At 61.9% G+C, this 55,622-nt stretch carries 57 protein-coding genes and 2 riboswitches (2 of these 59 running past the window's edge); of the genes, 17 read left to right on the top strand and 40 right to left on the bottom strand.

All coding sequences use genetic code 11. The features are described from left to right. A protein-coding gene (locus tag BUB78_RS08435; RefSeq protein ID WP_073197045.1) for a LysR family transcriptional regulator ArgP crosses the window boundary here: on the top strand, positions 1-288 show its end. It extends 600 nt beyond the left edge of the window; the window shows 288 of its 888 coding nt (coding positions 601-888); the start codon falls outside the window, past its left edge; the stop codon is at positions 286-288. A 100-nt stretch (positions 289-388) separates the two neighbouring features. Here the strand turns inward: BUB78_RS08435 and BUB78_RS08440 are convergent, their stop codons facing one another. From BUB78_RS08440 to BUB78_RS08460, 5 genes are all read right to left on the bottom strand, one after another. Beyond that, positions 389-1,138 carry a YebC/PmpR family DNA-binding transcriptional regulator gene (locus BUB78_RS08440; RefSeq protein WP_073197047.1) on the bottom strand — a complete coding sequence of 250 codons (750 nt, stop codon included), beginning with the start codon at positions 1,136-1,138 and terminating at the stop codon, positions 389-391. 107 nt (positions 1,139-1,245) lie between these two features. Next, positions 1,246-2,985, bottom strand: coding sequence for an SLC13 family permease (locus tag BUB78_RS08445; protein ID WP_170865040.1), 1,740 nt, complete (start codon positions 2,983-2,985; stop codon positions 1,246-1,248). A gap of 38 nt (positions 2,986-3,023) precedes the next feature. After that, a complete protein-coding gene (locus BUB78_RS08450; protein ID WP_245813409.1) occupies positions 3,024-3,971 on the bottom strand; it encodes a DMT family transporter in 948 nt (315 codons plus the stop codon). Beyond that, the gene (locus BUB78_RS08455) at positions 3,968-4,780 is read right to left on the bottom strand and encodes a TIGR00282 family metallophosphoesterase (protein WP_073197049.1); all 813 of its coding nucleotides are present in this window, start codon (positions 4,778-4,780) and stop codon (positions 3,968-3,970) included. Before BUB78_RS08455 ends, BUB78_RS08450 begins: the two co-directional genes overlap by 4 nt. 119 nt (positions 4,781-4,899) lie before the next feature. Next, on the bottom strand, positions 4,900-5,370 hold the full coding sequence (locus tag BUB78_RS08460) for an OsmC family protein (protein WP_073197050.1): 471 nt from the start codon (positions 5,368-5,370) through the stop codon (positions 4,900-4,902). A 72-nt stretch (positions 5,371-5,442) separates the two neighbouring features. Here BUB78_RS08460 and BUB78_RS08465 point away from each other — a divergent pair, with 72 nt between their 5' ends. Beyond that, positions 5,443-6,072 (top strand): GntR family transcriptional regulator, encoded by a 630-nt coding sequence (locus tag BUB78_RS08465; RefSeq protein WP_073197051.1) that lies wholly within the window; start codon positions 5,443-5,445, stop codon positions 6,070-6,072. Here the strand turns inward: BUB78_RS08465 and BUB78_RS08470 are convergent, their stop codons facing one another. Continuing rightward, positions 6,073-6,630, bottom strand: coding sequence for a 5-formyltetrahydrofolate cyclo-ligase (locus BUB78_RS08470; RefSeq protein WP_073197052.1), 558 nt, complete (start codon positions 6,628-6,630; stop codon positions 6,073-6,075). It abuts the gene before it with no gap. Next, the gene (gene mgtE, locus BUB78_RS08475; protein ID WP_073197053.1) at positions 6,627-8,018 is read right to left on the bottom strand and encodes a magnesium transporter; all 1,392 of its coding nucleotides are present in this window, start codon (positions 8,016-8,018) and stop codon (positions 6,627-6,629) included. Before mgtE ends, BUB78_RS08470 begins: the two co-directional genes overlap by 4 nt. A 136-nt stretch (positions 8,019-8,154) precedes the next feature. Here mgtE and guaD point away from each other — a divergent pair, with 136 nt between their 5' ends. Continuing rightward, a complete protein-coding gene (guaD, locus tag BUB78_RS08480; protein ID WP_073197054.1) occupies positions 8,155-9,441 on the top strand; it encodes a guanine deaminase in 1,287 nt (428 codons plus the stop codon). A gap of 105 nt (positions 9,442-9,546) precedes the next feature. Then, positions 9,547-9,786: a hypothetical protein gene (locus BUB78_RS08485; RefSeq protein ID WP_073197055.1), complete on the top strand. Its 240-nt coding sequence runs from the start codon at positions 9,547-9,549 to the stop codon at positions 9,784-9,786. A gap of 4 nt (positions 9,787-9,790) precedes the next feature. Here BUB78_RS08485 and BUB78_RS08490 read toward each other — a convergent pair whose 3' ends face one another. The 4 genes from BUB78_RS08490 to BUB78_RS08505 form a co-directional block, all read right to left on the bottom strand. Next, positions 9,791-10,249, bottom strand: coding sequence for a CAP domain-containing protein (locus tag BUB78_RS08490; protein WP_084732809.1), 459 nt, complete (start codon positions 10,247-10,249; stop codon positions 9,791-9,793). Positions 10,250-10,283: 34 nt separating this feature from the next. Continuing rightward, positions 10,284-11,621 carry an 8-oxoguanine deaminase gene (locus tag BUB78_RS08495; protein ID WP_073197056.1) on the bottom strand — a complete coding sequence of 446 codons (1,338 nt, stop codon included), beginning with the start codon at positions 11,619-11,621 and terminating at the stop codon, positions 10,284-10,286. 114 nt (positions 11,622-11,735) lie between these two features. After that, positions 11,736-12,527: an inositol monophosphatase family protein gene (locus tag BUB78_RS08500; RefSeq protein WP_073197057.1), complete on the bottom strand. Its 792-nt coding sequence runs from the start codon at positions 12,525-12,527 to the stop codon at positions 11,736-11,738. Between the two features lie 61 nt (positions 12,528-12,588). Then, on the bottom strand, positions 12,589-12,963 hold the full coding sequence (locus tag BUB78_RS08505; protein ID WP_073197058.1) for a helix-turn-helix domain-containing protein: 375 nt from the start codon (positions 12,961-12,963) through the stop codon (positions 12,589-12,591). A 403-nt stretch (positions 12,964-13,366) separates the two neighbouring features. Here BUB78_RS08505 and BUB78_RS08510 point away from each other — a divergent pair, with 403 nt between their 5' ends. Next, positions 13,367-14,329 carry an NADPH:quinone oxidoreductase family protein gene (locus BUB78_RS08510; RefSeq protein WP_073197060.1) on the top strand — a complete coding sequence of 321 codons (963 nt, stop codon included), beginning with the start codon at positions 13,367-13,369 and terminating at the stop codon, positions 14,327-14,329. Here BUB78_RS08510 and BUB78_RS08515 read toward each other — a convergent pair. Beyond that, complete coding sequence (locus tag BUB78_RS08515) at positions 14,316-15,191, bottom strand: LysR family transcriptional regulator (protein ID WP_073197063.1); 876 nt, start codon at positions 15,189-15,191, stop codon at positions 14,316-14,318. The two genes, BUB78_RS08510 and BUB78_RS08515, sit on opposite strands and share 14 nt — an antisense overlap. A gap of 125 nt (positions 15,192-15,316) precedes the next feature. Here BUB78_RS08515 and BUB78_RS08520 point away from each other — a divergent pair, with 125 nt between their 5' ends. After that, positions 15,317-15,526, top strand: coding sequence for a DUF1127 domain-containing protein (locus BUB78_RS08520; RefSeq protein ID WP_073197065.1), 210 nt, complete (start codon positions 15,317-15,319; stop codon positions 15,524-15,526). A 133-nt stretch (positions 15,527-15,659) separates the two neighbouring features. Next, entirely contained in the window at positions 15,660-16,442 is a 783-nt protein-coding gene (locus tag BUB78_RS08525; RefSeq protein ID WP_073197068.1) for a Bax inhibitor-1/YccA family protein, read from the top strand. A gap of 60 nt (positions 16,443-16,502) precedes the next feature. Here BUB78_RS08525 and BUB78_RS08530 read toward each other — a convergent pair whose 3' ends face one another. The 7 genes from BUB78_RS08530 to BUB78_RS08560 all read right to left on the bottom strand — a co-directional run bounded on the left by BUB78_RS08530 (position 16,503) and on the right by BUB78_RS08560 (position 24,630). Beyond that, the gene (locus BUB78_RS08530) at positions 16,503-17,006 is read right to left on the bottom strand and encodes a GNAT family N-acetyltransferase (protein WP_073197070.1); all 504 of its coding nucleotides are present in this window, start codon (positions 17,004-17,006) and stop codon (positions 16,503-16,505) included. A 105-nt stretch (positions 17,007-17,111) separates the two neighbouring features. Continuing rightward, positions 17,112-17,279: a 50S ribosomal protein L33 gene (gene rpmG / locus BUB78_RS08535; RefSeq protein ID WP_007799108.1), complete on the bottom strand. Its 168-nt coding sequence runs from the start codon at positions 17,277-17,279 to the stop codon at positions 17,112-17,114. 180 nt (positions 17,280-17,459) lie between these two features. Continuing rightward, on the bottom strand, positions 17,460-18,071 hold the full coding sequence (locus tag BUB78_RS08540) for a cell wall hydrolase (RefSeq protein ID WP_073197072.1): 612 nt from the start codon (positions 18,069-18,071) through the stop codon (positions 17,460-17,462). 165 nt (positions 18,072-18,236) lie between these two features. Continuing rightward, the gene (locus BUB78_RS08545) at positions 18,237-20,729 is read right to left on the bottom strand and encodes a putative PEP-binding protein (RefSeq protein WP_425442162.1); all 2,493 of its coding nucleotides are present in this window, start codon (positions 20,727-20,729) and stop codon (positions 18,237-18,239) included. Between the two features lie 183 nt (positions 20,730-20,912). After that, positions 20,913-23,171: a glycine--tRNA ligase subunit beta gene (gene glyS / locus BUB78_RS08550; protein WP_073197076.1), complete on the bottom strand. Its 2,259-nt coding sequence runs from the start codon at positions 23,169-23,171 to the stop codon at positions 20,913-20,915. Positions 23,172-23,176: 5 nt separating this feature from the next. Then, positions 23,177-23,701, bottom strand: coding sequence for a DUF6446 family protein (locus BUB78_RS08555; protein WP_073197078.1), 525 nt, complete (start codon positions 23,699-23,701; stop codon positions 23,177-23,179). Beyond that, positions 23,701-24,630: a glycine--tRNA ligase subunit alpha gene (locus BUB78_RS08560; protein WP_073197080.1), complete on the bottom strand. Its 930-nt coding sequence runs from the start codon at positions 24,628-24,630 to the stop codon at positions 23,701-23,703. Before BUB78_RS08560 ends, BUB78_RS08555 begins: the two co-directional genes overlap by 1 nt. Positions 24,631-24,796: 166 nt before the next feature. Between BUB78_RS08560 and BUB78_RS08565 the strand changes: the two genes are divergently transcribed. After that, positions 24,797-26,533: a serine protease gene (locus BUB78_RS08565; protein ID WP_073197081.1), complete on the top strand. Its 1,737-nt coding sequence runs from the start codon at positions 24,797-24,799 to the stop codon at positions 26,531-26,533. Between the two features lie 150 nt (positions 26,534-26,683). Beyond that, positions 26,684-26,968, top strand: coding sequence for a hypothetical protein (locus BUB78_RS08570; protein ID WP_073197083.1), 285 nt, complete (start codon positions 26,684-26,686; stop codon positions 26,966-26,968). A gap of 3 nt (positions 26,969-26,971) precedes the next feature. On the opposite strand, the gene BUB78_RS08575 is transcribed toward BUB78_RS08570, so the two are convergent. From BUB78_RS08575 to metZ, 7 genes are all read right to left on the bottom strand, one after another. Beyond that, the gene (locus BUB78_RS08575) at positions 26,972-28,579 is read right to left on the bottom strand and encodes a 5-guanidino-2-oxopentanoate decarboxylase (RefSeq protein WP_073197085.1); all 1,608 of its coding nucleotides are present in this window, start codon (positions 28,577-28,579) and stop codon (positions 26,972-26,974) included. Between the two features lie 23 nt (positions 28,580-28,602). Further along, positions 28,603-30,051, bottom strand: a complete 1,449-nt coding sequence (locus tag BUB78_RS08580; protein ID WP_073197087.1) for a TrkH family potassium uptake protein — start codon at positions 30,049-30,051, stop codon at positions 28,603-28,605. Between the two features lie 64 nt (positions 30,052-30,115). Continuing rightward, positions 30,116-30,343, bottom strand: a complete 228-nt coding sequence (locus BUB78_RS08585) for a hypothetical protein (RefSeq protein ID WP_073197089.1) — start codon at positions 30,341-30,343, stop codon at positions 30,116-30,118. Between the two features lie 183 nt (positions 30,344-30,526). Next, entirely contained in the window at positions 30,527-30,748 is a 222-nt protein-coding gene (locus BUB78_RS08590; RefSeq protein ID WP_073197090.1) for a hypothetical protein, read from the bottom strand. Positions 30,749-30,875: 127 nt separating this feature from the next. Then, positions 30,876-31,442: a hypothetical protein gene (locus BUB78_RS08595; RefSeq protein WP_073197092.1), complete on the bottom strand. Its 567-nt coding sequence runs from the start codon at positions 31,440-31,442 to the stop codon at positions 30,876-30,878. 181 nt (positions 31,443-31,623) lie between these two features. Next, positions 31,624-32,724, bottom strand: coding sequence for a GTP cyclohydrolase FolE2 (gene folE2, locus BUB78_RS08600; protein WP_073197094.1), 1,101 nt, complete (start codon positions 32,722-32,724; stop codon positions 31,624-31,626). A 140-nt stretch (positions 32,725-32,864) separates the two neighbouring features. Continuing rightward, positions 32,865-34,049: an O-succinylhomoserine sulfhydrylase gene (gene metZ / locus BUB78_RS08605; RefSeq protein WP_073197096.1), complete on the bottom strand. Its 1,185-nt coding sequence runs from the start codon at positions 34,047-34,049 to the stop codon at positions 32,865-32,867. A gap of 57 nt (positions 34,050-34,106) precedes the next feature. Beyond that, a riboswitch (SAM riboswitch) is annotated at positions 34,107-34,183 on the bottom strand. A 211-nt stretch (positions 34,184-34,394) separates the two neighbouring features. Here metZ and BUB78_RS08610 point away from each other — a divergent pair. Then, positions 34,395-35,108: a glutathione S-transferase N-terminal domain-containing protein gene (locus BUB78_RS08610; protein WP_073197097.1), complete on the top strand. Its 714-nt coding sequence runs from the start codon at positions 34,395-34,397 to the stop codon at positions 35,106-35,108. Here BUB78_RS08610 and BUB78_RS08615 read toward each other — a convergent pair. The 6 genes from BUB78_RS08615 to BUB78_RS08640 form a co-directional block, all read right to left on the bottom strand. Next, positions 35,095-35,745, bottom strand: coding sequence for a hypothetical protein (locus tag BUB78_RS08615; protein ID WP_073197099.1), 651 nt, complete (start codon positions 35,743-35,745; stop codon positions 35,095-35,097). The genes BUB78_RS08610 and BUB78_RS08615 overlap by 14 nt on opposite strands. 82 nt (positions 35,746-35,827) lie before the next feature. Further along, the gene (locus BUB78_RS08620; protein WP_073197101.1) at positions 35,828-36,472 is read right to left on the bottom strand and encodes a hypothetical protein; all 645 of its coding nucleotides are present in this window, start codon (positions 36,470-36,472) and stop codon (positions 35,828-35,830) included. 48 nt (positions 36,473-36,520) lie between these two features. Beyond that, entirely contained in the window at positions 36,521-37,138 is a 618-nt protein-coding gene (locus BUB78_RS08625) for an inner membrane-spanning protein YciB (RefSeq protein ID WP_073197103.1), read from the bottom strand. 45 nt (positions 37,139-37,183) lie between these two features. Next, a complete protein-coding gene (locus BUB78_RS08630; protein ID WP_073197105.1) occupies positions 37,184-38,086 on the bottom strand; it encodes an EamA family transporter in 903 nt (300 codons plus the stop codon). Between the two features lie 115 nt (positions 38,087-38,201). Next, positions 38,202-39,461 (bottom strand): signal recognition particle-docking protein FtsY, encoded by a 1,260-nt coding sequence (ftsY, locus tag BUB78_RS08635; protein ID WP_073197107.1) that lies wholly within the window; start codon positions 39,459-39,461, stop codon positions 38,202-38,204. A gap of 70 nt (positions 39,462-39,531) precedes the next feature. Continuing rightward, entirely contained in the window at positions 39,532-41,217 is a 1,686-nt protein-coding gene (locus BUB78_RS08640; protein ID WP_073197109.1) for an NAD(P)H-dependent oxidoreductase subunit E, read from the bottom strand. A gap of 227 nt (positions 41,218-41,444) precedes the next feature. Here BUB78_RS08640 and BUB78_RS08645 point away from each other — a divergent pair, with 227 nt between their 5' ends. Together BUB78_RS08645 and BUB78_RS08650 are read left to right on the top strand one after the other, a co-directional pair. Continuing rightward, positions 41,445-42,503 carry an alkane 1-monooxygenase gene (locus BUB78_RS08645; RefSeq protein WP_073197222.1) on the top strand — a complete coding sequence of 353 codons (1,059 nt, stop codon included), beginning with the start codon at positions 41,445-41,447 and terminating at the stop codon, positions 42,501-42,503. Between the two features lie 4 nt (positions 42,504-42,507). Further along, on the top strand, positions 42,508-42,900 hold the full coding sequence (locus BUB78_RS08650) for a hypothetical protein (protein WP_073197110.1): 393 nt from the start codon (positions 42,508-42,510) through the stop codon (positions 42,898-42,900). 143 nt (positions 42,901-43,043) lie between these two features. Here BUB78_RS08650 and xseA read toward each other — a convergent pair whose 3' ends face one another. Further along, complete coding sequence (gene xseA, locus BUB78_RS08655) at positions 43,044-44,546, bottom strand: exodeoxyribonuclease VII large subunit (RefSeq protein ID WP_073197112.1); 1,503 nt, start codon at positions 44,544-44,546, stop codon at positions 43,044-43,046. Positions 44,547-44,620: 74 nt separating this feature from the next. On the opposite strand from xseA, the gene purD reads away from it, so the two are divergent. Further along, positions 44,621-45,883: a phosphoribosylamine--glycine ligase gene (gene purD / locus BUB78_RS08660; RefSeq protein WP_073197114.1), complete on the top strand. Its 1,263-nt coding sequence runs from the start codon at positions 44,621-44,623 to the stop codon at positions 45,881-45,883. A gap of 90 nt (positions 45,884-45,973) precedes the next feature. On the opposite strand, the gene BUB78_RS08665 is transcribed toward purD, so the two are convergent. Together BUB78_RS08665 and BUB78_RS08670 are read right to left on the bottom strand one after the other, a co-directional pair. Further along, on the bottom strand, positions 45,974-46,681 hold the full coding sequence (locus BUB78_RS08665) for an FG-GAP repeat domain-containing protein (protein ID WP_245813411.1): 708 nt from the start codon (positions 46,679-46,681) through the stop codon (positions 45,974-45,976). A gap of 1 nt (position 46,682) precedes the next feature. Next, on the bottom strand, positions 46,683-47,006 hold the full coding sequence (locus BUB78_RS08670; protein ID WP_073197116.1) for a 2Fe-2S iron-sulfur cluster-binding protein: 324 nt from the start codon (positions 47,004-47,006) through the stop codon (positions 46,683-46,685). Between the two features lie 127 nt (positions 47,007-47,133). Here BUB78_RS08670 and BUB78_RS08675 point away from each other — a divergent pair, with 127 nt between their 5' ends. Beyond that, a complete protein-coding gene (locus BUB78_RS08675) occupies positions 47,134-47,505 on the top strand; it encodes an OB-fold nucleic acid binding domain-containing protein (RefSeq protein ID WP_245813413.1) in 372 nt (123 codons plus the stop codon). A gap of 82 nt (positions 47,506-47,587) precedes the next feature. After that, on the top strand, positions 47,588-48,115 hold the full coding sequence (locus tag BUB78_RS08680) for a peptidoglycan-binding domain-containing protein (RefSeq protein WP_073197120.1): 528 nt from the start codon (positions 47,588-47,590) through the stop codon (positions 48,113-48,115). Between the two features lie 84 nt (positions 48,116-48,199). Here the strand turns inward: BUB78_RS08680 and BUB78_RS08685 are convergent, their stop codons facing one another. Further along, positions 48,200-49,261 carry an Mrp/NBP35 family ATP-binding protein gene (locus tag BUB78_RS08685; protein ID WP_073197226.1) on the bottom strand — a complete coding sequence of 354 codons (1,062 nt, stop codon included), beginning with the start codon at positions 49,259-49,261 and terminating at the stop codon, positions 48,200-48,202. A 249-nt stretch (positions 49,262-49,510) separates the two neighbouring features. On the opposite strand from BUB78_RS08685, the gene BUB78_RS08690 reads away from it, so the two are divergent. Beyond that, positions 49,511-49,735 (top strand): DUF1127 domain-containing protein, encoded by a 225-nt coding sequence (locus BUB78_RS08690; RefSeq protein WP_073197228.1) that lies wholly within the window; start codon positions 49,511-49,513, stop codon positions 49,733-49,735. A 215-nt stretch (positions 49,736-49,950) separates the two neighbouring features. Here BUB78_RS08690 and BUB78_RS08695 read toward each other — a convergent pair whose 3' ends face one another. Continuing rightward, complete coding sequence (locus tag BUB78_RS08695; protein WP_073197121.1) at positions 49,951-50,220, bottom strand: hypothetical protein; 270 nt, start codon at positions 50,218-50,220, stop codon at positions 49,951-49,953. A 94-nt stretch (positions 50,221-50,314) separates the two neighbouring features. Beyond that, positions 50,315-50,518: riboswitch (cobalamin riboswitch) on the bottom strand. Positions 50,519-50,708: 190 nt separating this feature from the next. Between BUB78_RS08695 and BUB78_RS08700 the strand changes: the two genes are divergently transcribed. Beyond that, a complete protein-coding gene (locus BUB78_RS08700; protein ID WP_073197123.1) occupies positions 50,709-52,109 on the top strand; it encodes a helix-turn-helix domain-containing protein in 1,401 nt (466 codons plus the stop codon). On the opposite strand, the gene BUB78_RS08705 is transcribed toward BUB78_RS08700, so the two are convergent. The 3 genes in view from BUB78_RS08705 to gspD are tightly spaced (at most 2 nt apart) and all read right to left on the bottom strand, a layout consistent with a single transcriptional unit that may run on beyond the window. Continuing rightward, entirely contained in the window at positions 52,106-53,317 is a 1,212-nt protein-coding gene (locus tag BUB78_RS08705; protein ID WP_073197125.1) for a type II secretion system F family protein, read from the bottom strand. The two genes, BUB78_RS08700 and BUB78_RS08705, sit on opposite strands and share 4 nt — an antisense overlap. Further along, positions 53,314-54,765, bottom strand: a complete 1,452-nt coding sequence (locus tag BUB78_RS08710) for a GspE/PulE family protein (RefSeq protein WP_073197127.1) — start codon at positions 54,763-54,765, stop codon at positions 53,314-53,316. Before BUB78_RS08710 ends, BUB78_RS08705 begins: the two co-directional genes overlap by 4 nt. A gap of 2 nt (positions 54,766-54,767) precedes the next feature. Beyond that, a protein-coding gene (gene gspD, locus BUB78_RS08715) for a type II secretion system secretin GspD (protein ID WP_073197129.1) crosses the window boundary here: on the bottom strand, positions 54,768-55,622 show its final stretch. The gene runs 1,086 nt beyond the window's last position; only the last 855 of its 1,941 coding nucleotides appear in the window; the start codon falls outside the window, past its right edge; it ends in the stop codon at positions 54,768-54,770.

Below are 55,622 nucleotides of genomic sequence, written 5' to 3' on the forward strand. Positions count from 1 at the left end.
CAATGGATTGCCCGGCATCTGGGGCGCACAGTTTCGCCACCCTGCCACATGTTTCCCTCCTCAGAGGGCTTTGTCGCCGCTGCCCGGCTCGGGCTTGGCTGGGGCCTCAACCCCGAGCCTCTGGTCGCCGATGCGCTTGCCTCGGGCGCACTTGTGCCGCTCCTGCCTGACGCCGCGCTGGATACGCCGCTCTACTGGCAATCAAGCCGGGTGTTGGGCGCGGCCCTGACGCCGCTCACCCGCGCGTTGCGCCGGGCGGCGCGCCAGATGCTCTATCCGCCCGCGTGACACGAAAACGTCCGGCGCAGAACCCCGCGCCGGACGTCAAAAACATCGCTCTCGATTGCCCGTAGGGTGGGTGAAACCCACGCTCCTGCGGCGCTGCAGATTACTCCGCCCCGAGCTGTTCCATGACCTCGTCAGAGGCTTCGAAATTGGTGGTGACACGCTGAACGTCGTCGTCATCCTCAAGCGCGTCAATCAGCTTCATCAGCTTTTGCATGCCCTCAAGGTCCATCTCGGTGGTGGTCACCGGTTTCCACACAAGCTTGGTCGAACTGCTCTCGCCAAGCTCGGCCTCAAGCGCGGTGGCAACCTCGTTGAGATCACTGTCGGCGCACCAGATCACATGCCCGTCCTCGCCGCTTTCCACATCCTCGGCGCCGGCCTCGATTGCCGCCATCATCACCGTGTCGCTATCGCCCACTTCGACGGGATAGCTGATCTCGCCCTTGCGCTCGAACATGAAGCCGACCGATCCGGTTTCGCCAAGGTTGCCGCCATTCTTGGAAAAGGTCGAGCGCACGGTGCTGGCGGTGCGGTTGCGGTTGTCGGTCATCGCCTCGACAATCACCGCCACGCCATTTGGCCCATAGCCCTCATAGCGGATTTCCTCGTAATCCTCGCCCTCGCCGCCCATCGCCTTCTTGATGGCGCGTTCGATATTGTCCTTGGGCATGGATTGTGACTTGGCTTCCTTGATGGCAAGGCGCAGGCGCGGGTTTTTATCCGGGTCCGGGTCGCCCATCTTGGCGGCAACCGTTATCTCTTTGGAAAATTTAGAGAAAAGCTTGCCCCGCACGGCGTCCTGACGCCCTTTGCGATGTTGGATATTTGCCCATTTTGAGTGGCCGGCCATGATACCGTCTCCTGCATGTCCAGAAAATTTGGCTTGTCATATCCGCTTGGCGCGCGCAGGGCAACGCCTTGCGACACCGAGCGCGCCATGTGCGCCCGCCTGTTGGCTCAAAGCGGCCAGATCAGCGGAATAAGCGCCGAGGCGAGCAAGCCCACACTCAGGTTCAGCGGCACCCCGACCCGCAGGAAATCGGTAAAGCGATAGCCCCCCGGCCCGTAGACAAGCGTGTTGGTCTGATAGCCGATGGGCGTGGCGAAACTCGCGCTCGCGGCGACCATCACCGCCACCACGAGCGGGCGCGCATCAATCCCCATGGCATCGGCCAGTCCGATGGCAATCGGCGTGACAACCACCGCCACGGCGTTGTTCGACACCAGTTCGGTCAGCACCGAGGTCAGCAGGTAAATCACCCAGATCACCAGGAACCCCGGCAGAACCGAGAGCGAGGGCGCAATCACCCCGACGATCAATTCAACCGCCCCCGAGGCCTGAAGCGCCGCGCCGATCGCCAGCATCGCGAAAATCAGCGCAAGCAATTGCCCGTCGACAAAGGAAAACGCCTCGTCCGCATCAATGCAGCGGGCCAAAAGCACCACCGCCACCGCGATCACCGCTAGCGCAAGGATCGGGGCCATGCCAAGCCCCGCAAGGATGACGATCCCCAAAAGGGCCACCACCGCCAGCGGCGCGTGGCCCCGTCGAAACGCCCGCGCCGAGGGCCGCGAGACATCGACCATATCCATATCGCGCGACAGGCGCTGAATATCCTCGGGCGCGCCTTCAAGCAAAAGCGTATCGCCAACCCGCACCACAAGATCGTCAAGCTGGCGGCCGATATTCTGGTTGCGCCGGTGTACCGCCAGCGGATAAACCCCGTAGCGCCGCCGCAGGCGCATGCCGCCAAGCGAGCGGCCCACCATCTTGCAGCCCGGCGTGATCAGCACCTCAACGGTGCTTGTCTCAACCGCCGAAACCTGATCGACCCGCTTGAGGCTTTTGTCGCGCTGCAGGCTGAGCAATTCGGTCATCTGCGTGCGCAAAACCACCCGGTCCCCCACATGAAGCGTCACCCCGCTCAGGTTGCGGCGCAGCGACTGATCGCCCCGGATCACATCAATAAGGCGCACGCCCTCGCGTTTGAAAAGCTGCACCCCGGTCACTTCGCGCCCGATCAGGTTGCTGTCGGGCGGGATCACCGCCTCGGTGAAAAACTTCATCCGCGAGCGATCGGTCAGCATGTCGGCCATGCTATCGCGCGCAGGCAGAAGGAACGGCCCGAAAAACCGCAGGTAAATCGCGCCCCAGATCACCAGGATGATGCCAAGCGGCGTGATTTCGAAGATGCTAAAGGCCGCCATGCCCTGCGTGCGCGCGACCCCGTCCACAAGCAGGTTGGTCGAGGTGCCGATCAGCGTCGTCGTGCCGCCAAGAATGGCCGCATAGCTGAGCGGAATCAAAAGCTTGCTGACCGGGATTTGAAGCGTGCGCGCCAGTTGCACGAACACCGGGATCATCACCACCACCACCGGCGTGTTGTTCATGAAGGCCGAGGCCACGACCACCGCCACCAAAAGCATGCCGATGGCCGCGCGCGGATTGACCTGTGCCTGGCGATCCGCCAGCGAGGTAAAGGCATCAAGCGCGCCGGTGCGCACCAAGGCCCCCATCACGATAAACATCGCCGCAATGGTCCAGGGCGCTGGATTGGAAAACACCATCAGAGCGGCCTGATAGGGCAGGATTCCAAGCGCCAGAAGAACCGCCACACCGGCGATGGCCACCACTTCTGTCGGATAGGTTTCACGCACGAAAAGCACGAACATCGCCGCGACGACGAGCAGTGCCATGGCTGCCTGCCCGTTTTGAAACAGACCCAAAAGTTCTATCACGTATCAGAGCCCTCGTCTGGTTTCGCCCCAGTGTCCACGATGACAGGCGCAGGGGCAAGCCCGATCCGCGCCCGTGGCTGTACCAGAAAGATACCGCCCAGCATGAGCCCCAGCGCCGCCCAGATATAAGGCGAATAGACCTCCTGCAACAGCCAGATCGACCAAAGCACGCCAAAGCCGGTCACCAGATAGCTGGTCTGCGCCGCAAAGACCGATCCGGCCCGCCCCACCATCCAGACATAGCCCGCATAGACCAGCGCATGAATGATTGCCCCCGCCACCAGCGCCGCCTCGGGCGCGCCAAACCCGGCCAAGGGGTCAATCCACTGTCCGCTAATTAGGGCCAGAGGCAGCATCAGGATCGCCCCAAGCAGCGAGGCGGCCAATAATGTCTGCACGGAATCAAGCCCCTGCGTGCCCCAGCGGGCCACAAGATTGCCCTCGGCCGCATAAAGCAGCGGCGCTATGAGGGCGAGCGGCACAAAGGCGGCCATAGCCCGATCCGGCAGGCTGGCCTCGGGGCCGATCAAAAGCGCGATCCCGGCCAACCCAAGGATGAGGCCCAGCATCCGCCGCCAGGCAAATCGCTCATTGCCAAGGGCAAGCGCGATGGGCAGCGAAAACATCGGCACGGTCGAAATGACAATGGCCATCACACCGCCGGGCAAGCGGGCCGCCGAGGCATAGAAAAACACATCCGGCAGAACCGCGCCGAACAGGGCGACCATCGCGAACAGCCGCCAATAGATGCGCCCCAGCTCCAACCGCTTACCGCGTGCGCGGGTGATGGCACCAAGCACCACCACCGCGATCACCAGTTGCCAGAATATCAGGCCGAAAGGCTGATGGCCGGTGCTGACCGCGATCTTGGCAAGCGCCACCGACAGGCCCCAGCCCGCGCCCATCGCCATAAGCGCCAGCGTCAGACCGGCGCGTGCTCTCACGGGCCTGCTTGCTCCAACCGGCCACCTTGGCGGATCATCGAGACCTTGGTGGCCCTGCCGGTCTTGTCGTCGGTCTCGACGTAAACGCCCGACAAGGTTGCCGCGCCAAGCGCCGGGGTAAAGCGTTCCTTGCCCATGCCGGTCACGAAACGCCGCATCGGTTCGGTCTTTTCCATGCCAATGACGCTAAGATAATCGCCGCACATGCCGGCATCGCCCTGAAAGGCGGTGCCACCCGGCAGGATTTGTGTATCGGCGGTCGGGATATGGGTGTGGGTGCCCACCACGAGACTGGCGCGGCCATCACAGAAATGCCCCATCGCCATCTTCTCCGAGGTCGCCTCGCAATGCACCTCGACAATCGCCGCCTGCACCGCGCCACCGCGAGGATGCGCGCGCAGCACCTCGTCGATGGCCGAAAACGGATCGTCAAAGGCGCGTTTCATGAAGACCTGACCCAGCACCTGCGCCACCAGAATCTTGCGCCCGCGTCCGTCGGTAAAAACCCGGTGCCCGCGCCCCGGGGCGCTCTTGGCAAAGTTCAGCGGCCGGATGATCCGGGTCTCATTGCCAATCGCCTGAAGCATGTCCTTTTGATCAAAGGCATGATCGCCAAGGGTGACGCAATCGGCCCCCGCCTCGAACAGCCCCTTGGCATGCGCGCCGGTCAGCCCCATCCCGCCCGAGGCATTCTCGCCATTGACCACAACGAAATCCAGCCGCCACTCTGCGCGCAAGCGCGGCAGGGTCTCGGCCACCGCCGCGCGTCCCGCACGGCCCATCACATCGCCTAAAAAGAGTATTTTCATGGAATCGGTGTTATTGACGGACTGCGCGAAGGGCAAGACTCAAACCGCACGCGCTTGGGATTGGGGCCCGTGAGGGACGCCTCCGGCGGGAGTATTTGTGCCAAGTAGAAGGGCGAGCGTCAGGCCTTGATGCGGTAGCGCGCAGCAAAGGTGACCGGAAAATTGACCGAACGGGCGATAAAACAGGTCTTGTGTATCTCGTCGTGCAGCGCATTGGCCTTTTTGAGGTCGGTGCCCGACGGCACGCTGATCGAGGGGCGCAGGGTGGCGCGCAGGAAGCGGCTTGCGCCGGTGGCGTCGGTTTCGCCCAGTGCAAGCGGGTCGTCTTGATAGGCATGAACGATGACACCCGCGTCGCTGGCAAGATGCAGAAACCACAGCATGTGACAGGCCGACAGTGCCGCGATCAGCATATCCTCGGGGTTATGCAGGGTCGGGTCGCCCCCCAAGAGCGGATCGTTGGAGCAGTGGATCACCGGCTTGCCGGGGGTCGCGACGTTCCATGTACGATCATAGCCCCTGTAGTGCTTCGTGCCCTCCCCACGGTTCCCGGTCCACACGACTCGTGCGGTATAATTATGCTCGGCCATGGCAGCGGTCCTTTGTTGCGCGAATCATTGCATACATGTATACATTTCTGCAAAACACAGGCAACCCACCCTATGACTTCGCCGCAATCCATCGCCGATCAATTGCAGTCTGACATCCTAAGCGGCGCATTGCCCGTCGGGCAGCCCTTGTCACAAACCGATCTGGCCGCGCGCTTTGGCGTCAGCCGCATCCCCATCCGCGATGCGCTGGCGCGGCTTGCCGCTCTTGGTCTGATTGATCAGGCCCCCAACCGCACCGCCCATGTGATCCGTATGGATGCGACCGAGGTATCCGAGGCCTATGACCTGCGGCTGCTGTTGGAATGTGATCTGCTGGCCCGCGCCATCCCGGTGATGACCGAGGCGGATCTGACCCGCATCGACTATGCGTTGGCCCGTTCAAATCTTGAGGCAAAAAACGCCAACTGGGCAGAGGGAGACCAGATGTTTCACGCCGCCCTCTATGCCCCTGCCATGCGCCCGCGTCAGGCGCAGATGATCACCGGCCTGCGCCGCACCTGCCGCATCCAGATTTCCGCCTACGATGCCTTGCCCAACGAAACCGAACGCTGGCTGGCCGATCACCAGGCCTTGCGCGATGCTTGTCATCGCCGCGATACCAATGCCGCAGTGACCTGTCTTCGCGCCCACATTGAAGGGGCCCTAGACACGCTTTTGCAGAAAATGTCAGGCGACGCCTGATCAGAAACTGATCACCTCAGTCTCGGTTACCACCATGTCAAGCGGCTGATCGGTCGGTTCCGACGGCAGGTTGTCTGCCTCTTGCGCGGCATAGGCAAAACCAACCGCCAGCGTCGGGCGCTTGGCGCGCAAAGCCTCAAGCGTGCGGTCATAAAACCCGCCGCCATAGCCAAGCCGCCCGCCCTGCCGGTCAAACGCCACCAGCGGCACGATCAGGATTTCGGGCTCGATGAAGTCGTCCTCGGCCGGGATCATCGCGCCGAACGGCCCCTCGCGCAGGGCGCAGCCCGGCGTCCAGCGGGAGAATTTGAGCGGCAGGCCAGCCGCTTTGATTACCGGCACGCAGACCGGTCCATGCGCCGCCGCCTCTTGCATGGCGGGCAGCGGATCAATCTCGGAGCGGATCGCCATATAGGCCGACAGCGGCACCCCGCGATAGCCCGCCAAGACGCTCGACAGCAGCGCCGCCTCGCCATGCGTGCGCGCCGCATGGGCCGCCGCACGACGCGCAAAACCCGCCTTGCGGGCGGCGGCCTTGATTTGGCTCAGGTCGGTCATACCAGAAACATCGCCGCCAATCCCAGAAAGGCGAAGAACCCGACAACATCGGTGACCGTGGTCACGAAGGTGCCCGAGCCAAGCGCCGGATCAATGCCCATGCGATCCATGATCACCGGAATCGCCGATCCGGCAAGCCCGGCAACGACCAGATTGATCACCATTGCGGCCGCTATCACATAGCCAAGCTCTGGCCCGCCGAACCACAGGATGCCCACGGCCCCCATGGTAGCGGCAAAAATCAGACCGTTGATCATCCCAACCATCACCTCGCGCCAAAGCACGCGCCAGACGTTCGAGCCGGTCAAATCCTTGGTCGCAAGCGCGCGCACCGCCACGGTAAGGCTTTGGGTGGCGGCATTGCCGCCCATCGAGGCCACGATTGGCATCAAAACGGCCAGTGCCACGAATTGGGCGATCGTCGCCTCGAACTGGGAAATGACCAGCGACGCCAGGATCGCCGTCAACAAGTTCACCGCCAGCCAGGGCACACGCTGTTTGCTGGTCTCGATCACGCTGTCGTTCAGCCCGCCCTCGCCAACACCGGCAAGCCGCATGATGTCTTCTTCGTGCTCTTCATCAAGCACTGCCATGGCGTCATCAATGGTGATCACCCCGACAAGCCGGTCATCTTCATCGACCACGGGCGCGGAAATCAGGTGATACTGGTTGAACATGTAGGCCACATCGCCCTCGTCACGGGTGACGCGGATGGTGTGAAACGTGTCCTCGACCAGATCCTTGAGGGCCGTCTCGCGGCGCGCGCCCATGATGCGGCCAAGCGTTACATTGCCAACCGGATGCAGGCGCGGATCGACAAGGATCATGTGATAGAATTGCTCCGGAAGCTCTTCGACATTGCGCATGTAATCAATCGCATCGCCGACGCACCAATGCTCTGGCGCCATGACGACTTCGCGCTGCATCAGGCGGCCAGCGGAATATTCCGGATAGGTCAGCGATTGCTGAACGGCGATCCTGTCGCTGTCTTCAAGCGCGCTCAGGATGGTGGCCTGCTGGCCGCCTTCAAGATCCTCGACAAGATCGACCACATCGTCTGAATCCAGATCCCGCACCGCATCGGCCAGCACTTCGGGCGTCAGAAGACCGATCACCTCTTCGCGAATCGATTCATCAAGTTCCGACAGGATGTCGCCGTCGAACTCGCGGCCATAAAGCGCGATCAGGGCGCGCCGGTCGCCGCTGTTGATCTGTTCCAGAAGGTCGGCGATATCGGCCGCGTGCAGCGGCTCCATCTCGGACAAGAGCAGATCCCGGTCGCCGGCATCGACCGCCTCGATGATCCGCGTCACCGCCTGTTTGTTCAGCGGGTAATCGTCCTCGTCGCGCTCGCTCACGGGGTCGCGGTCATAGTCATGCTCTGCCATTTCACATCCCCCTGTCGCGCTTCTGCGAGAGGATTAAAGAAGCAGCTTCAGGAAAACAATGACAATACCTTGATTTACCCCGATTGCAGGCAGACATATTCTGAATTTTGAACAGCTATCAGACGAAAGAGGCCCGATGTCCCACGATATGCTTCTGACCGGTCAGATCCTTGGCTTTGAGCGTACTCCCTTCGGGGGCGGCGATCCCAATGATGCGGCGCGCCTCGCCGAGGCGGTGTTGATCCGGGGCGGCAAGATCGCGGCCCTCGGGCGTGCTGCGGACCTGCGCGCAGAGGCGCCCGAGGCCGCGCAGGTCGACATGGGCGATGCCCTGATCTGTGCCGGCTTTGTCGATGCCCATGTGCATTATCCGCAGACCGCGATGATCGCCAGCTGGGGCAAGCGGCTTCGCGATTGGCTTGAGACCTATACCTTCCCCGAGGAACTGCGCTTTGGCGACCCGGCCTATGCGCGCGAGATTGCCAGCCGGTATTTCGACCTGACGCTGGCCAATGGCACCACGACCTGCGTCAGCTATTGCACCATCCACCCCGGCAGCGTGACCGCGTTCTTCGAGGCGGCACAGGCGCGCGGGGTGCGCGCGGTGGCGGGCAAGACCTGCATGGATCGCAACGCGCCGCCCGACCTCTGTGATACGGCGCAATCGGGGTATGACGACAGCAAGGCGCTGATCGGGGCATGGCACGGGGTGGACCGGTTGTCCTATGCGATCACGCCGCGATTTTCACCGACCTCGACGCGCGATCAGCTGGCCGCGCTTGGCGCGCTGTGGGCCGAGCATCCCGATTGCCTGATGCAGACCCACCTGAGCGAACAGACCGACGAGGTGGCCTGGGTCAAATCGCTCTACCCCGAGGCGCACGATTACCTTGATACCTACGAGGCGCACGGATTGCTTGGCGCACGCGGGCTTTATGGCCACGCGATCCACCTTGAGCCGCGCGAGCGGGATCGCCTGCGCGAGGTGGGGGCGGCGCTTGTTCATTGCCCGACCTCGAATACCTTCATCGGCTCTGGCCTGTTTGACATGGCCGCGCGGATGGCCGAGGGACAGCGGGTCGGCCTTGCGACCGACACCGGCGGCGGATCAAGCTTTTGCATGCTGCGCACCATGGCCGCCGCCTATGAAATCGGCCAGCTTACCGGCACTGCGCTGCATCCCGCACAGCTTTTGTGGCTGGCGACCGCCGGATCGGCCGAGGCGCTGCATATGAGTGGGCAGATCGGTAATATCGCTCCGGGGATGGAGGCCGACCTTGTGGCGCTTGATCTGGCCTCGACGCCCGCCATCGCACAGCGCAGCGCGCGCGCCGATGACATCTGGGAGGCGCTGTTTCCGACCATAATGATGGGCGATGATCGCGCGGTCAAACAGGTCTGGATCGCCGGGCGCCCCGCCTGAGGGCTTGTCGGGCTGTTGCCTGCCCGCCGCGCGAGACCAACCATCGCCACGCGCCATTTCGGCCCTATCTGCCTGAGCGTACCATCAGGAAAGAGGCCACAGCCCATGACCAGCCAGATCACCCGGCACCTTGCCGAGGCCACCCGCGCCATCGACGCCCAGTTCGGTGAAGGTTATGCCCGCGACAACCCCGATCTTGTGGCAAGCCTCGTGCAAAGCGCCACCATCGAGAGCGCCGTCGCAACCGGCTATGCCGCCCACCAAGAGGCCCTTGCCGCCGCCCGTCAGATAAGCGCCGACATCGGCGACACGATCCTCAAACTGAAACCGCGCTTCTTCGGCTGATCCTCTAACAGCCCGGGCGACCCAGAACCATCACCCAGAGGTTCCCCGGCCCGCGCACCAGGCCGAATTCGGCGGCACTCTTGTGCAGCATATTACGCCGATGGCCGGGCGAGGCCATCCAGGCCCGCAACACCTCGTCCAGGGTGCCCTGCCCCTTGGCGATATTCTCGGCCACGAAACAAAAGCCGTATTGCTGTCGCCGAACCCGGTCACCGATGCTGCTGCCATTGGCGCCGGTGTGGCTGAAGTATCCGTTTTTGGCCATGTCGCCGGCATGGGCCGCCGCCGCCCGCGTGAGCTTGGGCGAGAGGGCGACCGCGCCGCGCCCGCTCTTGGCCCGCTCGGCATTGACCCAGGCAAGCGAGGCCTGGCCGAAATCCGTCGCCTGCGCCTGCGCCGGTGTCATCGGGGCGGCCAGCATGAACAGGACTGCGAGAAGACCAAGCAAACGAAATCCCGACATCCTGACGCCCCCTGAAAGTTATCAAAGCCCCAGCCTAGCGCTCGGCCGAGGCCCGCGCCAGCCGGTTTTGCCGCTCAATCACCTTCGGCAAATCTATGCTGATCAGATGGCCGTCGCGCACCACTTGGCGCCCCTCGACAAAGAGGTCACGCACGCGGGTCGGCCCGGCCAGCAAAAGCGCCGCCGGGTCCCAGCTTCCGGCGCTTTCAAGACCACGCACATCCCAGATTGCGATGTCTGCGCGTTTACCAAGGGCGATCTGACCGCAATCGCTGCGCCCCAGAACCTCGGCCCCGCCGCGTGTCGCGATCTCAAGCGCCTCGCGCGCACTCATCGCATCGGCGCCTTGGCTGACCCGCTGCAAGAGCATGGATTGGCGCGCCTCAAGCACGAGGTTTCCCGCGTCATTGCTGGCCGAACCATCAACCCCGAGCCCCACCTTGACGCCCGCATCCCGCATGGCCCGCACCGGCGCGATGCCCGATCCAAGGCGACAGTTGGAACAGGGGCAATGCGCAACACCCGTGCGGGTTTTTGAAAACAGATCAATCTCTTGCGCGTCCAACTTAACGCAATGTGCATGCCAGACATCATCGCCCGTCCAGCCGAGATCCTCGGCATACTGCCCTGGACGACAGCCGAAATTTGCCTCGGAATAGGCGATATCCTCTTCGTTTTCGGCCAGATGAGTATGCAACATCACCCCTTTATCGCGCGCCAGAAGCGCTGCATTGCGCATCAGGTCACGGCTCACCGAGAACGGCGAACAGGGCGCGATACCGACCCGGCACATCGATCCCTCCCCGGCATCATGAAAGGAATCTATCACGCGAATACAGTCATTTAGAATGCGATCTTCACCCTCTACCAAAGCATCGGGCGGCAGACCGCCAGCACTTTCGCCGATGCTCATCGCGCCGCGCGTGGGGTGAAACCGCAAGCCGATCTCGGCCGCCGCATGGATCGTATCCTCAAGCCGTGCGCCGTTGGGAAAAATGTAGAGATGATCGGAACTTAGCGTGCATCCTGAAAGCGCCAGCTCGGCCAGCCCGGTGAGGGCAGAGACCCGCGTTTCCTCTGGCCCGAAGCGCCCCCAGATCGGATAGAGCGTTTTCAGCCAGCCAAACAACAGCGCATCCTGCGCCCCCGGCACCGCCCGTGTCAGGCTTTGATAAAGATGGTGATGCGTGTTCACCAGGCCCGGCGTCACCACACAGCCCGCCGCAAGAACCACCTCGCCATCGCTTTCAAGAGCATGCCCGACACCGGCGATGATGCCGTTGCGGATCAGGATATCGGCGCCGCGCAACTCTTCGCGCGCGTCATTCATCGTGAGCAGATAGTCCGCGCCACGGATCAAAATTTCTCTCATGAAAATAACCCCTTGCCAGTGCTTCCTCACCCCCTCTGGAAGCATGGATTGCACGGCGGAAAGGGGTTAAGAACCGTGCAGCAGATAGTATTTACCCCCAAAGCGCGGATAGGATCAAGCCACCCGCGACAAAACCTTCAGGGCGGCCGTGTGCTGTTGACGGCTCGCCGCAGCAAGAATGCGCCCACCTTGATGCGCCGGACCACCTTGCCAGTCGGTCACGATCCCGCCTGCGGCCTCGATCACGGCAATCGGCGCGTGAACGTCATAGGGCGCAAGCCCGGCCTCGACCACAAGGTCGATCTGCCCCGCCGCCACAAGCGCATAGGCATAGCAATCAAGCCCATAGCGCACCAGCTTGACCTGTTGCGCCAAATCGGCAAATCCGGCGCCCTCGGCGGCGCTGCCGACCTCTGGAAAGGTGGTAAAGAGGATCGACTCGCTCAGGGGGCGGTCACAGCGCGCCCTGAGGGGCCGCGTGCCCAGGGGGCCAGTCATCGTCGCGCGCCCAAAGCCGCCCTCGAACCGCTCGCCGATGTAGGGTTGGTCAATCAGCCCGTAGATCGGACCGCTGTGATCAGAGAGCGCAACAAGCACCCCCCAGGTGGCAGAGCCGGACAGAAAGGCGCGCGTGCCGTCGATCGGGTCAAGCACCCACGTCAGACCGCTTTTCCCCGCCACCTTATCGAATTCCTCGCCCAGAATGCCATCCTCGGGGCACATCCTGGAGAGCACCTCTCGCATTGCAAGCTCTGCAGCGCGGTCGGCCTCGGTCACCGGATCAAAACTGCCATCGGAATGCTTGTTGTCAGTCACGAGGTCGGCGCTTCGGAAAAACGGCAAAACCGCCGCACGCGCGGCATCGGCCAACGCATGGGCGGTTTCAATTTTCTTGTCGATATCCATGACCGGCCTGCCCTTTATCTGCGCTATGAGAACGCAGACTTAGGCCACAGACATGTCAGGCTCAAGCCACCTCGCTCAGGACGCGGGCAAGATCGAACAGGCGGCGACGTTGATTTTCCGGGATCGCATAATACGACCGCACCAGATCAAGCGCCTCTTTATCGCCAAGAATATCCGTCGGTACATTGTCGGTTTTCTCGCGGGGTGAATCACCTTCGTGCTCCAGACCCTCAAAGAAAAAGCTGATTTCGACTTCGAGCGAATCGGCGATATCCCAAAGACGGGACGCGCTGACACGGTTCGCACCGGTTTCATATTTTTGAATCTGCTGAAATTTAATTCCAACACTTTCCGCAAGCTGCTGCTGAGTCATCCCGACCAGCCAACGGCGATGCCGAATGCGTTTTCCAACGTGCACATCTACTGGGTGCGGCATTGAATATTCCTTCTATTGTAACTTTTACGTCCTATTGTAACTTTTACGTCCTATTGTAACTTTTACGTCCTATTGTAACTTTTACGTCCTATTGTAACTTTTACGTCCTATTGTAACTTTTACGTCGCCGGAAATACGGCATTCAAAGACACTAAACGCGCCAAACAAACACGCCACGCATCCCAGCAGCGCTCTTTTGAACTTAACAAGATACAGCCGAAATACAAGAAATATCGCTATCCGTTTACGCACCCTACCCGAAAGATACTCAATCTATGCGGAAGCTAACCTTTTGAATAGGTCAGAGTCACGCAATACTGGTGGTTTTGACCCACCGAATCGAATTAGCTAAATCCGATCAACAGTTTGTTGCCAAATTTGACGGAATCAAGAAGGGTATAACATGCGCGCTTTTCACATCGCCAGCACCGGGGCCACGCCCGCCATTTGCGACATATCGCGCCCCACCCCCAAGCAAGGCGAGCTTCTCCTGAAAATCGAGGCCTGCGGTCTCAATTTCGCCGACCTCTTGATGATCAAGGGCGAATATCAGGATACACCACCCGCCCCGTTCACCCTTGGCATGGAGGTGGCCGGCGTCGTTGACGCGCTTGGCCCCGACACCGACGGCCCCGCCCCCGGCACGCGGGTTGCGGTCTTTGGCGGTCAGGGCGGGCTGGCGGACTATGGCTGTTTTCCGGCGAATCGGGCGGTGGCCTTGCCCGATGACATGACGTTCAGCGATGCCGCCGCCTTTCTGATTGCCTATGGCACCAGCCATGTCGCGCTGGACCACAGGGCACACCTGCAACCCGGCGAGACGCTTCTGGTGCTGGGCGCCGCGGGGGGCGTCGGCCTCACGGCTGTGGAAATCGGCAAGCAGATGGGCGCACGGGTGATTGCCTGCGCACGCGGCGCCGACAAGCTCGAGGTGGCGCGTGCCGCCGGGGCGGATCATCTGATTGATGCCAAGAGCGCCGATATCCGCGAGGCCTGCAAGGCGCTTGGCGGGGTCGATGTGGTCTATGATCCGGTCGGCGGGGATCAGTTCAAGGCCGCCTTTCGCGCCTGCAACCCCGAGGCGCGCCTGCTGAGCATCGGCTTTGCCAGTGGCGAGGTGCCACAAATTCCGGCCAATCACCTGTTGGTCAAGAACCTGTCGGTGATCGGCCTTTATTGGGGCGGTTACCTGAATTTCCGCCCCGAGGTGGTCACCAATAGCCTTGCCACCCTGTTCGACTGGTACGCAGAGGGCCGCATCAAACCGCACATCAGCCATGTCCTGCCGCTTGAACGCGCCGATGAGGCGCTTGAATTCCTGCGCTCGCGCAAATCGACCGGCAAGGTGGTGGTCACGCTGACATGAGGGCAGCGGGCGCAGGGATGGCGCCAAACCCGTTGCGCAGCATCCGGGCAAGTTCGTCCAGCACCTTGTCGCGGCCGCCGCGCATGTAAAGATTGACCTTCTGCACGCCAAGCTCGGGCAAAAGACCACCGGGGTTGATGGCCTCAAGGTAAGGCGGCAGGCTGTTTTCCAGCAAGGCGCCGATGGCAAGGTCGGCGCTGACCACGGCCTCGACGGCGCGGTCATCCTCTGATTCGACCGCCATTTCCCAGTCGATCCCGGCCTCGTCGAGCTTGCGCAGCACGATCGGCCGAAAGATGCAGCAGGTGCAGAAGGCAAGCCGCAGCGGCCGCCGCTTCCATGCCACTCCGTCCGGCGCCCCGGTCCAGCGCAGCGCCATTTCGGTCAGGGTCTCGCCACCCTCGCCGACGCCCTGCTCGGTGGTCAGGATGATGTCGACCTCGCCCTTGCCAAGCGCCTCGCGCAGGCGGACCGTGCTCGACGAGCGCAGTTGCACATTCACCCGCGGAAAGGCCGCGTTCAGCGATTTCAGAACCCGCGGCACCACCGGATAGACAATGTCATGCGGCACGCCCAACACAAGCTCGCCCTCGTATGTCTCTTCGGTCAGGCGACCAACGACCTCGTCATTGAGATCAAGCATGCGCCGGGCATAGCCGACAAGCTGTTCGCCCGAGGCGGTCAGCGAGACCCGTCGATTGGCCCGGTCCATCAACTTGAGATCAAGCATGTCCTCAAGCCGCTTGATCTGCATCGAGACCGCCGATTGCGTCAGGTTCAAAGCCGAGGCCGCCCGTGTGACCCCGCCCTGATCCGCCACCGCCACCAGCGAGCGCAGCGTCGTTATGTCAAGATTTCGCATTCATCACATTCCTTGATGGTTCGCCCAATGAACATTCATTTTTAATATTGCCCCGACTCAGGCAGAAAGATCAACAGAAGAAATAGATAAGTCAGCTCGTATCACAATTAGGAAAGGAACAGACCATGAGCCTTCATATTCACGCCCCTGCCCGGCCCCACACCCTTCCCCGCGTGCAGTTTGCGCTGCGTGACATGCTCGCGGTCAGCAAACAGCGCAACGCCCTGCGCCAGCTCGACGATGCCGCGCTGAAAGATATCGGTCTGAGCCGCCGCGAGGCAGAGCGCGAGGCAAGCCGCCCGTTCTGGGATCTGCCCACTCCAAGCTGTCGCTAAAACAGGCAAATTTGGCGAGCGTTTACAAAAGCCTGAGAAAAACGCTCGCTAAAACTTGAAAAGCCGATACACCTACCCGATATTGTTGGCAAAGCCCCATACCGGGGCCGCCATTTTCATATCGGAGGTATTCATGGCAGAGTTCAACACGATCCGGACGGCGACGGGCACACGCAGCACCGCCCAGATTGACGCGGGTCTTCGCACCCACATGAACAAGGTCTACGGCACCATGTCGTTCGGCATGCTGATCACAGCCCTTGCCGCATGGGCCATCGCGGGGCTTGCCGTGACAACCGATCCTTCAGCCGCCGCCGCGCAGCTTCCCAATGGCACGATGCTGTCGGGTCTTGGCGCCGCGCTTTATCTGTCGCCGCTTAAATGGGTGGTGATGCTGGCGCCTCTCGGCTTTATCCTGTTTGGCTGGGGCTCTTTGCTGCGGCGCGGGTCTGCGGCGGCGGTACAGCTTGGCTTTTTCACATTTGCCGCGCTGATCGGTATCTCGATGAGCTCGATCTTTCTGGTCTTCACCGGATTTTCGATCGTTCAGACCTTTATCGTGACCGCCATCGCCTTTTCGTCGCTGTCGCTCTACGGCTATACCACCAAGAAAGACATCTCAGGTTGGGGCAGCTTCCTGATCATGGGCGTTGTCGGCCTTCTGGTGGCGATGCTGATCAACATGTTCCTCCAGTCGCCCGCGATGATGTTCGCGATCTCGGCGATCGGTGTTCTGGTGTTTGCCGGTCTGACCGCGTTTTACACGCAAGAGATCAAGAACACCTATGTAGCCCATGCCGCGCATGGCGATCAGGAATGGCTTGATAAGGCCGCCTATGACGGCGCGCTGAACCTCTACATCAGCTTCCTCAACATGTTCCAGTTCCTGCTGATGTTCATGGGCCAGCAAGAATAAACAGCGCCCTGAGCGCAGATATAAGAAGGGCCGGTCATCGCGACCGGCCCTTTTTGCATGTCACACCAGCGCGTGGCGCATATGGATCACCGGCAGGTCAAGCTCGGGCGTGAGGCGCATCGCCACCTCGCCCAGGGCCTCGAACCCCGTCGCGACATAGAATGGCCCGGCGTTATGCGGGCTAAGACAGTGCAGCACCCTGATGCCACTTGCCTGTGCCGTCTGAACCATCCGCGCCAGAATGCCCCCCCCGATCCCCTGACGCAGGCTCTCGGGGTCACAGGCCAGATGCCGGATGTGGGCGTGCCCCTGCGGGCAGGCGCGCCCGAAGGGGCTGATATCGCTCCAGCCGCCAACGGCCAGAATGCGCGCGCCCTCTTCGGCGAGGAAATAACGGCCTGTACCGAGCCCCCCCGGCGCGGCGAGGGTTATCACCGGCAGGGCCTCGGCCAGCACGGCACTTGAATAACAGGGCGCCAGAAGCCGCCGATAGCTGCGCGACAGCAATGAGGTGCACACCGCATGATCATCAATGGCGGCAGGGCGAATATTGAAATGGGACATCAAACTAGGCTTTCCGGTAAATTCTGCCGGCCCCCAGACACGCCCCAAATAGAAAAAGCCGCGCTGGTGTGGCGCGGCTTACTCTGTCTTGTCTGTCAGGCGATCTTACTTGATCTTGCCTTCCTTGTACTCGACATGCTTGCGCACCACGGGATCGTACTTACGTACGGTCATTTTTTCGGTCATGGTGCGTGCGTTTTTCTTGGTCACGTAGAAATGGCCCGTGCCCGCGGTCGAGTTCAGACGGATTTTGATGGTCGTCGGCTTCGCCATTTTTCATCTCCTGCGCCGGGCAGTCCTGCCGCCCGTGAATATCTCATGAAGTCTGCCTTTTAATGACGCGCGCGCCCGAGTCAACCGCGATTGTCATGTTTGGCAGGGAATAACTTGTTTTTCGCCCGCCGACCTTGAATTAGGCAGGCAAAAACCGATTTTCGGGGGGCGTTGGCGGCCCTAGTTCTGCGAAACGCGCGTCGGCTGGCGATAGAAGTGATGCACGCCAATGGTCGCGGTGCGCGGGAAATGACGGGCCCAACGCGGGTTGACGGCGCGGGTGTGATAATGGGTTGCCCCGCTCGTCAGATCACGCGGCGCGCCATCAACCATGAGCTTGGCAACCTTGCCAACCCGGCGGAATGCCTTGGGCTCGCTGATCACCTCTTTGACACCATCACAAGTATAGGTGAACTGGCACTGGAACTTGCGCCCCGTGCCCTGATGCACCACAGCGCAGACCGTGTCGGGATACTTCGGATCATCAACCCGGTTCAGGATCACCTCGGCCACGGCGAACTGGCCCTTGACGCTCTCGCCGCGCGCCTCGAAATAAAGCGCTTCTGCCAGACAGCGCCACTCGGGGCCGCCCTTGACAAGCTCTTGCTGCGACAGCCAGGTCTTGGAATATTCCACCTCGGTTTCGGGGCGGGTCAGAAAGCTTGCCATCCGGTCCCCGGAAATCGAGCGCAGGGCGCGCATTTCCTGGTCCATCAGCCTGTTCACAGGCGCATCCGCTATCGCCGGCGCCGCCATCGCCGCGAGGGTCGCGGCCAGTGCAATCCGTCTCATGCATGATCTCCTCGGTGATCGCGGTTGGTTCCGCTGCATCGGGGGGAGGTATATAAAATTGTCTGATCCGTCTACCCTGCTGGCCTGCGGCACAAAGGGCACAGCAATTTGTGCCAAGCAAAGCTTAGCTCAACATGCAGGATCTTGCGGCAATCGTGCCCGCGCCTACCCGATCTTGTCTTTGACCGTCAGCTGTGCGGCAGCAAGTCGCGCCACCGGAACCCGGAACGGAGAGCAGGAAACATAGTTGAAACCGGCATCGCGACAAAAAGAGATTGATTCGGGGTTACCGCCATGTTCACCACAAATCGACAAAACCACATCCGGATTGGCCGCACGGCCGCGCTCTGCCCCGATCTTGAGAAGCTCGCCCACGCCGTCAACATCAAGCGTGTGAAACGGGTCTTCGGGATAAACGCCCTGTTTGACGTAATCCGACATGAACCGCCCCGCATCGTCGCGCGACAGGCCATAGGTCATCTGCGTCAGATCGTTGGTGCCAAAGCTCAGGAACGAGACAAGCGGCGCAATTTCGCCGGCCCGCAGCGCGGCGCGCGGGGTTTCGACCATGACGCCCAGATGATAGGAGAAATCACAGCCGGTTTCATTGCGCACCATTGCCGCCACGGCATCAAAACGGGTCTTTACAAGTTCCACCTCGCGACGGGCGCTGACCAGCGGGATCATGATCTCTGGCACCACCGGCGCGCCGTTCCGGCTGGCCTCGATGGTGGCCTCAAAGATCGCGCGTGCCTGCATGTCATAGATTTCAGGAACGGTGATCCCGACCCGCACCCCGCGCATACCCAGCATCGGGTTATATTCGCTGAGCGCCTCAACCCGGCGGATCACATCCGACAGCGGCAGATCAAGCGCCTCGGCGAGTTGCAGGTGCCCGGCGCGATCCGTCGGCAGGAATTCGTGCAGCGGCGGATCAAACAGTCGGATACAGACCGGCTTGCCCTGCATGATACGGAAGATATCAATGAAGTCGACGCGCTGCATTGGCAGGAGTCGCTCAAGCACCGCCGCGCGATCCTTGCTGCTATCGGCAAAGATCATCTCTCGCATCACGGTGAGATGATCTGCTTCAAAGAACATATGCTCGGTCCGGCACAACCCGATCCCGCGCGCATTGAAATGGCGTGCAACCTCGGCGTCGGCAGGGGTGTCGGCATTGGCGCGCACGGCAATGTCGCGCACATCATCGGCCCAGCTCATCAGGGTCTGGAAAGATGCATCGCGCGCGGCCTCCAGAAGCGGGGTTTCTCCTGCGAGAACAAGACCGTTTGTGCCATCAATCGTGATCACCTCGCCCGCCTTGACCACCCGCTTGTCGGGCATGGTCAGCTGATTGAGGCGCACCTGAAAATGAATCTCGGAGGCCCCCACCACGCAGGGCAGGCCGATACCGCGCCCGATTACGGCGGCGTGGCTCGTCATCCCGCCCCGCTCGGTCAGAACGGCAACGGCGGAATGCATGCCGCGAATGTCCTCGGGGCTGGTTTCTCGCCGCACCAGAACGCAAGCTTCGCCGCGCGCATGTGCGACCTGGGCATCGGCGGCGGAAAACACGATCTTTCCCGAGGCTGCACCGGGGCTTGCGCCAATCCCGCGTGCCAAGATATCGCGGGGCGCTTCGGGGTCAACCTGACGGTGCAACAGCTCGTTGAGGGCGCGCGGCTCGACCCGCATAAGCGCCTCTTCGCGGGTGATGATACCGTCCTCGGCCAGGTTCACGGCGATGCCGACCGCGGCGCGGGCGTTGCGCGCCACGCGCAGCCCGTCAAGCAAAAACACCTGGCCGTTTTCGATGGTAAACTCGGCCTGCATTTCTTCGCGCAGCATTTTGCGCATCATCGCAGTATAGGTTTTGAGCGCCTCAAATGCCTCTGGCGCCAGCTCTTCCAAAGAGGGGCCACGCGGATCACGCTCCAGGAACAGCGAATCCGCGCCGCCACGCAGCGCCTCGCGGCCCTGGCTCTGGCTCAGATATCGCCCGGTGATCTGGCGCTCGCCGGTCTGGCTGTTGACAAGCTGGATCACGCCCGAGCCGCATTCCCCCTGCCCCAGGCCAAGCGCAAGCTCCTGCACCACTAGGCCAAGCCCCGCGTCGGCCGGCGCGCCCTTGGCCTGCCGCAAAAGCCGCGCCGTGGTTCCCTCCCAGGCGCGCGCCATCGAGCGCAGCACTTCAGCCAGTTGCACCGCCGGGTCCTGGGGGAATTTCTCTTCGGTTTCGGCCTCATAGGCGCGCAGGGCCTGACTTAGGCCAAGTTTGGGGTCGCTGGAAACATCGTCAAGGATATCGGGATCCAGCCGGGCGACGTGGATGGCATAGGATTGCACAAAGCGCAGGTAGATCTCGGCGGCGGCCACCTCACCGACCTTCGCGGACAAATCCCTATAGGTCGCATCGTTGATGCCGATATTGAGGATCGCACCGGGGCCACCCCAATCCGGATCTTCCGAGGAGGGGCGCACACATAAGAGCGGGGCCTCGCCAAACGGCGCCAAGAGCGCCTGCATGTCAGGCATATCCCCAGCGGCAATCGAATGAACGGCCTCAAACGACAGGGCAATCGTGCGCGGCACCGGAAGATCAAGGCGCACCAGCCGTTGCAGGCACTTCGCCCGCCCGCCATGGGTTGCGGCGTGCATCTGCGCGTCAGGGGTGATGAGGGTGATGTTTTTCTCGTCTTGCTGCACTGCGGCACCTTTCCTTTGATCGCACCATACGCGCAGTGGCGCACAAGGCAAGGGAAAGCCGCATGGCTTGTCCGGCCCCGGCGTGCCAGCCTCGCGGAAATCCCCGAGGCGGCCTGTCAGGGCCGATGAGGGGCGCTAGCCTTCGATCCGCGTCAGATCGGCAACCTGCAGACAGGTGGCGCGAATGCGGTTCAACAGGTTGAGACGATTGCGGCGCAACACCTGGTTGTCGGTGTTGATCTGCACCGCCTCGAAAAACGCATCCACCGCCGGGCGCAAGCCTGCCATGACCGCCATCGCCGCAGCAAAATCTTCGGCCTCAAGCGCGCGCGCAATCTCGGGCTCGGCGGCGTCAAGCGCCGCAAAGATCGCCTTTTCCTCATCACTTTCAGCAAATTTCGCATCGGCGCCGTAGGAGTATTCGACGCCGTCCTTCTCTTCGGCCTGGGTCAGGATGTTGTTGGCGCGCTTGAAGCCCTGCAACAGATTTTCACCATCCTCAGAGCCAAGAAACGCCCCAAGCGCCTGTGCGCGCTTGACCAACAGGGTAAGATCATCCGCGCGCGGCATCACAAGGCAGGCATCAATCACATCATGCCGAATGCCCTCGTCGCGCAGATGCACCTTCAGGCGGTCATGCAAAAAGGCCAGCAAATCCACCGAGAGCTCTGGCAAGGATGTCTCAACCCCATTCAGAACCGACCCATCGCCTGCCTCGGGTGCCTTATCCTGCGCTTTCAACCGCTCCATCACCGCATGAAAGGCCGCGCCGAATACGCCGTGATCGGCAATCTCTTCCACCACTTCCTCAAGCGTGTCGATCTCGCCGCTGCTGGCCTTGTGCCGATGCAGGGTGATTTTCTGGCGCAACAATTGCGCATCGACGAATTGCCCCAACGACAGCCGCAGGTCATTGGCCAGGATGATACGGATCACCCCAAGCCCGGCCCGGCGCAACGCGAACGGGTCTTTCGATCCGGTCGGTTTCTCGTCAATCGCCCAGAACCCGGTCAGCGTATCAAGCTTGTCGGCCAGGGCCACGGCAACCGACACGGCGCCTGTCGGCGCGGCGTCAGACGGACCGAGGGGGGAGTAGTGCTCTTCGCAGGCGGCGGCAATCTCGGGCGCAAGCCCCTCGGCCTCGGCGTAATAGCGCCCCATGAGCCCCTGCAATTCGGGGAATTCATAGACCATTTCCGATTGCAGATCGGCCTTGGCCACCGTCGCGGCAAGCCCGACCATGTCCACATCGGCGCCCAGGGCGGGGGCAAGATCACGCGACAGCGCCTCGATCCGGGCAATCCGCGCTGCCTGCGAGCCAAGCTTGTTGTGAAAGGTCACCTCAGAGAGGCCCTCGGCCATGCCCGCAAGCCCCTTGTCACGCACAAGGCGCAGGTCGTTTTCCCAGAAAAACTTTGCATCCGACAGACGCGCCGACAACACTTTTTGATTGCCGGCAAGGATCGTCGCACCATGATCGGCGGTCTCGACATTGGCGACGGTGACAAAGCGTTCGATCCGCCCTGTCTTGGGATTTCTCACCGAAAAGAACTTCTGGTGCTCGCGCATGCTGGTCTGAAGCACCTCGCCGGGCAGGCCAAGGAAATCCTCGCCGATCTGCCCCATCAGGACCACCGGCCATTCCACAAGGCCCGACACCTCTGCCAAAAGGCCGGGGTCCTCGACAAGTTCAAGACCGGCGGCAAAGGCCTGATTGCCTGCGTCCTGCCAGATGTGATCGGCGCGTTCCTGCGCCTCAAGCACCACATGATCGCGTCGGAGCTTGGCGCGGTAATCGTCAAACGAGCTTACGGCAAATGCGCCCTCGCCCATAAAGCGATGGCCCTGCGTGGTGTTGCCGGCCGGAATGCCGTCAATTTCAAGGTCAACCACCGTGGCCTCGCCCATCTCGTCGGTCAGGATGCAAAGGATCGAATGCAGCGGGCGCACCCACCGCAGACTTCCGGCACCCCAGCGCATGGATTTGGGCCAGGGGAAATTACGGATGATCTTTTCAAGTTCTTCGGCCACGATCTCGGCGGCGGGGCGCCCCGGACGGGTGATGGTGGCGTAATAGACCTGGCCTTTTTTCTCGTCGCGCACTTCAAGCTGATCGCGGGTCACTCCGGCGCCGCGCAGGAACCCCTCGATCGCCTTTTCGGGCGCATCGACACGCGGGCCTTTGCGCTCTTCGCGGGTTGTGGGGCTGGTGGCCAGCAATCCCTCAACCGCAAGCGCAAGACGGCGCGGCGTGGCAAAACCGGCGGCCCCGCCATAGGTCAGGCCCGCCTCTACAAGCGCATCGGTCATGCGTTTCTTGAGGTCTTCGGCCGCGCGCGCCTGCATGCGGGCGGGGATTTCCTCGGAAAACAGTTCGATCAGAAGATCCGGCATATCACTCAATACCCTTTGGGAGGTTCGGGGCAGTCATCGGGCGCGCGCTGACCATCAAAGACAACCGCACCGCAGCGGTTGATCTGATGCCAGACAAAGCCGCGCCCGTCATCGGTAATGGCAACAACGCGGTCAACGCCATAAGACACGTCGCGCTGCCCAAGATAGGCAAGCGCCCGTCCCTCTTCCAGCGCAAGACCGATGGCCTGTGCATCATAGCACTCAAACCAGCCCGGCGCGGTCAGCGGCTCGGCGGTCTCGTAAATCTCATAGGTCTCGCTGAGCATGGCGTTGCTCATCGTGGTGGTGAAACAGGCGCGATAGCGGATCGGCGAGCTGTCGGCATCAATCGCCTCGAACCCGTCATAAAGCACCGGCTCGGCCTTGCCCGACACCAGCGAGGTCAATTGCACGTCATCGGTGCCACGCGCCGCCACGTTTTCATAAAAGTGATAGACCTGCAAATAATACATGGCCGCACCGGCCACCAAAGCTGTGACCAGGATCACCCCCGCTAATATCTTGCCCATCATGCGGCGTATCCCCCCGCTTCGGTCTGCACGAAGGCATCGGCGCATTTCTTGGCCAGGGCCCGCACACGCCCGATATAGGCCTGTCGTTCGGTCACACTGATCACGCCGCGTGCGTCCAGCAGGTTGAAAAGGTGGCTTGCCTTGATGCATTGATCATAGGCCGGATGCACCATCACGATCCGCTGACCTGTCTTGGGGTCTTCATAGGGATGGCTCAGGATCGCCTCGCATTCGGCCTCGGCCTCTTCAAAGTGGCGCAACAAAACCTCGGTATTGGCGATATCAAAGTTCCAGCGGCTGTATTCCTGCTCGGTCTGACGAAACACATCGCCATAGCTGAGCGGGATCGGCGCGGCGGGGTCGTTGAACGGCATGTCCATCACATGATCGACGCCAAGCACATACATCGCCAGGCGCTCAAGCCCGTAGGTCAGCTCGCCCGAGACCGGCGCGCAATCATGCCCGCCGACCTGTTGGAAATAGGTGAACTGGCTGACTTCCATACCATCGCACCAGACCTCCCAGCCAAGGCCCCATGCGCCAAGGGTCGGGCTTTCCCAGTCATCCTCGACAAAGCGGATATCGTGCAGATCCATGTCGATACCAATCGCCTTGAGCGAGCCAAGGTAAAGATCCTGAAGATTGGGCGGGCTCGGTTTGATCAGCACCTGATACTGATAATAATGCTGAAGGCGGTTCGGGTTCTCGCCATAGCGCCCGTCGGTGGGACGGCGCGAGGGTTGCACATAGGCCGCCGCCCAGGGTTTGGACCCCAATGAGCGCAACGTCGTGGCCGGGTGAAACGTGCCGGCGCCCACTTCCATGTCATAGGGTTGCATCATCGCACAGCCCTGCCCCGCCCAATAGGTCTGAAGCCGCAGGATGATTTCCTGAAAACTGCGTGGTTTGCCGTTTGTTTGCGCCATCTTCGCCCCCGGGGACCGCCCCTGAAATTGCCAGTTGTACCTACGGCCCCCGTGCGTCAGGGTCAATCAGGCCATGGCGCATATTTTGGGTGCATCGCGCGGCATTTTTGCTAAAACCCCTTAAAGCCCCGATGCGAACAGACAGGGCAGGAATTAAGGGAAGCCGATGACGCGTTACTTTTTGGGATTTATGTTAACGATTTTGCTCTGCGCACCTGCGGCCTGGTCACAGGACGAACCGCTTGTCTGGGTCCAGATCGAAGCCCAGCCAAGCCTTGCCGAAGCCCAGGCCAGTGCCCGCCGCTATGGCGCGGATTTGCAGGATGTGAACGGGTTTTCCCTCGGGCGCGGCTGGTATGGGATTGCCCTTGGCCCCTATCGGCGCGACGAGGCCGAGCGCGTGCTTCAGGTCTATCGCAACGAGGGCGTGATCGCGCGCGACAGCTATATCGCCGAATCCTCTGATTTTCAGCGTCAGTTCTGGCCGGTCGGGGCCAACCTGTTGACACGCACCGAACCCGCCGTGCCCCAGCCCCTTGCGCAGGCCCCCGAAACCGCCGCCGCGCCAGACCCCGCCGCGCCGGATGAGACCCCGCGCGAGGCCCGCGCAAGCGAGGCCCGGCTTGACCGCGACGGCCGCGCCGCGCTTCAGATCGCCCTCAAGTGGGCCGGCTTTTACGGCGGCGCAATCGACGCGGCCTTTGGTCAGGGCACCCGCGCCTCGATGGGCCGCTGGCAAGAGGCCAACAATTTTGAGGTGACCGGCATTCTGACCACCGCGCAACGCCGCGAACTGCTGCGCCAGTATAACGCCGTTCTCGAAGGGCTTGGCCTTGAGATGGTGCGCGACACGGCAACCGGCATCGCCGTCAAGCTGCCGATGGGCGTGGTGGAGTTCGACCGCTACGAGCCGCCTTTCGCGCATTTCAAATCCAAGGGCGATATCGACGCGCGGGTTCTGTTGATCAGCCAGGAGGGTGACCGCAACACACTGGCCGGGCTGTACGACGTCATGCAAACCCTTGAAATCGTGCCGAAAACCGGGCCGCGCAACCTTGAACGCGACAGCTTTCGCCTGATTGGCGAGGGCGCGTTGCAGATTTCGCAGACCGAAGTCTGGCTGCGTGATGGGCAGATCAAGGGCTTTACGCTGATCTGGCCTGCGGGAGACGAAGAGCGCCGCAGCCGCCTTTTGGGCCAGATGCAGGACAGCTTCGACTGGCTCAGCGGCACGCTTGACCCGACGGCCGGCAATACCGCCGAGCAGCGCATTGATCTGATTTCTGGGTTGGAAGTGCGCAAGCCCAGGCTGTCGCGCTCTGGCTTTTACGCTGATCAGGACGGCGCTGTTCTGACCACCTCCGAGGTGGTGCAAAACTGTGGCCGCATCACAATCGACGATATGTATGACGCGGCCATCAGCCTAGACGACGCCGGGCTTGGCATCGCCCTCTTGCGCCCCACCGAGCGGCTTGCGCCACAGAACGTGGCCACGTTTCAGGACCTGACCCCGCGGCTGATGTCTGAAATCGCGGTTGCGGGCTATTCCTATGGCGGCATTCTGGGCGCGCCGACGATGACCTTTGGACAGCTCGCCGACCTGCGCGGCCTGAACGGCGAAGAGCACCTCAAGCGGCTGGCGATCACCGCGCTTGACGGCGATGCCGGCGGGCCGGTGCTTGATGCGGGCGGCGCGGTTCTGGGGATGCTTTTGCCGCATGTCCAGAACGGGCGCGCCCTGCCCGAGGGGGTTAGCTTTGCCGCCGATACCGGTGCTCTGCGCCAGGTTTTGCTGCAAAACGGCATCACGCCACGCATCACCGCGGAACTGGGTGATATCCCCGCTGAGGCGCTGACTAATCGCGCCGGGGCGATGACCGTGCTGGTCAGCTGCTGGGAATAACCCCGCCTTAATTTAATGCAAATCCTAAGTATTAACGGCGTCCCGAGAGGGGCGCCGTTAAGGTTTTGGAAAGGGCTTCAGGACACCCTGACGGCATGTGGTGAGGGGTATTGCCCGGCGGGGATCCGGGCCAGGTCAGGAGTTACCAAAATGAAGAAATTCGCGTTAGTCGCGGCGTCAGCGCTTATTGTACTCGCCGGTGTGGCGCAGGCCGATGTCGGCAGTAAAGTCGGGCGCGCAACCAAAATCAAAAGGGGAACCAGCTCTGTCATGCCGACCGAAGGCTATAGTTCGCAATGGTGGTCGCATCCGATTGGCTGTGAGTACTCGCGCGCCGGTCGGCCCGGTGAAACGGTCTGGTATCTGATCATCAACACCGCGCGCCCCGGCTGTCCGACCTATATCGTCCAGCACGGCTTTAGCGATGTCTACTGACCGCTAGCCTGCCCCCAGTGCCGAGGTCATATGGATAAGCGTCGGGCGGTCCGCAACAAGCGCCGCCCGCACCGCATCCTGTAATGCGCGGTGAGTTTGCGGCGCCTCTGCATAGGCGCCATAGGCCCGTGCAAGCGCGCAGAAATCGGGGTTATGGGCGATCACCGCATTGGGCGCGATCTGGGCGCGCACCATGCTGTCCTCGATTTCTTTCAGCTTGCCATTGTCCCAGAGCAGGATCGGCAAAGACAACCCAAGTTCGACCGCCGTGCCAAGCTCCTGCACCGTGTATTGAAACCCGTAATCCCCCGCGATGGCGATCGTCGGCTTACCGCGCCGTGCCACCGCCCCGCCAATCGCGGCGGGCAGGGCATAGCCAAGCGTGCCAAAGCCCGAGGGGTGATGCCAATGGCCCGGATGCGCCATCGGCCAGACCTCGTTGGCGACATAGGCGAATTGGGTCATGTCCGAATAGATCATCGTATCTTCGGGCAAAGCGCCGCGCAGCACCTCGCAGAGCGGGGCCACACCCGGACGCTCGGCATCGCTCTCGGCGCGCCACCGCGCCCGCGCCGCCGCAACATCGCCCGCGCGCCAGCCATTTGTGTGGCGCAACTCGCGCATCAAAAGAGCATCGGCCAAGGCCCTCGCATCGGCCAGAACGGGGGTATCGCAATTGGGTGCCCCGCCAAGCTGTGCGGCATCAATATCCACCCGGATCAGCGGCGCCGCATGCCCCAACTCATCGCGCCAGAGATCATTTTCCGACAGTTCCGTGCCCACCGCCAGAACAAGATCTGCCTCGGCGATCACGCTCGCACTTTCGGGGCGCGCAAGGTAGGTGCCGAAATCAAGCGGGGCCTCGGCCCCCATGATGCCGCGCCCGGCATAGGTGGTGAAGGTCGCCGCGCCAAGCCGCGCCACCACTTGCCGCCAGGCATCAGTCGCGCGCACCGCGCCGCCGCCAAGGATGACAAGCGGCTTTTGCGCGCCGTTCAGCGCCTCGGCCACGCGATCGACAACCTGCTCCGCAACTGCGGGAGCCACCGCCAGCGGGCGGGCATCAGGCGCGGCACTCGCCCCCCCTTCGAGCGCGGAAATCGGCACCTGAATATGTTTGGGGCGGGCGCGCGTGCTGGCAAACTCGGCCAGGGCCCGGTCAACGAGGTGATAGGCGCTTCGCGCATCGCGGGCCTCATGGCTCCAGTCGCAGACACAGGCCGCCGCGCCGCATTGGTCCAGCATCTGGTGCAATTGCCCGGTCCTGGCCGCCACATCGTCAAGACAGGAGGACAGCACCAGAACCGGCACAGAATCCGAATAGGCCTGCCCCATCGGCGTCATGATATTGCACAACCCCGGCCCGGTGATCACATAGGCCACCCCCGGCTTGCCGGTGGCGCGGGCATAGCCATCGGCCATAAAGCCCGCCCCCTGTTCGTGGCGCGCCAGAACATGGGTGATGCCCGCCTCTTCAATGCCGCGATACATTTCCTGATTATGCACGCCGGGAATGCCGAAAATGGTCTCGACCCCGCGCGCCTTGAGCATATGGCTTATCTGCGCCCCAAGCGGGGTCTGCGCGCGGAATGTAGCGGGTTGTTCAGCCATAGGATGTCTCCCAAAAACAGGTGTCAGGGTCGCCAGAAGGCGGGCAAAAGCAACACGATGACCGCGACGATTTCAAGCCGCCCCATCAGCATCGCAAGGATCATCAGCGCCTTGGCCTCATCCGGAAATCCATGCAGCGCGCCGCTTGCGGCGACGTTTTCGCCAAACACCGGGCCGATATTGAAAATCGAGGTCCAGGCCGCGGTGACCGATTCCAGCAAGGTCAGTCCGGTCAATTCCAGCGCCACGCTGAAAAACCCGAGCGACAGGATGTAGAAGGTGAACAAAAGCATCACCGATTGCAGAACCTCATCCTCGACCCGACGCCCCTCGTGGCGCAGGATCATCACGCTGGACGGGTTGAAAATTCGCCGCGTCTGCTGGGCAAGTGCGTTCAACATAAGCTGATAGCGGAAAATCTTGATCGAACAGCCGGTCGAGCCGGTACAGCCGCCGATCGCCCCCACGATGATCAGCACCACGAAGGGCATGTGCCCCCATCCCATCAGATCGCCATCGCCATAGCCGGTGCCCGAAAAGATCGAGACGACGTTGAACAGCCGCTCGCGAAACCGCTCTTCGCTAAGCTCGCCAAGCTCGACAAGGTCATAGCCCACCACAAGGATCACCGCATAGCCGATCCAGCGCAGATAGGTGCGCACCTGCGTGTCGTGCAACAGCGGGCGGATATTGCCCTGCACCCCCTGCATCATGCGCACGAAGGGCAGGCTTGCGAGGATCATGAAGACCACCGCCACATATTGCGGCGCACCGGGGAAAGAGGCGAAGGACGCGTCCGACGTCGAAAAGCCGCCGGTCGACACGGTCGTCAATGAATGCACCGTCGCCTCGAAGGCATCCATGCCGAGCGCAAGGTAGAACAGGGTGCAGATCGCGGTGAGGCCAAGATAGACGTTCAGCACGCCTTTGGAGATATCAATCGTGCGCGGCAGGGCCTTGCCGAAGGTGTCAAACCCCTCGGAGCGGAAAAACTGCATGCCGCCGACGCGCATCACCGGCAGGAACACCAGCGCCACGATCACGATCCCAAGCCCGCCCAGCCATTGCAGGATGCCCCGCCACAGCAGGATGCCCTTGGGCAGGTCATCCAGCCCCTCAAGAACCGTCGTGCCGGTTGTGGTCAGCCCGGACATCGATTCGAAATAGGCATCGACAAAGCCAAGCCTGGTCTCGCCAAGCATGAACGGGATCGCGCCAAAGAGCGGCAGCATCGCCCAGACCAGCGTGGTCAGCAAAAACGATTGCTGAATGGTAAGCCCCTCTTCAATCGAGTTTTTACAGGCAAGCGCCACCAGACCGCCAATCAGGCAGGTGATGATAAGGCTCTCGGCAAACACCGGCCAATGCTCGCGCCCCTCGGCGATATCCACCAAGAGCGGCAACGCCATGGTAAGCCCCATGGCCATGACCATCAGGCCAACAAGATATCCCACGGGACGCATATCAAACATGACGCGCAGAGTTGGGCTTTGGGCGCGGTGCTGTCAAGCGGGATGCGCGGCTTTGGGCGATGGTTCAGCCCGATAGGATATCCTCGAACACGAAGGCCGGGATATCCTTGCGCGCAAGCCCCATCGCGGCCAGCTCGCTATCGCTCAGCTCGTACATCTCGGCCAGGCTGGCAAGGCGTTTGCGGCTGATAAGATAGCCATTCATCCCGGCCGCATGTTCGGCCAGAAACAGATCCAGATCGCGCTGCCATGGCGGCGGTGAAAATCGGGAGTACAGGTCTTGGTCGGCCATTTGGAACCCCTTTCGTCGGATCAAAAGACGGGCTCCTCCCTGAGGCTGATATAGCGCGGGCTTGCCTTGATTTCTTGCGGGAAGTGAACCAACACGAAAAGTGTTGCCGCAATGCAGCATAAAGAAACCCCGGCGGGATTGGCCCACCGGGGTACTCTGGCACTCCGCCGGCCCTTGAAGGGCTCAGGCGTAAAACAGGTCTTTGAAAACGTGATAGGCGATGTCTTCGCGCCGGATGCCCATGCGCGTCAGCTCTGCGTCGGATTTCGCTTCCAGCGCTTCGATCCGGTTGCGGCGCGATGTGACCTGGCTGTGACGCTCAAGGCCGCGCACCAAGGCCGCGGTGAATTTTTTCCAGCCGTCGCGCAGGGGCGATGCCGGGATGTTCGTTGCAATGTTCGCCATTGGAAACCTCACTTGCTTTGGTGTTCAGGTTTCCTCCCTGCTCACAAGGTAGGTCAGCGCCATTGACGTTACCACCGTCAATTCGGAATGGCCGGGTTGCACCAGATGCATCCCGGCCTGCAAGTCGTTATTTTCTTTTGCTTTTCTTGCCACGCACGGGCATGGCGGGCGGCATGGACGGTTTGCGGTGGGCCTTGGCCGAAACCGAGGTCGGCTCGCTGGCTTTAGCGGTCGGTGCGACAGGCGCGGCTGGCGTGGCTTTGACCTCTGCCTTAAGCGGGCTTTGCGCCGGAACGGGTTCTGTCACCGGGGCCGCTCTGGGCGCTTCGACTTTCGCCGGGGCCGTAACCGTGGCTTTGGCGACCGGTGCCTGCGCAACCGAGGTCTCTTTTTTCACAGGTGCCGGTGCTTCGGCCAGCGGCTTTACCGCTATGGCGGGCTTGGCCACGGATGGGGTCACCGGCTTGGCGACGGGCTCGGCAACCGCCACCTTTGCACGCGTCGGCGTGGCAGTGGCCGCACGCGGCGCGCGGGTCGGCGTCGCGGCTTTTGCCTTCAACTGACCTCCGAAAGGTCCGGCCTGCCATGTGGCCTGTCCAATGACCTGCGCCACGCGCAGATTGCTTTCGATCATGTAGCCGGCAAAGCGCAGTCCGGCAGCGGAAAGTTTAAGCGGATAGTCGGGAGCAAGCATATCAGTATCCTTTTGAGCCAATGCAGGAGCGCGTTACCGGAGTCGAGTGACACCAGCGTAACGCGAGGCAGGGAGTCGGTGTCACTGAATTGGCTTAACGTCAATTCCATGCACGCACGATACGCGGTAATCTGCTGAAATTTTACACGCCACGCAGGGCAAATGGGCAGATCACCCCGCCTTAGCGCCCATGAATCAGCGTGTGAAACAACTTGGGATCAATGCTGTCAGAGGCAAAGGTCTCACCCTCGGTCAAAACGCTAACCGCATCGTGACTATGCAGACTTTCCTGATGGCTCGCGATCACCCGGAAATCGCCAATCCGCGGATCGCCAAGCAATTGCTCGCAGAAAAGGCGCGCGGCATCCTCGACAAAGATCGGATTGGCGGCATTCAACTCGGCAAAGGCCTGTTCATCCTCGCGCTTGACCATGACCTGTGTCTCGGTCGGCACCGCGCGGCGGGCCAGCTCGATCAGATCCTCGAACCACAGGCAATCTCCCGGCATCACCTCGACCGAGAGTCGCGCAACCGAGCGCTGCGAATGCGGCGTCGCCAGTTGACCGCGCGCCGAACGTGCATGTTCCGAAAGCTCAAGCGAACAGGGGCAGGTCGAGGAATAGACGTAATCAAGATGCATGAACTTGCGCCGCGCACCGCCGGTCTCCACCAACTCAAGCGCGATATCGTAATACTGAAACCCGTCCAGCCCCGAGCGCAAGGAACGCACCCGCGCCGGATAAGACAGCCGCATTTGCAGACGCGCATCGAGACTGTCGAGATCGGTGATGTAATCGTTCAGCGCCGCTTCCATCACCTCGAAACTAAAGGTTTTTTCGGCATGCTTGTAAAAGCTGCGCATGATCCGGGACATGTTGATGCCCTTGCGGTCGGCCTCAAGGCTGACGGTGCCGGTCACCGCGGTTTCCAGCGTCAGATCGCCATTGTCACGGGTATGAAATCCGATCGGCAGGCGGAAATTGGAAATTCCCACATGCTGAAGATGCTGCTTGCTGCCACGGATAAGAGAACTTGGCCCGTTCTGAAGATCGGGCAGCGTGGCGCGATAGGCCCCATCGACGGTGAAGTCCTCTGGGTAATGCCGCGTCAGCGCCGGATAGTTCGACATCCGCCCCGTCGGCAAAAGCCGCGCGATCGACGGCTCAAGATCGGCCACCTCTTCGGGCGTGGCCGTTTGCGCCCAGGCACGCAACAAGGCAAGCGCCTGTTTCGCGTCATCCCGATCCGGCGCGCTATTCATCTTGGGCGGGTGCACATTCATCACCAGGTTCCTTTTACGTGCTGCCAGACTTATGACATAGGGCGGCTTGAAACAAATTGCCAATTTCGTAATGATATACGGCAAAAGCGGCAAAATGGATCAAACACGCCCCGGATCATGCGGTCCAAGGAGGCCCGCGCCTAGCCGGCGGCATCCAGCGCGCGAGTGATATCGGCAATCAGATCGTCGCAATCTTCAAGCCCCACACTCAAGCGCACAAGGCCCGGCGTGATGCCAAGGCTCGCCTTTTGCGCGGCCGGAAGACGCTGATGCGTGGTGGTGGCGGGATGGGTCGCAATCGACTTGGCATCGCCCAGGTTGTTGGAAATCACCACGATCTCCAGCGCGTTCAAGAATCGAAACGCCGCCTCTTGCCCGCCCTTGAGGTCAAGCGCAAGAACAGTGCCGCCCTTGCCCATTTCACGCAGGACAAGATCATGCTGGGCATGGCTCGGATGCCCCGGATAGATCGCCCGCGCCAAGGCGTCGTGCCCTTGCAGGGCCTCGGCAATCGCGAGGGCCGTATCGGCCTGGGCGCGCACCCGAAGATCAATGGTTTCCAACCCCTTGAGCATGATCCAGGCGGTAAAGGGCGACATCGAGCCGCCGGTATGCTTCATGTAGGGCTCAAGCGTGCCTCGAATAAAGTCGCGCGTGCCAAGCACGACCCCGCCAAGGGCACGCCCCTGCCCGTCGATATGCTTGGTGGCGGAATAGACAACCACATCGACGCCCTGCTCAACCGCGTTGGAAAAGACCGGCGTGGCAAAGACATTGTCCACGATCACCAGCGCCCCGACGGCATGGGCCATCCTGGAGACCGCGGCCGCGTCGATCACCTCAAGCGTCGGATTGGCAATTGATTCGAAAAAGACCACCTTGGTGTCCGACCGGATCGCCGCCTGCCATTGCGCAAGATCGGTTCCATCGACGAATGTCACCTCGACACCGAACCGCGTCAGAACCTCTTCGAGCACGTAAAGACACGAGCCGAACAACGCCCGCGCCGACACCACATGATCGCCCGCCCGCAAGCAAGAGGTCAGCGCGCCACTGACCGCCGCCATGCCGCTGGCGGTGGCAAAGGCATCCTCGGTGCCCTCAAGCGCCGCGATCCGGTCTTCGAACATGGCCACTGTCGGATTGCCGTAGCGGGCATAGATAAACTCGTCGGGGCCTGCCTTGATAAAGCGCTCTTCGGCGGCCTCGGCGCTCTCATAGACAAAGCCCTGGGTTAGAAAAATAGCCTCGCTGACCTCGTTATACTGACTGCGACGGGTGCCGCTGTGCACCATTCTGGTGCGACGTTTCCAAGTCTCGCTCATGTTCGTCCTCCGGGCGTAATCGCCCACAAAAAAAGCCCCGACGCGGTCAAGCGAAAGGGGGCTTTCATCCTGACCTTTTAGCGGTTTATTTAACGTGGCCCGCAATCCGGTAACAAATCGCCACGGCCCTTCGATTACCGCGCACCGCCGCAGGCGTCAATACTGCCGCGCAGGTTTCACGCAAGCGTCATCGCTCACTGACCTGCGCCCGCTGCTTCTTCTTGGCAAAAATACTCAACTCCAACAGTGCCACCGCCCTTCCGCTGCGGCTTCGCACCCCGCCCTTGCCTTCAGGCTCAAACCGGTCATGCTGTGCCCTACGCGAACCCGCAGCAGGAGCCAGACATGCCCGCCAAACAAGACCCGATTGATCTCTACTTCTGGCCCACGCCGAATGGCTGGAAAGCCTCTGTCGCGCTCGAGGAGATGGGCCTGCCTTATACGCTTCACCTGATTGATATCGGTGCCGGGGATCAGTTCAAGCCAGAGTTCCTCAAGCTGTCGCCCAACAACCGCATGCCCGCGATCACCGATCCCGACGGGCCGGATGGCGCGCCGATAAGCCTGTTTGAATCAGGCGCCATCCTGCAATATCTCGCCCGCAAGACCGGTCGGTTTTACGGGTCGACTGAGCGCGACAGAATTGCAGTGGATCAATGGCTGATGTGGCAAATGGGCGGTGTCGGCCCGATGGCGGGTCAGGCGCATCACTTTCTCAAATATGCCCCGGCGATGGATCCGCCCCAAGACCTGCCCTATGCCAAAGACCGCTATCGCAACGAGGTGGCGCGGCTTTATGGCGTGCTTGACCGGCAATTGGCCAGGACCGAATTCGCCGCCGGCGATTTCTTTTCGATTGCCGATATGGCGATCTGGCCCTGGGCCTCGCTTTGGGAAGGCCAGCAACAGACGCTGGAGGACAAACCGCATCTGGCGCGGTGGCTTGACATCGTTGGCGCGCGCGACGGCGTGATCAAAGGGCGCGCCCTTGCCGCCGAGAAACGCCGCAATATTCAGGATAGCCGCAGTGCGCAGAACGTGTTGTTCAAGCGCCCGTAACGGGGCGAATGGTGTCCTCGTCCGGGGAGTCGGGCGGCAAGACCATAAGCACCATGAACCAGTAGAATCCGTGCAGAAACAGCACGAAAATCGGCATCACGGTGATCCAGACCCCAAGCGATTCACTGCTGATCAGGATTTCATTCACCGCGATTACCATGGCCGCCACAAGCGCGTTGACCCGCAACAGGCTGACGGTTTCGCAAACCGCCTCGCCCTCGGCGGTTGTCGGGGTGACGCGGGCCATCACTGCCCCCTCGCGGATCATGCCAAGCACCATGACCACCAAGAGGAACAGCGCAACTGCGGTGACCGCGCGTTGTGTAAACAGCGGGTTGTTCAACCAAAGCTGCAAAGCCGAGACCGCAAGAAGAATGAAAACCGGCCAACGCAACATGCCCGTGCGCCCTGCCGTGGTCTGCTGAATGCTTTCGGCGGCCTGCGGCAGGTTGCGCCAGACCGCATAGGCCTGCGCGACCACGACCGACAGGACAAAGACCTGGTCCTGCGGCACATTCAACCGCCCAAGCACGATCCAGAGGATCAGCATGATCACCACCGGCAACAGGTTCTGCGGCCGGATTGGCGGGATCGACAACATCGCGGTCAAGAGGCGGGAGGAGGTGCGTTTTATCATGCCTCAATCGGTACATGCCAAAAGCGGCAATTTATCGGCAAGGATGTGTGCTTTCCGCGAAACCTCGCGGCGATACCCCGGATCACTGACGGTCCGGCGGGCCGAACGGGTATGTGAGATAAAGCAACATGCATTCAAGCGCGTGCATCACAATCCAGAGGAACGCCGCAAAGGTGATCCAGATCGACAAGCTGCCCTGCGCGATCAGGGCCTCGTTCACAGCCATCAGGCCAAGGCAGACCATGACCTTGACCATGACGTAATGCCGCCGCTGGCTATCGCACCATTCGGCTTCATCTTTGGGCGCGACATTATCCATGACCGCGCGGTTCCCGGCCAGCCCGATCACCATCAAAATCCCCCGCAGAAAGAGTCCCCCTGTCAGAACACGCTGACACAACAGCGGCTCGTTGAGCCACAGCAAAAGGCCAATGAGCCCGACGTGAAAGCCAAGAATGTATGTCATCATTTTGGTCGCATAGGCAGAGGACTCTCTCTTGCCGAGACGCGCAAGGGCAGCGGGAAGATTGCCCCACATCAGTGCACTTAACACAATCACCTGGCTTAGAACAAAGGCGCTCAGGCCATAGCGGGACAAAACCGCGTCAAACGGCGCCAGTACCACCCAAGCCCCAAGCAGCACCACGCCGGGCCACACGACCCGCAGCGGGACCGGCCAAATCACACTGATAAGCCCGTAAAGATGGATGAAAAACCGCATAAGCATACGGTCATTCCATCCGATCACTTGGCCCCTTTTATGGGCACAGGGCGGCTATTTCGAGGAACTGTCCGCCTCGTCCTCTTCGGTGGAATGATCGCGAAACAGCCTGGTCTGGGTCATGAAAAACAAGAAAATCGCCGCCGTCAGGCCGAAGGTCTTGAAATAGACCCAGATTTCCTCGGTCTGCGTCCGCCAGATCAACTCGTTCAGAACCGCCAGGCTCAGGAAAAAGAACATCAGGCGACGCGTCAGGATCAGCCAGCCCTCGTTGGTGAGCGGCATCATCCCTTCCATCACGTATTGCAGGTAAGACCGCCCCTGCAAAAGGCCCCAGCCAAGAATGCCGCCAAACAGCAGGTAAATGATCGTCGGCTTCATCTTGAAGAATCTCGGATCGTTGAACCAGACCGAGAGCCCGCCAAAGACCACGATGATCACCGCCGTGACCGCCTGCATCTTGGACAGATGGCCGGTAAGGTACCATAAAGCCCCCATCGAGATCAGGAACACCGGGATAAACCCGGCCGTCACCACGACAAACCCCTCATACTCGGTGCCGCCAATGGTAAAGACGCGGCTCTTGAGCCAGAGATAGGCCACGAAGAAGGCGAGCACGGGGCCCATCTCAAGCGCGGTTTTTGCCCATGCGGGCGGTGATTTTTCGGCCATCAGGATGTAACACACTCTGTTTCAGGTTCAGGGATGATCTTAGGTTCAGCCACCAAATTCAACTATGACCGCGCCAGTCGCGATCAAAGCCATCAGGGCAATACGTCGCGGCCCCACGGTTTCGCGCAGCACAAGCCAGCCGATCAGGGCGGCAAACACCGTCGAGGTCTCGCGCAGCACCGCCGCCTCGCCCACCTTGTCGAGCCGCGTCGCCAGCATGATCGAGCCGAACGACATGAACGCCACCAGCCCGCCCGCCACCCCGCGCGCAATCAGCGGGCCAAAGGTTGGCCGCACGGGCATGCTGCGCCAGCGCAGATAGGCAAGCACCGGCATGAACAGGCCGTCGAGAAAGAAAAACCAGGCCAGAAAGGTGAACGGATTGGCCGTGGCACGAATGCCGTAGGCGTCATAGGTGGTGTAAAGCGCCACAAAAAGCCCGGTCACCACCGCCAGCCCAAGCGCCAGAGGCATGGTATCGCGGTTCAGCGTTAGCGTGCGCAGGTTGTAAACTGCCAACCCGTAAATCCCGATCAGAAGCACGCCAATCCCCATCCACTGGATCGCAGTAAAGACCTCGCCAAACAGGAAATAAGCGCCAATCACGGTGAACAGCGGCCCGGTACCGCGCACGACCGGATAGACCACCGTATAGGCGCCCTTGGAATAGGCCAGCCCCTGAAGCAGCTTGTAGAGGGTGTGGATCACCAGAACCCAGCCGAAAATCGGCCACATATGCGGCTCGGGCCAGGGCACGACAAAAAGCGCGAAAGGCGCGGCCATGGCGAAATAGGAAAAGTCGATCACGCCGCGACTAAGCCAGGGATCATGCCGCCCCTTTTGCAACGCGCCGAAAATGGCATGCAGGAAGGCCGCCGAGAGCGCCAGCGCCATCGCCAGATGTCGCCCGGCCTCTGTTCCCTCGAGGGAAATGAGCCAGTCGCTCATGCGCGATGCACCTCGAAATGGGGGGCCAGCCCCCCAAACCGCAGGCAAAGTTGGGGGGCCAGCCCCCCAAACCCCCCGGGATATTTCAGGCAAGAAGAAACAGCAGCGCGGGTCGTCATTCGCGCTCGAGGCCGGTCAGGGCGGCGGCGAAATCTTCGGGGTCGAACGGGGCCAGATCGTCGATCTGCTCGCCCACGCCAATGGCATGGATCGGCAGGCCGAACTTATCCGCCAGCGCCACGAGGACGCCGCCGCGCGCGGTGCCGTCAAGCTTGGTCATCACAAGCCCCGAGACATCGGCCAGCTTTTGAAAGATTTCAACCTGGCTGAGCGCGTTTTGCCCGGTCGTGGCATCAAGCACCAGAAGGGTGTTATGCGGCGCGGTCGGGTCTTTCTTGCGAATGACGCGGACGATTTTCGACAGCTCTTCCATCAGGTCGGCGCGGTTTTGCAGCCGACCGGCCGTGTCGATCATCAAGAGGTCAGCCCCATCGGCCTCAGCCTTGGTCATTGCGTCAAACGCGAGGCTCGCCGGATCGGACCCTTCGGGCGCGGTCAGCACCGGCACCCCGGCGCGCTCGCCCCAGACCTGAAGCTGTTCGACGGCGGCCGCGCGAAAGGTATCCCCAGCCGCGATCATCACCGATTTGCCCGCCGCCTTGAACTGGCTCGCGAGCTTGCCGATCGTCGTGGTCTTGCCAGAGCCATTGACGCCGACCACCAGCACCACCTGAGGGCGGTTGGGATAAAGCGGCATCGGGCGCGCGACCGGCTCCATGATGCGGGTGATCTCGGCGGCCAGAAATTGCTTGATCTCTTGCGAAGACAGGCGCTTGCCCATCCGCCCCTCGGCCATATTGGCGGTCACGCGCAGGGCGGTATCGACGCCCATATCGGCGCTGATCAAAAGCTCTTCAAGCTGTTCCAGCATGTCGTCGTCAAGCGCACGGCGGGTGACGGCAGGCTTGTCGCCCCGCCCCAGAAGGCGCCCCAAAAGGCCCGGACGTGCCGCCGCGGGCGCGGGTTCGGGAATCTCCAGCGGTGTGGGCGGCGTGGTTGCCTCGCGGGGGGCCTGCGGCACTTCGGCAGGGCGCTCGACGGGGATTTCGACCGGCGGGGCCTGCGGCACCTCATCAGGGCGCGGCGGAAGTTCGCGCGGCGCCGGCTCGGGATCGGATGGCGGCGGGACCGGGATGGGTGTCGGTTCTGGCTCTGGTCGCGGTTCAGGCTCTGGCTGAGGCTCGGGCGTAGGTTCAGGCGTGGTCGCCTCGGCGGGCTCTTCAACGCCACCGTCTTCGACAATCGCGTCCAAACCCTCTTCGAGTTTCGAAGAGGATTTGAACAGCCGTTCCTTGAGTTTCGAGAAAAACGCCATGCAGCCTCCGATCCGCGTGTTAAACCTCACCTAATGCGGATCGCAGGGATATGGAAGCCTTGTAGCGCGATCAAACCTCGTCTGGGAAATGCTTCATGGTAAGGCGAATCGGGTTCGGCGCCGCCTGTCCCAGACCACAGATCGAGGCATCGGCCATCGCCGTACACAACTCCTCCAACAGCGGCTGATCCCAGGTATCGGCCTGCATCAGCTTGACCGCCTTTTCACAGCCCACCCGGCAGGGCGTACATTGACCACAGCTTTCATCCTCGAAGAACCGCAGCATGTTGAGCGCGGCCTGTTTGGCGCTATCGTGGTCCGACAGAACCACAACCGCCGCCGAACCGATAAAGGTGCCATGCGGTTGCAGCGTGTCGAAATCCAGCGGCACATCATGCATCGAGGCCGGCAACAGACCAGAGGACGGGCCGCCCGGCTGATAGGCCTTGAGGGTGTGCCCATCGAGCATGCCGCCCGCCGCCTCGATGATATCGGTGATGGTCGACCCGGCTGGCAAAAGATGCACGCCGGGGTTTTTCACCCGCCCGGACACCGAATAAGAGCGCAGCCCCTTGCGGCCGTTCTTTTCTACGCCCGACAGGATTTCACCGCCCTCGCGCAAAACGCGCGTCACCCAATAGAGGGTCTCGACGTTGTTCACGAGTGTCGGACGATTAAAGATGCCGACCTGCGCCACGAAGGGCGGGCGATGGCGCGGCAAGCCGCGTTTGCCCTCGATGGATTCGATCATCGCGGATTCTTCACCGCAGATATAAGCACCCGCGCCGCGGCGCAGCTCGATATAGCCCGGCTCAACCTTAGAAGCGGCCTCCAGTGCCTTGATTTCACGCTTCAAAATCTCGATCACGGCGGGATATTCGTCGCGCATGTAGATAAAGCAACGCTCGACTTCGACCGCCCAGGCCGCGATCAGCATTCCTTCAAGGAAAACATGAGGATAGCGCTCAAGGTAAAAGCGATCTTTGAAGGTGCCCGGCTCGCCTTCGTCGCCATTGACGGCAAGGTAACGCGGGCCTGCTTCGGCGCGCACAAAGCCCCATTTGCGACCCGAGGGAAAGCCCGCGCCGCCAAGGCCGCGCAGGCCAGAGGCGAGCAGGATCTCCTGAACGGTTTCAAAATCGCCACCCTCGCGCAGCTCGGCCAGCTTGGCATAACCACCGGATGAGGAATACTCGGCAAACTCCTGATATTGCGGGATATGTGCGTGGGTTTCCCCTGCTGCAATCGCCGCCTTTACCTTTTCAGGCGTGGCATGGTCGATATGGTGATGACCAAGCTCAAGCACCGGGGCCGTATCACAGCGCCCCATGCAGGGCGCGCGCAAAACCCGCACTTGCGACGCGTCAAGCCCATCCTCAAGCGCCTTTTTGAGAGCCTGCGCGCCGGCAAGCTCGCAGGACAGCGAATCACACACCCGGATGGTCAGCGCGGGCGGCGGGGTCTCGCCCTCTTTCACCACATCGAAGTGGGCGTAAAAGCTGGCAACCTCGTAAACTTCGGCCATGGAAATCCGAAGCTCTTCGGCAAGGGCGCGCAGGTGCGCCGCCGAGAGATGGCCGTATTCATCCTGGATAAGGTGCAGATATTCGATCAGCAGATCACGGCGATGCGGCCCCTCACCCAGAAGCGCGCGCACCTCTGCCCAGGGCTGATCTTCCAGCTGTCGACCCTTGGGCGTGTGACGGCCCTTGCCCTTGCCCGATTTCCAGACGCCCTTGCGCTCATCCAGTGCCATGCCATGTTCCTCAGCTAAAGTTACGCCAAGGAATACGGCCTGGCCCGTGCGCCTGCGAGATCAAAAGCGACATCCGCGCCCTCGGAAACGTTGAAGCGGCGCAAAAACATCGAAATCCAGATGAATTCCCGCTGTTTTCCCGCCTTCGCCGCCGAGCTGCCCTATGTCCGCCTCAGATGCCGGGCTATTGTGGCGGCACTGATGCAAGTTTCAACCGGGCCAAAAGCATGATCCTCTTTGCCATTGCCACCAGCGTGCCGATGATCCTGATCGGGCTTGCCGCCACGTTTGGCGGCATCTGGGGCTTTTGTGCGGTTGGATATGTCACCGTTCTGGTGTTCCTGATGGACCGGCTGATCGCGCGCCCGATGCAGAATGCCGATCCCGAGGCCGAATTTCCCGCCGCCACATCCCTATTAGTGGGGCTTGGCGCGGCGCATTTCTCGGTGCTGGCCCTGGCCCTCTGGGCGGTGGCCGGGCAAAGCGGGCTTGGCGGCACCGAGCGGGCGCTGGTTGCCCTCGCAAGCGCGCTCGTGATGGGGCAAATTTCGCATCCCGTGGCGCATGAGCTTATCCATCAACGGCCACGTGCTTTGCGCCTGATGGGACAGCTGATCTATAGCTCGATCCTGTTCGGGCATCACGCAAGCGCGCATCTGCGGGTGCATCATGTGCATGTCGCCAGCCGCAGTGACCCGAGCAGCGCACGCCCGGGCGAAGGCTTTTACCGTTACGCAGCAAGGGCATGGTCCGGGGCGCTCAAGGCCGGATTGCGCGCCGAGAGTCGGCTGCGCATGGGCCCCAACCGAGGCATCTTAGGCCACCCCTACACGCTTTATCTGGGCGTCGCCGCGCTCATGCTGGCCGGTAGCGCCATGATCTTCGGGGCGCGCGGGGTTGCCGCGCTTGGTTTTATCGCCGGTTACGCACAGCTTCAGATCCTGCTGTCGGATTACGTACAGCATTACGGATTGCGCCGCGCAATCCGCGACGGTGGGCGGCCAGAGCCGGTCGGCCCACAGCATTCCTGGAATGCGCCGCATTGGGGGTCGTCGGCGATGACATTGAACGCGCCGCGCCATTCGGATCACCATGTCACGCCGGCGCGCGCCTATCCGGCGCTTCAGTTGCAGGCCGCAACCATGCCGATGCTGCCATATTCCCTTCCGGTGATGGCGGTGCTGGCACTTGTGCCGCCCCTGTGGCGCCGAATCATGGACCCACGCGCGGCGCGGTGGCGCGCCCAAGATACATCTGGCGAGACGGCCCGCGATCTGGCAGTCTGACCCAATGCGAGCCTTGATTTTCTCTCTCACTCTGATCGGCCTTGGCGCCCCGGCGCAGGCCCAGATGACTGCCGCCGAATTTGATGCCTATACCCGTGGCCACACGTTTTACTATGGTGCGGGCGGCGAGCCTTATGGCGGTGAGGAATACCTGGAAAATAAGCGCGTGCGGTGGTCTTTTCTGGATGGCAAATGCCAGGACGGGCAGTGGTATGAAGAGGATGGGATGATCTGTTTCATCTATGAAAACCGTCCAGAGCCACAATGCTGGAGCTTTGAGCAGTCGGCCGGTGGGCTTGTGGCGCGCTTTGGCGGACCGCGCGCAATGGCCGAGCTTTACGAGGTGGAAAAATCAGACGAACCCCTGCTGTGTCTGGGGCCAGAGATCGGCGTGTAGCCTGTTATATTTCAACCAAAACTGAGGAGTTACCCAGAGAATTCGGGAATATTCTTACCCATATCGAACATTTCACCGCCACCCCCGCCTTGAGGGCCGGATGCCTCCGGCGGGAGTATTTTGGGAAAGATGAAAGTCGAAAATCAGAAAAGGCTGCCTTGAGTGGGGGGCGGTTTTTTGGGCTTTGGTGCCGGGCGCGCCGGTGTTGCAGGCGCGCCCTCGGGCGAAAGCGGCAGGCGACCGTCAGCGAATTCGATCTCAAGCGCAGTGGCCTTGGCGGCAGCGGCCTTGCTGGTCAGCACCGCGCCATCGCCGTCCCGCACCACCGCATAGCCGCGCTGGAGCGTGGCGGTATAGCCGAGGGTTTCGCGAAGCCGATCCAACGCGTCGATCTTGCTGCGCCAATTGGTGGTCTGGCGGGTGGCAGCATCGCCAAACCGGGTTGTAAGGCGCGCAAGGTCGCGTTTCTTGAGCTCGATATCACGCGAGAGCGCATGAATATTAAGCCGCGCGGCGGTGCCCTCAAGGCGGCGGCGATCGCTATCGACGGCGCGGCGCAACAGGCCGGGACGCAGGGCCCCCGAGGTTTCAGAGAGTTTCACGCGGCGGGCCTGTACCGAGCGGATAAGGGCCGCCGGAAGCCGGTCCGCCCAAGTATCAAGCCGCTGGCGCGCCGTATCAAGCAGCGTATCAGCGCGCGGCAAGGCCCGCGACAAATCACGAAGTCGCTGGCCACGTGTCGTCAGGCCCGAGGTCAGCGCATGGGTCAGCCGCGCATCCTGGGCATCGAGGCAGGCCATCAGATCAAGGCGCACCGGCACGGCCAATTCGGCCGCCGCCGTAGGGGTGGGCGCGCGCTTGTCAGAGGCAAAGTCGATCAGCGTGGTATCGGTTTCATGCCCCACCGCCGAAATCAGCGGAATATCCGAATCCGCCGCAGCCCGCACGACGATTTCATCATTGAAGCCCCACAGATCCTCGACCGAGCCGCCGCCACGCGCCACGATCAGCAGGTCTGGCCGTGGCAAGGGCCCGCCGGGGGTAAAGGCGTTAAAGCCCTGAATGGCGCGCGCCACCTCGGCGGCGCATTTCTCGCCCTGAACGGCAACCGGCCAGATCAACACCTTGCGCGGAAAGCGATCACGCAAACGATGCAGGATATCGCGGATCACAGCCCCCGAGGGCGAGGTGATAACACCAATGATTTCCGGTAGATAGGGGATGGCCTTTTTGCGATCTGGCGCAAACAACCCCTCGCCCGCAAGCTGCGCCTTGCGCTTTTCCAGCATCGCCATGAGCGCGCCCATGCCGGCCGGTTTGATATCTTCGATGACGATCTGATAGCGCGACTGACCGGGGAATGTGGTGAGCCGTCCTGTGGCGACAACCTCCATCCCCTCTTCGGGTTGCACAGCAAGACGGCTGGCAACGCCCTTCCAGATGATGCCGGCCAGAACCGCGCGGTCATCCTTGAGGTCAAGATAGATATGGCCAGACCGCGGGCGCGAAATACGGCCAAGCTCGCCGCGCACCCGCACATGGGCAAATTCGCCCTCGATCATGCGTTTGATCGCGCCGGAAAGGTCAGAGACCGAAAATTCGGGGGCGTTTTCGCCGGGGGTGGGATCGTCGATCAGATCGGACATGCCTGCTGCCTTGTGTCTGGCTTTGCGTCACCTTAGAACGCGGGGCAAGCGAGGCCAAGCAGGAGTTATGCGCCATGAATATTCTGATCCTCGGGTCCGGCGGGCGCGAACACAGTATCGCCTGGGCCGTGATGCAGAACCCGAAATGCGACAAGCTTATCGTGGCGCCGGGCAATGCCGGGATCGCCGAGATCGCCGAATGCGCAAGTCTGGATATCCTCGATAGCGCGGCGGTGATCGGCTTTTGCGAGGCCGAGGCGATTGATTTCGTGATTATCGGCCCCGAGGCGCCCTTGGCCGCCGGGGTGGCGGATCGCTTGCGCGAGTCGGGGTTTTCGGTCTTTGGCCCCGGCGCTGAGGCCGCAAAGCTTGAGGCGAGCAAGAGTTTTACCAAGGCGATCTGTGATGCAACGGGCGCGCCGACGGCGGGCTATGGCCATTTCACCGAGGCCGAAGCCGCCAAGACTTATATCCGCACTCAAGGCGCGCCGATCGTGGTCAAGGCCGACGGGTTGGCGGCAGGCAAGGGCGTAATCGTGGCCGAAACCGTCGATCAGGCGATTGCAGCGGTGGACGACATGTTTGGTGGCGAATTCGGCAGTGCCGGCGCAGAGGTCGTGGTTGAAGAGTTCATGGAGGGCGAAGAAGCCTCATTTTTCGTGCTCTGCGACGGCGAAACCGCCCTGCCCGTGGGCACCGCGCAGGACCACAAGCGCGTCGGCGAAGGCGACACCGGCCCCAATACCGGCGGCATGGGGGCCTATTCCCCTGCCCCGGTGATGAACGAGGCGGTGACGCAAAAGGCGCTCGATGAGATCGTGCGCCCGTGCCTCGCCGAGATGGTCCGGCGCGGCACGCCGTTTCAGGGGGTTTTGTTTGTCGGTCTGATGATCAAGGACGGCCAGCCGCAGCTTGTGGAATATAACGTGCGTTTCGGCGATCCTGAATGTCAGGTTCTGATGATGCGGCTTGGCGCGCAGGTGCTTGACCTGTTGCAGGCGGCAGCCGAGGGGCGCCTGTCGGAGATGGCGGTCAACTGGGCCGAGGATCATGCGCTGACGGTTGTGATGGCCGCCAACGGATATCCCGGCACCTATGAAAAGGGCAGCGTGATCAAAGGCGTGGCGGATTGCCCAGAAGACAGTTTCCACATGGTGTTTCATGCCGGCACGGGCCGCGCCGAGGGGCAGTTCGTCGCCACCGGCGGGCGGGTTCTTGCGGCAACGGCGCGTGGGAACAGTTTGCAAGAGGCCCGCGACCGCGCTTATGCGATGGTGGACCAGATTGATTGGCCGCAAGGATTTTGTCGCCGCGATATCGGCTGGCGAGCGCTCTGAGTGTCTTGATGTCGAATGGCTTGCGCCATCCGACCGATGCGAGGGGCGCTGCCCCTCGCTCTCCCCGGAGTATTTTGTCCAAGAAGAAATCTAGGGGCAGGTGAGCGCCGCAGTGAGGCTTTGCGGTGAAGTATAAGCCCCGATCTCGCGGGAATTGATCCTGCCGCTTTGAAGAGTCGTGGCCATGACGCGTGTCCAATCGGCATTGGCCGTGATGAGTTCAGGGGGGGCGCCACAGGTGCGGATGCCGCCGGCGATGAAATCCCAGCCTATTTTGTGATTGCTCAGGCCCGGTTTACTGGCGATCTGGATGAGCTTTTCGGCCTCATAGCGCCAGATGCGCAGGGTCTTGGCCAGATGGGGGCGGTCGATATAGGCGATCTCGATCTGCCCATCGCCATCCAGATCGACCGCGCCAATTGGCGCAAGCCAGCGATGCGGGCGACCGATATACGGTGTGGCTGTGATCCGGCCGGAAGCGGCGTAAATCGCCAGTCGCGCGCCTTTGTCGAGGCTTGTTTCGACAACGATCACCTCGGGCGCGCCATCTCCGTCAACATCGGCAAGGCGCGGCGCGATATCCTCGAACACAAGCGTTTCTGGCAGGGTCATGCGGCGGCTTGTGCCATCGGACAGCTCAAGCACAAGCGCACCCCATTCCACCGCATCGCCGAGCACCCCATGCGCGTATCGCGTGGTCGGCTCGGCGTAGCGGGCAGAGGTGAAGTCCTGGGCCAATGCAGGCAGCCCCAGGACACAGGCCGCAAGCCAACAGGCAAGCCGCCCCGCCCGCATCATATCAGATCTGTTTCTCGGGCATATTTACAACCAGACCATCAAGCGCATCGGTCACCTTGATCTGACAGGTCAGGCGCGAACGCTCCGGGTCGGCCTCATAGGCAAAGTCGAGCATGTCGTCTTCCATGTCTTCCTTGGCGGGCAGCTTATCAACCCAGGCCGGATCGACATAGACATGACAGGTCGAGCACGCACAGGCCCCGCCGCAATCGGCCTCGATGCCGGGGATATTGTTGTCGCGCGCGCCTTCCATGACGGTCAGGCCGTTGGCGACCTCGACCACATGCTCGGTGCCGTTATGCTCGATATAGGTGATTTTGGCCATCGCTCGGCGTCTCCCTTGACTTTGTTTCGACTGTTTTCCTAGCCAAGCCATCTAGGGCAGGCCAGCCCCATTTGCGACCAAAGGTGAAAAGAGTTGCTACAAACCATTCATGTTCTATATTTGTTTCATGTCAGTTCGCACATCCGCCCCTGCCACACGCCCGGCATGGCCGCGCCCGCCCTCGGCACTTGTTGCCGCGCGCCTGACCGAGCCACCGACCGGGGCGCGGGTGACTGTGGCCGGGCTTGTGCTTGTGCGCCAACGGCCCGGCACGGCCAAGGGGGTAATTTTCCTTACGCTTGAGGATGAAACCGGGGTGGTGAATGTGGTCGTCTGGCGCAAAATCTACGAACGCTTCCGCCGCGCGGTGATTGCCGGGCGGCTATTGCGCGTGACCGGGCGGATTGAACGGCAATCCGGCGTGGTGCATCTGGTCGCGGAAGAGGTTGAGGATATCTCGGCCCTGCTGGATCGCCTGATGCTGCCCGATCCTGCCTGACAGCACACTTTCACAGGCGGCAAAAACCGGCTAACCTATTGGCAAAACAGCGCCAGACTGCTGCCTCAAGAGGCCCGAGCCGATGAACCGCCCCCCCTTCGCCCTGCTGCCCCTGATGATGCTTGGCCTTACGGCCTGCCAAACCGCCCTGCCCTCCACAGGCGCGAGCGAGCCTGATCTGGTGACCCGCATCGAAACGGCGCCTACCGGTGCTGCGCCCGGCACCTGCTGGGGCAAACATGTAACCCCGGCGGTGATCGAAACCGTAACCGAACAGATCATGCTGCAACCGGCAGAGATCACCAGAGATGGCCAGATCCTCCAGCCCGCGCTCTACAAAACAGAAACCCGTCAGGCGATCGTGAAAGAGCGCCGCATCACATGGTTTGAAACCCCCTGCGCCGCCGACCAAACCCCCGATTTCGTCGCCTCCGTCCAGCGCGCCCTTGCTGCGCGCAGCCTTTACCGCGGCCCGGCAAATGGCGAAATGGATGCCCGGACCCGCGCCGCCATTCGCCGCTTTCAGGCGCCAGAGGGGCTCGATTCTGGTATCTTGTCACTGGCTGCCGCGCGCAAGCTGGGGCTGGTCTCGGTCAAATCCGACAGCTAAACCTGCCTGTTTCTTCTTGCCTTAAATATCCCGGGGGAGCCGCCCAACGGGCAGCGGGGGCAGCGCCCCCAAATTCCCCCAACCTCACGCGACACCCTCGCCGATAAGGCGCTGCGCCAAAGCGCCATAGGCCTTTGCCATCACACCACCGCCACCGGCCACCGGCACACCGGCATCGCCCGCAAGCCGGGTCTCAAGGTCAATCGGCAGCGCCGCCAAAAGCGGCAGGCCAAGCCGCTCCGCCTCGTCACGTACTCCGCCATGGCCAAAGATATGCGCCTCGTGGCCACAGTCCGGGCAATGAAAGACCGACATATTCTCGATCAGCCCAAGGACCGGCGTTTCAAGCGTCCGGAACATATCCAGCGCCTTGCGCGCATCCAAAAGCGCCACATCCTGCGGCGTGGACACGACGATGGCCCCGTCCGGGCGCGCCCGCTGGCAAAGGGTCAGTTGCACATCGCCCGTCCCCGGTGGCAGATCAACGATCAGCACGTCAAGCGTGCCCCATGTCACCTGTGTCATCATCTGTTGCAGCGCCCCCATAAGCATCGGGCCGCGCCAGACGACCGCCGAGGCCGGATCAAGCATCAACCCGATCGACATCATGCTTACCCCATGCGCAACCAGCGGTTCCATACTCTGGCCATCGACGCTGACCGGGCGGGCACTCACCCCCATCATGCGCGGCTGGCTTGGGCCGTGGATATCTGCATCCAACAGGCCAACGCGCCGCCCCTTGCGCGCAAGCGCCACGGCAAGATTCGAGGCGACAGTGGATTTGCCAACCCCGCCCTTGCCCGAGGCCACGGCCAGGATGGATGCAACCCCCTCCGGCCTGATCGAGCTGTTGCCGCCCTTGGGATGGCCACCGACCTTGAGGCTCGGCGCGGCCGGGGCCGCATGGGCGGTCAGCGCCACGCTGGCATGGCTTACCCCCGGCAGGGTCAGTGCAGCGCGCTCTGCGGCGGCGCGCAGGGGTTCCATCATCCGCGCCATCTCGGGGCTTGGCGCCTCGATCACGAATCGCACCTCACTGCCGGTGATGGTGAGTGCGCGCACCATGTCGCGCGACATCAGGGTGCCGCCATCCGGCAACTCAAGCAGTGCGAGCCGGGTTTCGATATCCGCGCGTGTTATCGACATGATCATTCCTTTTGCAACGACGCCTCAATAGGTGGCAGTTTCCACTCCAAGGGCAAGGGGCGTTAACCAAGTGCCTAAAAAATGTAAGTACTGCTTAACGTTAGGTCAATTTCCCTTATGCACTTGCTGCATAGCAGCATTGCCAAACTCAGGTATTGTGCACTTGCAGCAAAAGCGTATCTTGGGTTCAACAAAGACGAAAAGAACATCGTCGAACACGAATACAACCCAATACGCAAGGAGCCGAATATGGCATTTGCAACCGACACCCGCCGCGCCGCTGCGCACCACCTGAGCGAAGACCTGAGTGTCGCCGTTTATGCCGCAATGCAGCGCATCACCAACTATCGCGCCTACCGTAGCACGATCCGCGAATTGTCAGAACTGAGCAGCCACGATCTTGCTGACCTCGGCCTGCACCGCAGCGAGATTCGCCGGGTCGCACATGAATCAGTTTACGGCACCCGCCCGTAACAACGAGATCGGATGTTCCTCTCCTCCTCCCTGGGGCATCTGAAACGGTCAAAGGCTTCTTTCCTCCTCCCTGAGGCCTGAGACCGGAAAATTGGGGCAAATTGCCCCCACCGATTGCTAACGGCCCTCTCCTCCTCCCTGGGTCGGACGCACAAAGAACGGCGGCGCCTCTCCTCCTCCCTGGCGTCGTCGTTTTTTTGTATTCAAAGACCTTTTCAATGCAGCACGCGCGCCCGGCCACGGCGCGGCTTTTGCATGTGCGCGGTGCGGCTGGCCTGTTCCAGATAGCCAACAAAGGCCCGGGCCGCCGCGCTTTCGGCCGCGAGGACCGCAGGGGCGGCAAGCGCTGCGCGCGCCACTTTGGGTGTCACCGGGCCCGCGACAGACACCGCCCATTCCAAAAAACCACGTCGTGCATGATGAGACGCCTGCGCGCCCGTCGAATTGCTTTGCTCCAACCCATCGAGAATCCGGTCAAGGGACATCGTAAGACTACTCCCCGGCCACACCCCGGGCCGGATGGGGCGGGGATTGAACCGGGACAGGGCGTATCGGCACCCGCCCACACCGCCCCCCGCGGTTTGACGTTGCACCAAGGCTGGTTTCCGGACTTGGGGGGTGAGCCAGATGATGTGACCCTGCGTTTTGACACCTTCCCAGACCCGTCTGGGCCCAGTGGTCTATTGTCGAAACGCCCTCCCTTACCGTTGCGGGGGCAGCGCCGGCGTTGCACCGGCTTCCCAATTCTCCGCCAAAGGCGGCACCAAGGTACCATCAGCTTACCCGGCAATCGCCGCCGCACCATGCGTAAAACCGAAGCTGTTCGGGTGAAAACCGTCAGGTTTGGGAGTCGCCGTGGGCGGAGAATGAGTATTTATGGAAAGATGAAAGTTGGAATTGCGGGCTTGCCGTGGATGATTTGCAAATCTAATCTGGACCACAGCTAATCTGCAAAGCCAAGGATGAGGCGATCATGGCCACACAGAAACTCTATGCTGGCGCCAAACTGCGCGAAACGCGCCAGAGGCTGGGGCTGACACAAAAGGATTTTGCCGCAAAACTAGGCATATCCCTGCCCTATCTCAACCAGATGGAGAACAACAATCGCCCGGTCAGCACCACAGTGGTTCTGGCCTTGGCGCAGGAATTCGGCTTTGATGTCACGGAGTTATCGACCGGCGATGCCGAGCGCATGGTCAGCGACATGCGCGAGGCGCTTGCCGATCCGGTGTTTGGCGATGACCCGCCGCCGCTGGCGGATCTGCGGCTGACCGCGTCGAATGCGCCGGCTCTGGCGCGGGCCTTTCTGGAATTGCACAGCGCCTATCGCCAGACCCACGAACGGCTGGCCTCGCTGGATGAGGCCCTCGGGCGCGAGGATGCGCGCAGCCAATCCAGCCCCTGGGACGAGGTGCGCGATTTCTTTCATTATTGCGACAACTACATCGATGCGGTCGACCATGCCGCCGAGCGGTTTGCCACCGGCAGTGACGCCAATCTGTCGGCCCATGATCTTGCGGTCGAGCGGATGGCGGCGATGGGAATCACCCTGGCGCAGGATGATGTCGGCAAGCTGCGCCATTATGACCGGGCGGCGGGGGTTTTGTATCTGTCGTCGCGCGCCGCGCCCGAAACGCGGCGGTTTCAGCTCTTGTTGCAGCTGGCGCTGTTGACGCAAGACGCTCTGTTGGAGGCGACGCTTGATTTCGCCCGTTTTCAGTCAGACGCGGCCCGCGCCATCGCCAAGATCGGCCTTGCCAATTACTTTGCCGGGGCGGCAATGATGCCCTATGGTAAATTCCTCGAGGCAGCGCAGGAAACGCGGCACGATCTTGAATTGCTCGCCAACCGCTTTGGCGCCTCGATCGAGCAGGTGTGCCATCGGCTTTCGACCCTGCAAAGGCCCGCCGCCAAGGGGATTCCGTTCTTTTTCGTGCGCGTCGATCAGGCCGGCACGATCACCAAGCGCCATTCGGCAACGCGGCTTCAGTTTGCGCGCTTTGGCGGGGCCTGTCCGCTCTGGAATGTGCATCGCGCCTTCGAGACGCCGGGGCGGTTTCTGCGTCAGCTTGCCGAAACCCCCGACGGCGTGCGCTACATTAGCCTTGCGCGGGACGTGAGCAAACCGGGCGGCAGTTTTGGCGCGCCGGTGCGCCGCTTTGCCATAGCCCTCGGGTGCGAGGTGAAGCATGCCGGTGATCTGGTCTATGCCGATGACCTCGACGTGAGCAACGCCCGCGCGTTCGAGCCGATTGGCATTTCCTGTCGGATTTGCGAGCGCGCCGAATGCCATCAACGTTCGGTTCCGCCGCTCGAGCGGCGCTTGCAGGTTACCCCCGACGAGCGCGGCGTGCTGCCCTATAGCGTGGGTTAACCGACCGAGGCTTGCAGATCGAAAATCGGCAACAGGATCGCCAGAACGATCACAAGAACCATGCCGCCCACCACCATCATCAACAACGGGTCCATCAGGGCCGAGACGCGCTTGCGTTCATTTGTCAGCCATGTTTCGACCAGAACAGCCGAGCGTTCGGTCATCCGCCCGAGGCGGGCCGATTTTTCGCCGGCGTCGATCAATTGCCGACAGACCGGCGGAATGAGCGTCATGCGGGTAAGCCCCTGACTCAGGCTTTCGCCGGAACGCACAGCCTCGGCCAGATCAAGGGCTTCGTTGCGAAAACGGCTGATGACAAGCACGTCGCTGGCCGAGGTGACCGCATCCACGACCGTCTGGCGGCTGGCAATCACAAGCGCCAGCGTGCGCAGATACTGGGCCGCCGCCGACAGGCGCAGCAAGCGCCCGATCACCGGCAGTTTCAGTGCGAATTCATGCCAGGCATCGCGAATGCGCGGCACCCGCAGGGCGGCTATTATCCCAAAGATCGCGGCGACAAAGCCAATCGCGAGACCGATCCAATAGGCCTGAATCCAATCGCTGATCCCCATCACAACCTGGGTCAGTGGGGGCAATTCGCGGCCCGACACCTCAAACATCGCGGCAATCTCTGGGGCGACATTCACCATCAGGATACCACAAACCAAAAGCGAGACAGCGGCGACAAAAGCAGGGTAAATCAATGCTGTAGCAAGCTGTGCGCGGTCGGTTCCGACGCTTTCAAGGTAATCGGCAAGCCCCTCGAACACCGCCGCCACATCGCCAGAGACCTCGCCCGCGCGCACGGCGGCCACGTAAAAGCGCGGAAACCCGGCATTGGTCATTTCAAGCGCAACCGACAGCGGCTGGCCATCCAGAAGCGCCGCCTTGGCCTCGGCGGCGGCGCCTTCAATGGCGGGCGAGGTGCCCGAGCTGCGCACCGTTTCAAGCGCCACCTCGGCCGAAAGATCAGAAGACAGGAGAACCGCCATCTGGCGGGTAAAAACCGCGCGCATATCAGCGTTCAACCTGGTGCGCCGACCGCGCGATCGGGTCAGTCCGCCGCCCTGCCGCTTGGCATTTATGTTTTCGGCGAAAAGCCCCTGACCGCGCAGGATATCGGCGGCCTGTGCCTCGCTTTCGGCAACAAGCGTGCCTTTCTTGCGCTGTCCTTCACCGTTGAAGGCGGTGTAGCTAAACGCCCTCACAGCGCGTCGCCCACCACGCGCAGCGCCTCGGCGAGGCTGGTTTTACCGGCGGCGACCTGATGCAGGGATTGGCCAAAGAGGGTTTGATCGGGCTCAAGCGCCACGTCTTTCATCTCAAGCTCGGAGCCGCCCTTGTCGATGGTGGCGCGCAGGGTCTCGCTGACCTCAAGGATTTCAAACACCCCGACCCGGCCTGCATAGCCGGTGTTGTTGCAACTCTCACAGCCCACCGGGTGATAGATCTGATCCGGCACCGCAAGCTTGACGGCGCGGAAATGCCGGGCCTCGTCGGGCGTCGGCGCGGCCGCCCTCCGGCAGGTTTTGCAAAGCCGGCGCAACAGGCGTTGCGCGATCACGCCGCGCAGGGTCGAGGCGATGAGAAAATCATCAAGCCCCAGATCGCGCAGCCGCACCACCGCCCCGACAGAGCCGTTGGCGTGCAGCGAGGAAAACACGAGGTGCCCGGTCAAAGACGCCTGCGCCGCCACGCTTGCGGTTTCCTGATCGCGGATCTCGCCGACAAGGATGATATCGGGGTCCTGGCGCAGGGCGGCGCGCAGACCGGCGGCAAAGGTCATGCCGATCTCGGCATTGACCTGGCTTTGCGAAATGCCGGGAAGGTCGTATTCAATCGGGTCTTCGGCGGTCAGAATGTTGCGGATTTCGTCATTGGCCAGTTGCAGCAATGAATAAAGCGTCGTCGTCTTGCCCGAGCCGGTCGGCCCGGTGGCAAGGATAATCCCGTTGGGCCGCCCCGCCATGCGTTCGAGCACCGCCACCTGATCGGGGCGCAACCCAAGCTGTTCCAGCGGCATGAGGCCGGCCGAACGATCAAGCACCCGCATCACCACCCGCTCACCGTAATTGCCCGGCAGGGTCGAGACCCGCACATCAATCGCGCGCCCGCCAAGGCGCAGGGCGATATGGCCATCCTGCGGCAGGCGGGTTTCGGAAATATCAAGGCCTGCCATGACCTTGAGGCGCGACACCACGCGGCGCACCGGCACATCCTGACGGTCCAGAACCGATTGCAGCATGCCGTCGACACGCATGCGCGCGCGCAAGCCGCCCTCATTGGGTTCGACATGAAGGTCCGATGCTCCGGCGCGCACGGCGCGGCGCAAAAGCTGGTTCACGAGCTGGATCACCGGGGCCTCTTCGCCGTCCTCCAAAAGGTCGCGCGGGCCACGGCCATTTGCTCCCTCTTCAAGGTCAAAGCTGAACTCGCCATCGGCCTCGTCACCGCCAGAGCCGCCCTGGTAAAGCGCCGCCAGTTGCGCCTCGAAGGCGTCGATACCAAGGTGTTCGACCGACAGCGGCACGCCAGCCCGACGACGCGCCTCGCGCAGGCCAAGCGCACTTGCCTGCGGCCCTGCCAGCAACCTGCCGCCCTCGACCAGAACCTGCTGATCGCGGGCAAGCGTGAAGGGCAAAAGCGGTGGGGCCATGGTTATCTGTCCACGAATTGCAGCCGCGACGGCAGCGGCGGAAAGCGCCGGTTCTGCGCACCCTTGTCGATAAAGCCGGCATCGAATGGTTGGTTCAGATTGGCCCCGTCGAACGGAAAGGTCGAATCCGGCACCTGCGGATAGGTGCCATCATCGGGCGGCGCAATCGCGGCGCTTATGCGCTTGGCCTCGCGGGCAAGACGACGGGTAAGCTCGCGCGCCTCGGCATCGGTGCTCAGGATGCGGGGGCGCATCATCACCAGCAAAATCCGCTGGTTCTGCGAGGTGCTGCGGCCCTTGAACAAGCGCCCCAAAAGCGGCAGTTCACTGAGCCCCGGCACACGCTGATTGACCGACCCGTTGCCGTCTTCCATCAGCCCGCCAAGCATGATCACATGCCCGTCGCGCACAAGAACGTTGGTCGACAATTGCCGTTTCGAGGTGATCTCGCCGCCCGCCGCCGAGGCAGAGTTGGTCAGGTTCGACACCTCTTGACTGATCTCCAGACGCACGGTTTTGTCGCGGGTGATCTGTGGCGTAACCTTGAGGGTCAGGCCGACATCCTGGCGCTGGATGGTCTGAAACGGCTGGTTCGGCACTGCACTATCGCCAACGGTGGAAAAGCTGCCTGTGACGAAGGGCACATTCTGCGCAACGACGATTTCGGCCTCGCGATTGTTCAGGGTCAGGATCGAGGGCGTCGACAATAGCTTGGTCGAGCTTTTACTGGCAAGAGCCGCAAGAAAGCCGCCAATGCCACTTTTGTCAAAGGCGGCAATCGTGCCGCCGGTGCCGCCGCCGGTCGGATTGTTGCCCGCAAGAACGGTGCCCACAAGATTGGTCAGTGTCGGGCGACC

The sequence above is a fragment of the Roseovarius marisflavi genome (assembly GCF_900142625.1).
Classification (GTDB): domain Bacteria; phylum Pseudomonadota; class Alphaproteobacteria; order Rhodobacterales; family Rhodobacteraceae; genus Roseovarius; species Roseovarius marisflavi.

Bases quoted from the DNA above. Each gene is read 5' to 3' on its own strand.
- BUB78_RS08485 (WP_073197055.1), top strand. From the start codon at position 9,547: ATGACCAGCCAGATCACCCGGCACCTTGCCGAGGCCACCCGCGCCATC.
- BUB78_RS08680 (WP_073197120.1), top strand. From the start codon at position 47,588: ATGAACCGCCCCCCCTTCGCCCTGCTGCCCCTGATGATGCTTGGCCTT.
- BUB78_RS08625 (WP_073197103.1), bottom strand. From the start codon at position 37,138: ATGGCCGAAAAATCACCGCCCGCATGGGCAAAAACCGCGCTTGAGATG.
- BUB78_RS08470 (WP_073197052.1), bottom strand. From the start codon at position 6,630: ATGACCGACCTGAGCCAAATCAAGGCCGCCGCCCGCAAGGCGGGTTTT.
- purD (WP_073197114.1), top strand. From the start codon at position 44,621: ATGAATATTCTGATCCTCGGGTCCGGCGGGCGCGAACACAGTATCGCC.
- BUB78_RS08465 (WP_073197051.1), top strand. From the start codon at position 5,443: ATGACTTCGCCGCAATCCATCGCCGATCAATTGCAGTCTGACATCCTA.
- mgtE (WP_073197053.1), bottom strand. From the start codon at position 8,018: ATGGCAGAGCATGACTATGACCGCGACCCCGTGAGCGAGCGCGACGAG.
- BUB78_RS08460 (WP_073197050.1), bottom strand. From the start codon at position 5,370: ATGGCCGAGCATAATTATACCGCACGAGTCGTGTGGACCGGGAACCGT.
- BUB78_RS08580 (WP_073197087.1), bottom strand. From the start codon at position 30,051: ATGTTTGATATGCGTCCCGTGGGATATCTTGTTGGCCTGATGGTCATG.
- BUB78_RS08695 (WP_073197121.1), bottom strand. From the start codon at position 50,220: ATGTCCCTTGACCGGATTCTCGATGGGTTGGAGCAAAGCAATTCGACG.
- metZ (WP_073197096.1), bottom strand. From the start codon at position 34,049: ATGAGCGAGACTTGGAAACGTCGCACCAGAATGGTGCACAGCGGCACC.
- BUB78_RS08675 (WP_245813413.1), top strand. From the start codon at position 47,134: ATGTCAGTTCGCACATCCGCCCCTGCCACACGCCCGGCATGGCCGCGC.
- BUB78_RS08520 (WP_073197065.1), top strand. From the start codon at position 15,317: ATGAGCCTTCATATTCACGCCCCTGCCCGGCCCCACACCCTTCCCCGC.
- BUB78_RS08645 (WP_073197222.1), top strand. From the start codon at position 41,445: ATGATCCTCTTTGCCATTGCCACCAGCGTGCCGATGATCCTGATCGGG.
- BUB78_RS08540 (WP_073197072.1), bottom strand. From the start codon at position 18,071: ATGAGACGGATTGCACTGGCCGCGACCCTCGCGGCGATGGCGGCGCCG.
- BUB78_RS08595 (WP_073197092.1), bottom strand. From the start codon at position 31,442: ATGCTTGCTCCCGACTATCCGCTTAAACTTTCCGCTGCCGGACTGCGC.
- xseA (WP_073197112.1), bottom strand. From the start codon at position 44,546: ATGTCCGATCTGATCGACGATCCCACCCCCGGCGAAAACGCCCCCGAA.
- BUB78_RS08640 (WP_073197109.1), bottom strand. From the start codon at position 41,217: ATGGCACTGGATGAGCGCAAGGGCGTCTGGAAATCGGGCAAGGGCAAG.
- guaD (WP_073197054.1), top strand. From the start codon at position 8,155: ATGTCCCACGATATGCTTCTGACCGGTCAGATCCTTGGCTTTGAGCGT.
- BUB78_RS08505 (WP_073197058.1), bottom strand. From the start codon at position 12,963: ATGCCGCACCCAGTAGATGTGCACGTTGGAAAACGCATTCGGCATCGC.
- BUB78_RS08585 (WP_073197089.1), bottom strand. From the start codon at position 30,343: ATGGCCGACCAAGACCTGTACTCCCGATTTTCACCGCCGCCATGGCAG.
- BUB78_RS08440 (WP_073197047.1), bottom strand. From the start codon at position 1,138: ATGGCCGGCCACTCAAAATGGGCAAATATCCAACATCGCAAAGGGCGT.
- BUB78_RS08685 (WP_073197226.1), bottom strand. From the start codon at position 49,261: ATGTCGATAACACGCGCGGATATCGAAACCCGGCTCGCACTGCTTGAG.
- BUB78_RS08455 (WP_073197049.1), bottom strand. From the start codon at position 4,780: ATGAAAATACTCTTTTTAGGCGATGTGATGGGCCGTGCGGGACGCGCG.
- BUB78_RS08610 (WP_073197097.1), top strand. From the start codon at position 34,395: ATGCCCGCCAAACAAGACCCGATTGATCTCTACTTCTGGCCCACGCCG.
- ftsY (WP_073197107.1), bottom strand. From the start codon at position 39,461: ATGGCGTTTTTCTCGAAACTCAAGGAACGGCTGTTCAAATCCTCTTCG.
- BUB78_RS08670 (WP_073197116.1), bottom strand. From the start codon at position 47,006: ATGGCCAAAATCACCTATATCGAGCATAACGGCACCGAGCATGTGGTC.
- rpmG (WP_007799108.1), bottom strand. From the start codon at position 17,279: ATGGCGAAGCCGACGACCATCAAAATCCGTCTGAACTCGACCGCGGGC.
- BUB78_RS08650 (WP_073197110.1), top strand. From the start codon at position 42,508: ATGCGAGCCTTGATTTTCTCTCTCACTCTGATCGGCCTTGGCGCCCCG.
- BUB78_RS08500 (WP_073197057.1), bottom strand. From the start codon at position 12,527: ATGGATATCGACAAGAAAATTGAAACCGCCCATGCGTTGGCCGATGCC.
- BUB78_RS08560 (WP_073197080.1), bottom strand. From the start codon at position 24,630: ATGGCGCAAACAAACGGCAAACCACGCAGTTTTCAGGAAATCATCCTG.
- BUB78_RS08575 (WP_073197085.1), bottom strand. From the start codon at position 28,579: ATGGCTGAACAACCCGCTACATTCCGCGCGCAGACCCCGCTTGGGGCG.
- glyS (WP_073197076.1), bottom strand. From the start codon at position 23,171: ATGCCGGATCTTCTGATCGAACTGTTTTCCGAGGAAATCCCCGCCCGC.
- BUB78_RS08665 (WP_245813411.1), bottom strand. From the start codon at position 46,681: ATGATGCGGGCGGGGCGGCTTGCCTGTTGGCTTGCGGCCTGTGTCCTG.
- BUB78_RS08525 (WP_073197068.1), top strand. From the start codon at position 15,660: ATGGCAGAGTTCAACACGATCCGGACGGCGACGGGCACACGCAGCACC.
- BUB78_RS08620 (WP_073197101.1), bottom strand. From the start codon at position 36,472: ATGCTTATGCGGTTTTTCATCCATCTTTACGGGCTTATCAGTGTGATT.
- BUB78_RS08530 (WP_073197070.1), bottom strand. From the start codon at position 17,006: ATGTCCCATTTCAATATTCGCCCTGCCGCCATTGATGATCATGCGGTG.
- BUB78_RS08700 (WP_073197123.1), top strand. From the start codon at position 50,709: ATGGCCACACAGAAACTCTATGCTGGCGCCAAACTGCGCGAAACGCGC.
- BUB78_RS08495 (WP_073197056.1), bottom strand. From the start codon at position 11,621: ATGAGAGAAATTTTGATCCGTGGCGCGGACTATCTGCTCACGATGAAT.
- BUB78_RS08490 (WP_084732809.1), bottom strand. From the start codon at position 10,249: ATGTCGGGATTTCGTTTGCTTGGTCTTCTCGCAGTCCTGTTCATGCTG.
- BUB78_RS08445 (WP_170865040.1), bottom strand. From the start codon at position 2,985: ATGGCACTGCTCGTCGTCGCGGCGATGTTCGTGCTTTTCGTGCGTGAA.
- BUB78_RS08510 (WP_073197060.1), top strand. From the start codon at position 13,367: ATGCGCGCTTTTCACATCGCCAGCACCGGGGCCACGCCCGCCATTTGC.
- BUB78_RS08630 (WP_073197105.1), bottom strand. From the start codon at position 38,086: ATGAGCGACTGGCTCATTTCCCTCGAGGGAACAGAGGCCGGGCGACAT.
- BUB78_RS08710 (WP_073197127.1), bottom strand. From the start codon at position 54,765: ATGGCCCCACCGCTTTTGCCCTTCACGCTTGCCCGCGATCAGCAGGTT.
- BUB78_RS08570 (WP_073197083.1), top strand. From the start codon at position 26,684: ATGAAGAAATTCGCGTTAGTCGCGGCGTCAGCGCTTATTGTACTCGCC.
- folE2 (WP_073197094.1), bottom strand. From the start codon at position 32,724: ATGAATGTGCACCCGCCCAAGATGAATAGCGCGCCGGATCGGGATGAC.
- BUB78_RS08515 (WP_073197063.1), bottom strand. From the start codon at position 15,191: ATGCGAAATCTTGACATAACGACGCTGCGCTCGCTGGTGGCGGTGGCG.
- BUB78_RS08615 (WP_073197099.1), bottom strand. From the start codon at position 35,745: ATGATAAAACGCACCTCCTCCCGCCTCTTGACCGCGATGTTGTCGATC.
- BUB78_RS08565 (WP_073197081.1), top strand. From the start codon at position 24,797: ATGACGCGTTACTTTTTGGGATTTATGTTAACGATTTTGCTCTGCGCA.
- BUB78_RS08690 (WP_073197228.1), top strand. From the start codon at position 49,511: ATGGCATTTGCAACCGACACCCGCCGCGCCGCTGCGCACCACCTGAGC.
- BUB78_RS08555 (WP_073197078.1), bottom strand. From the start codon at position 23,701: ATGGGCAAGATATTAGCGGGGGTGATCCTGGTCACAGCTTTGGTGGCC.
- BUB78_RS08590 (WP_073197090.1), bottom strand. From the start codon at position 30,748: ATGGCGAACATTGCAACGAACATCCCGGCATCGCCCCTGCGCGACGGC.
- BUB78_RS08545 (WP_425442162.1), bottom strand. From the start codon at position 20,729: ATGCACGCCGCAACCCATGGCGGGCGGGCGAAGTGCCTGCAACGGCTG.